This is a genomic window from Xanthomonas hortorum (genome assembly GCF_040279205.1).
Classification (GTDB): Bacteria; Pseudomonadota; Gammaproteobacteria; order Xanthomonadales; family Xanthomonadaceae; genus Xanthomonas; species Xanthomonas hortorum_F.
The window spans coordinates 57377-115047 of record NZ_JBEOLS010000003.1 but is presented as its reverse complement, the minus strand read 5'-3'; the positions used below and the strand labels follow the sequence as shown (position 1 = coordinate 115047).

47 protein-coding genes, 1 other RNA gene and 3 pseudogenes (2 of these 51 running past the window's edge) are annotated in these 57671 nt (G+C 63.7%); 22 read left to right on the top strand and 29 right to left on the bottom strand.

Going from position 1 to position 57671, the window contains the following annotated elements; all coding sequences use genetic code 11:
- Positions 1-1103, top strand: partial view of a beta-galactosidase GalA gene (galA, locus tag ABS769_RS02390; RefSeq protein ID WP_317060175.1) — the final stretch only. Its footprint begins 1465 nt before the window's first position; only the last 1103 of its 2568 coding nucleotides appear in the window; its start codon lies off the left edge, out of view; the stop codon is at positions 1101-1103.
- A 43-nt stretch (positions 1104-1146) separates the two neighbouring features.
- On the opposite strand, the gene ABS769_RS02385 is transcribed toward galA, so the two are convergent.
- Both ABS769_RS02385 and dctA read right to left on the bottom strand, forming a co-directional pair.
- Positions 1147-2310 carry a mandelate racemase/muconate lactonizing enzyme family protein gene (locus tag ABS769_RS02385; RefSeq protein ID WP_317060176.1) on the bottom strand — a complete coding sequence of 388 codons (1164 nt, stop codon included), beginning with the start codon at positions 2308-2310 and terminating at the stop codon, positions 1147-1149.
- Between the two features lie 28 nt (positions 2311-2338).
- A complete protein-coding gene (gene dctA, locus ABS769_RS02380) occupies positions 2339-3637 on the bottom strand; it encodes a C4-dicarboxylate transporter DctA (protein WP_430544125.1) in 1299 nt (432 codons plus the stop codon).
- Between the two features lie 172 nt (positions 3638-3809).
- Between dctA and ABS769_RS02375 the strand changes: the two genes are divergently transcribed.
- Positions 3810-4727 (top strand): LysR family transcriptional regulator, encoded by a 918-nt coding sequence (locus ABS769_RS02375; protein ID WP_317060178.1) that lies wholly within the window; start codon positions 3810-3812, stop codon positions 4725-4727.
- Positions 4728-4770: 43 nt separating this feature from the next.
- Here the strand turns inward: ABS769_RS02375 and ABS769_RS02370 are convergent, their stop codons facing one another.
- A complete protein-coding gene (locus ABS769_RS02370) occupies positions 4771-5181 on the bottom strand; it encodes a TetR/AcrR family transcriptional regulator (RefSeq protein ID WP_317060179.1) in 411 nt (136 codons plus the stop codon).
- A 30-nt stretch (positions 5182-5211) separates the two neighbouring features.
- Positions 5212-5277: pseudogene (locus ABS769_RS02365) on the bottom strand (TetR/AcrR family transcriptional regulator); the annotation flags it as partial.
- On the opposite strand from ABS769_RS02365, the gene ABS769_RS02360 reads away from it, so the two are divergent.
- Positions 5246-6211: an SDR family oxidoreductase gene (locus tag ABS769_RS02360; protein ID WP_350498060.1), complete on the top strand. Its 966-nt coding sequence runs from the start codon at positions 5246-5248 to the stop codon at positions 6209-6211. The pseudogene ABS769_RS02365 and the gene ABS769_RS02360 overlap by 32 nt on opposite strands.
- 233 nt (positions 6212-6444) lie before the next feature.
- Here ABS769_RS02360 and ABS769_RS02355 read toward each other — a convergent pair whose 3' ends face one another.
- The gene (locus tag ABS769_RS02355) at positions 6445-8373 is read right to left on the bottom strand and encodes an alpha-L-fucosidase (RefSeq protein ID WP_317060182.1); all 1929 of its coding nucleotides are present in this window, start codon (positions 8371-8373) and stop codon (positions 6445-6447) included.
- Between the two features lie 420 nt (positions 8374-8793).
- Here ABS769_RS02355 and ABS769_RS02350 point away from each other — a divergent pair.
- Positions 8794-8943: pseudogene (locus ABS769_RS02350) on the top strand (transposase); the annotation flags it as partial.
- 170 nt (positions 8944-9113) lie between these two features.
- Here the strand turns inward: ABS769_RS02350 and ABS769_RS02345 are convergent.
- Positions 9114-9380, bottom strand: a complete 267-nt coding sequence (locus tag ABS769_RS02345) for a hypothetical protein (protein ID WP_317060184.1) — start codon at positions 9378-9380, stop codon at positions 9114-9116.
- 113 nt (positions 9381-9493) lie between these two features.
- On the opposite strand from ABS769_RS02345, the pseudogene ABS769_RS02340 reads away from it, so the two are divergent.
- A pseudogene (locus tag ABS769_RS02340) lies at positions 9494-9619 on the top strand (methyl-accepting chemotaxis protein); the annotation flags it as partial.
- A 2-nt stretch (positions 9620-9621) separates the two neighbouring features.
- Complete coding sequence (locus tag ABS769_RS02335) at positions 9622-9861, top strand: hypothetical protein (protein WP_317060185.1); 240 nt, start codon at positions 9622-9624, stop codon at positions 9859-9861.
- Positions 9862-10004: 143 nt separating this feature from the next.
- Here ABS769_RS02335 and ABS769_RS02330 read toward each other — a convergent pair whose 3' ends face one another.
- Together ABS769_RS02330 and ABS769_RS02325 are read right to left on the bottom strand one after the other, a co-directional pair.
- Positions 10005-11819, bottom strand: a complete 1815-nt coding sequence (locus ABS769_RS02330; protein ID WP_317060187.1) for a DUF885 domain-containing protein — start codon at positions 11817-11819, stop codon at positions 10005-10007.
- Positions 11820-12120: 301 nt separating this feature from the next.
- Positions 12121-13923, bottom strand: a complete 1803-nt coding sequence (locus ABS769_RS02325; RefSeq protein WP_317060188.1) for a DUF885 domain-containing protein — start codon at positions 13921-13923, stop codon at positions 12121-12123.
- Positions 13924-14825: 902 nt separating this feature from the next.
- Here ABS769_RS02325 and mutS point away from each other — a divergent pair.
- The 3 genes from mutS (at position 14826) to katG (ending at position 20945) form a co-directional block, all read left to right on the top strand.
- Positions 14826-17381 (top strand): DNA mismatch repair protein MutS, encoded by a 2556-nt coding sequence (gene mutS / locus ABS769_RS02320; protein WP_430544126.1) that lies wholly within the window; start codon positions 14826-14828, stop codon positions 17379-17381.
- Between the two features lie 327 nt (positions 17382-17708).
- Entirely contained in the window at positions 17709-18326 is a 618-nt protein-coding gene (locus tag ABS769_RS02315; RefSeq protein ID WP_317060190.1) for a DUF937 domain-containing protein, read from the top strand.
- Positions 18327-18698: 372 nt separating this feature from the next.
- Complete coding sequence (gene katG, locus ABS769_RS02310) at positions 18699-20945, top strand: catalase/peroxidase HPI (protein WP_317060191.1); 2247 nt, start codon at positions 18699-18701, stop codon at positions 20943-20945.
- Between the two features lie 384 nt (positions 20946-21329).
- Here katG and ABS769_RS02305 read toward each other — a convergent pair whose 3' ends face one another.
- Complete coding sequence (locus tag ABS769_RS02305) at positions 21330-21737, bottom strand: RNA-binding S4 domain-containing protein (protein ID WP_006449161.1); 408 nt, start codon at positions 21735-21737, stop codon at positions 21330-21332.
- A gap of 321 nt (positions 21738-22058) precedes the next feature.
- On the opposite strand from ABS769_RS02305, the gene ABS769_RS02300 reads away from it, so the two are divergent.
- Complete coding sequence (locus tag ABS769_RS02300; protein WP_317060192.1) at positions 22059-23534, top strand: MATE family efflux transporter; 1476 nt, start codon at positions 22059-22061, stop codon at positions 23532-23534.
- 168 nt (positions 23535-23702) lie between these two features.
- Here the strand turns inward: ABS769_RS02300 and rplS are convergent, their stop codons facing one another.
- From rplS to ffh, 8 genes are all read right to left on the bottom strand, one after another.
- The gene (rplS, locus tag ABS769_RS02295; RefSeq protein ID WP_006449159.1) at positions 23703-24110 is read right to left on the bottom strand and encodes a 50S ribosomal protein L19; all 408 of its coding nucleotides are present in this window, start codon (positions 24108-24110) and stop codon (positions 23703-23705) included.
- A gap of 144 nt (positions 24111-24254) precedes the next feature.
- Complete coding sequence (gene trmD / locus ABS769_RS02290; protein WP_317060194.1) at positions 24255-25028, bottom strand: tRNA (guanosine(37)-N1)-methyltransferase TrmD; 774 nt, start codon at positions 25026-25028, stop codon at positions 24255-24257.
- Between the two features lie 65 nt (positions 25029-25093).
- Positions 25094-25606 (bottom strand): ribosome maturation factor RimM, encoded by a 513-nt coding sequence (gene rimM / locus ABS769_RS02285; RefSeq protein WP_055818725.1) that lies wholly within the window; start codon positions 25604-25606, stop codon positions 25094-25096.
- A gap of 41 nt (positions 25607-25647) precedes the next feature.
- Positions 25648-25908 (bottom strand): 30S ribosomal protein S16, encoded by a 261-nt coding sequence (gene rpsP, locus ABS769_RS02280; RefSeq protein ID WP_006449156.1) that lies wholly within the window; start codon positions 25906-25908, stop codon positions 25648-25650.
- 110 nt (positions 25909-26018) lie between these two features.
- Positions 26019-26816, bottom strand: coding sequence for an aminotransferase class IV family protein (locus tag ABS769_RS02275; protein ID WP_350498058.1), 798 nt, complete (start codon positions 26814-26816; stop codon positions 26019-26021).
- Positions 26807-27898: an NAD(P)H-dependent flavin oxidoreductase gene (locus ABS769_RS02270; RefSeq protein WP_434801677.1), complete on the bottom strand. Its 1092-nt coding sequence runs from the start codon at positions 27896-27898 to the stop codon at positions 26807-26809. The genes ABS769_RS02275 and ABS769_RS02270 overlap by 10 nt, the downstream gene beginning before the upstream one ends.
- Positions 27899-27905: 7 nt before the next feature.
- Positions 27906-28736, bottom strand: coding sequence for a DUF2314 domain-containing protein (locus ABS769_RS02265; protein ID WP_350498056.1), 831 nt, complete (start codon positions 28734-28736; stop codon positions 27906-27908).
- A 483-nt stretch (positions 28737-29219) separates the two neighbouring features.
- Positions 29220-30596 carry a signal recognition particle protein gene (ffh, locus tag ABS769_RS02260; RefSeq protein WP_350498055.1) on the bottom strand — a complete coding sequence of 459 codons (1377 nt, stop codon included), beginning with the start codon at positions 30594-30596 and terminating at the stop codon, positions 29220-29222.
- A gap of 143 nt (positions 30597-30739) precedes the next feature.
- Between ffh and ABS769_RS02255 the strand changes: the two genes are divergently transcribed.
- Positions 30740-31531, top strand: coding sequence for a cytochrome C assembly family protein (locus ABS769_RS02255; RefSeq protein ID WP_350498054.1), 792 nt, complete (start codon positions 30740-30742; stop codon positions 31529-31531).
- A 52-nt stretch (positions 31532-31583) separates the two neighbouring features.
- On the opposite strand, the gene ABS769_RS02250 is transcribed toward ABS769_RS02255, so the two are convergent.
- Complete coding sequence (locus ABS769_RS02250; protein ID WP_350498053.1) at positions 31584-32633, bottom strand: aldose epimerase family protein; 1050 nt, start codon at positions 32631-32633, stop codon at positions 31584-31586.
- A gap of 287 nt (positions 32634-32920) precedes the next feature.
- Between ABS769_RS02250 and ABS769_RS02245 the strand changes: the two genes are divergently transcribed.
- Positions 32921-34495 (top strand): alpha-N-arabinofuranosidase, encoded by a 1575-nt coding sequence (locus ABS769_RS02245; RefSeq protein WP_434801678.1) that lies wholly within the window; start codon positions 32921-32923, stop codon positions 34493-34495.
- Positions 34496-34750: 255 nt separating this feature from the next.
- Here ABS769_RS02245 and ABS769_RS02240 read toward each other — a convergent pair whose 3' ends face one another.
- Positions 34751-35722: a LysR family transcriptional regulator gene (locus ABS769_RS02240; protein ID WP_317060202.1), complete on the bottom strand. Its 972-nt coding sequence runs from the start codon at positions 35720-35722 to the stop codon at positions 34751-34753.
- A gap of 136 nt (positions 35723-35858) precedes the next feature.
- On the opposite strand from ABS769_RS02240, the gene ABS769_RS02235 reads away from it, so the two are divergent.
- Together ABS769_RS02235 and ABS769_RS02230 are read left to right on the top strand one after the other, a co-directional pair.
- Complete coding sequence (locus ABS769_RS02235; protein ID WP_023903163.1) at positions 35859-36134, top strand: DUF2798 domain-containing protein; 276 nt, start codon at positions 35859-35861, stop codon at positions 36132-36134.
- 214 nt (positions 36135-36348) lie between these two features.
- Positions 36349-37698, top strand: a complete 1350-nt coding sequence (locus ABS769_RS02230) for a glycoside hydrolase family 16 protein (protein WP_350498051.1) — start codon at positions 36349-36351, stop codon at positions 37696-37698.
- Between the two features lie 31 nt (positions 37699-37729).
- Here the strand turns inward: ABS769_RS02230 and ABS769_RS02225 are convergent, their stop codons facing one another.
- Positions 37730-38098 carry a response regulator gene (locus tag ABS769_RS02225; RefSeq protein ID WP_317060205.1) on the bottom strand — a complete coding sequence of 123 codons (369 nt, stop codon included), beginning with the start codon at positions 38096-38098 and terminating at the stop codon, positions 37730-37732.
- Complete coding sequence (locus ABS769_RS02220) at positions 38091-39242, bottom strand: two-component system sensor histidine kinase NtrB (protein WP_350498050.1); 1152 nt, start codon at positions 39240-39242, stop codon at positions 38091-38093. Before ABS769_RS02220 ends, ABS769_RS02225 begins: the two co-directional genes overlap by 8 nt.
- Before the next feature lie 158 nt (positions 39243-39400).
- On the opposite strand from ABS769_RS02220, the gene ABS769_RS02215 reads away from it, so the two are divergent.
- From ABS769_RS02215 to trxC, 6 genes are all read left to right on the top strand, one after another.
- Complete coding sequence (locus ABS769_RS02215; protein ID WP_317060208.1) at positions 39401-42565, top strand: response regulator; 3165 nt, start codon at positions 39401-39403, stop codon at positions 42563-42565.
- Positions 42538-43386 carry a CheR family methyltransferase gene (locus ABS769_RS02210; protein ID WP_317060209.1) on the top strand — a complete coding sequence of 283 codons (849 nt, stop codon included), beginning with the start codon at positions 42538-42540 and terminating at the stop codon, positions 43384-43386. The genes ABS769_RS02215 and ABS769_RS02210 overlap by 28 nt, the downstream gene beginning before the upstream one ends.
- Complete coding sequence (locus ABS769_RS02205; protein WP_317060210.1) at positions 43383-43967, top strand: chemotaxis protein CheB; 585 nt, start codon at positions 43383-43385, stop codon at positions 43965-43967. Before ABS769_RS02210 ends, ABS769_RS02205 begins: the two co-directional genes overlap by 4 nt.
- On the top strand, positions 43964-45097 hold the full coding sequence (locus ABS769_RS02200) for a hybrid sensor histidine kinase/response regulator (RefSeq protein ID WP_317060212.1): 1134 nt from the start codon (positions 43964-43966) through the stop codon (positions 45095-45097). Before ABS769_RS02205 ends, ABS769_RS02200 begins: the two co-directional genes overlap by 4 nt.
- A gap of 240 nt (positions 45098-45337) precedes the next feature.
- Entirely contained in the window at positions 45338-45703 is a 366-nt protein-coding gene (locus ABS769_RS02195) for a DUF1428 domain-containing protein (protein WP_317060213.1), read from the top strand.
- Positions 45704-45884: 181 nt separating this feature from the next.
- A complete protein-coding gene (gene trxC, locus ABS769_RS02190) occupies positions 45885-46331 on the top strand; it encodes a thioredoxin TrxC (RefSeq protein ID WP_317060214.1) in 447 nt (148 codons plus the stop codon).
- A gap of 109 nt (positions 46332-46440) precedes the next feature.
- On the opposite strand, the gene ABS769_RS02185 is transcribed toward trxC, so the two are convergent.
- Complete coding sequence (locus ABS769_RS02185; RefSeq protein WP_317060215.1) at positions 46441-48810, bottom strand: TonB-dependent receptor; 2370 nt, start codon at positions 48808-48810, stop codon at positions 46441-46443.
- Positions 48811-48891: 81 nt separating this feature from the next.
- Here ABS769_RS02185 and ABS769_RS02180 point away from each other — a divergent pair.
- A non-coding RNA gene (locus ABS769_RS02180) (sX9 sRNA) lies at positions 48892-48967 on the top strand.
- A 332-nt stretch (positions 48968-49299) separates the two neighbouring features.
- Here the strand turns inward: ABS769_RS02180 and ABS769_RS02175 are convergent.
- From ABS769_RS02175 to ABS769_RS02150, 6 genes are read right to left on the bottom strand one after another with little or no spacing between them, the layout of a single operon-like run.
- Positions 49300-51258, bottom strand: coding sequence for a response regulator (locus ABS769_RS02175; protein ID WP_317060216.1), 1959 nt, complete (start codon positions 51256-51258; stop codon positions 49300-49302).
- Positions 51248-52123, bottom strand: coding sequence for a sensor histidine kinase (locus ABS769_RS02170; RefSeq protein ID WP_006450591.1), 876 nt, complete (start codon positions 52121-52123; stop codon positions 51248-51250). Before ABS769_RS02170 ends, ABS769_RS02175 begins: the two co-directional genes overlap by 11 nt.
- A complete protein-coding gene (locus ABS769_RS02165) occupies positions 52120-53130 on the bottom strand; it encodes an ATP-binding protein (RefSeq protein WP_317060218.1) in 1011 nt (336 codons plus the stop codon). Before ABS769_RS02165 ends, ABS769_RS02170 begins: the two co-directional genes overlap by 4 nt.
- Positions 53121-53516: an anti-sigma regulatory factor gene (locus ABS769_RS02160; protein WP_006450589.1), complete on the bottom strand. Its 396-nt coding sequence runs from the start codon at positions 53514-53516 to the stop codon at positions 53121-53123. The genes ABS769_RS02165 and ABS769_RS02160 overlap by 10 nt, the downstream gene beginning before the upstream one ends.
- Positions 53513-53875: an STAS domain-containing protein gene (locus ABS769_RS02155; RefSeq protein WP_006450588.1), complete on the bottom strand. Its 363-nt coding sequence runs from the start codon at positions 53873-53875 to the stop codon at positions 53513-53515. Before ABS769_RS02155 ends, ABS769_RS02160 begins: the two co-directional genes overlap by 4 nt.
- Before the next feature lies 1 nt (position 53876).
- The gene (locus ABS769_RS02150) at positions 53877-54719 is read right to left on the bottom strand and encodes an STAS domain-containing protein (protein WP_317060220.1); all 843 of its coding nucleotides are present in this window, start codon (positions 54717-54719) and stop codon (positions 53877-53879) included.
- Between the two features lie 439 nt (positions 54720-55158).
- Here ABS769_RS02150 and ABS769_RS02145 point away from each other — a divergent pair, with 439 nt between their 5' ends.
- Positions 55159-56259: an NADH:flavin oxidoreductase/NADH oxidase gene (locus ABS769_RS02145; protein WP_317060221.1), complete on the top strand. Its 1101-nt coding sequence runs from the start codon at positions 55159-55161 to the stop codon at positions 56257-56259.
- Between the two features lie 658 nt (positions 56260-56917).
- Here the strand turns inward: ABS769_RS02145 and ABS769_RS02140 are convergent.
- Positions 56918-57671, bottom strand: partial view of a hypothetical protein gene (locus tag ABS769_RS02140; protein ID WP_350498049.1) — the 3' end only. It continues 1571 nt past the right edge of the window; 754 of the gene's 2325 nt are visible here — the last part of the coding sequence; the start codon falls outside the window, past its right edge; the stop codon is at positions 56918-56920.

The window sequence follows — 57671 nt, the reverse complement described above, 5'->3', positions numbered from 1 at the left end:
CGCGTATCGTCAGCCGCATGCAGCAACGCGTGCGTCAACTCGACCCCACCCGTCCCACCACCTTTGCCATGGACAAGGGCTTTGGCGATGGTGTTGGCCAGGTCGTCGATGTGGTCGGCTTCAACTACCGCACCAGCCAGATGGACGGCTTCCACGCGCAATATCCCAATATTCCGATCTACGGCAGCGAAACCGGCAGCACCGTGTCGGTGCGCGGCAACTATCAGCGCGACGATGCACGTGGCTATACCCGCGCCTACGACCTGGACCACCCGTGGTGGGCGAGCACTGCCGAAGCTTGGTGGAGCTACGTCGCACAACGTCCGTACATCGCCGGCGGCTTTATCTGGACCGGCTTCGACTACCGCGGCGAACCCACGCCCTACAACCGCTGGCCGAATGTCGCTTCGCAGTTCGGCGTGCTCGACAGTTGCGGCTTTCCCAAGGACAACTACTGGTACTACCGCGCGCAATGGACCAGCGAACCGGTGCTGCATCTGTTCCCGCACTGGAACTGGGACGGCCTGCTGCAGCCCGACGACAAGGGCCGCGTCGCCGTCTGGTGCCACAGCAATCTCGACGCGGTGGAACTGCTGGTCAACGGCGTCAGCCAGGGCCTGCAACACGTGCCGGCCTACGGGCATGTGGAATGGCGCGTGGCTTATGCGCCGGGCGTGATCGAAGCGCGCGGCTATCGCGGCGGCAAGCTGGTGCTCACCGAACGCCGCGAGACGACCGGCAAGCCGGCTGCGATCCGCTTGAGTTGCGATCGCAACGCATTGCGCGCCGATGCCGAAGATGTGGGCGTAGTGAAGGTCGAGATTGTGGATGCACAGGGCCGCATCGTTCCCACCGCCGACACGCTGGTGCAGTTCGCGGTGCGCGGCGCAGGCAAACTGATCGGCGTCGGCAACGGCGACCCCAGTAGCCACGAGGACGACAAGGCACCGCAGCGTAAAGCGTTCAATGGCTTGTGCATGGCGTTGCTACAGACAACTAAAAAGCCCGGCGACATCATCTTGCAAGCGACTGCCCAGGGCCTGACGCCGGCGACCCTGCGCGTGCCTGCCCAAGCGACCAAACCACGCGCAGCAGTCATCTGACGCAACTCGCCCCGTTGGTCACGGGGCGAGGCTGGCATAGTCCTTACTCGGCGAGCTCGCGCATGACCTTGATCAGATCGGACTTGCCCTCGAAACCGATGCCCGGCAATTCCGGTATCACGATGTGCCCGTCTTGAACTTTTACGCCATCCGGAAACCCGCCATACGGCTGAAACAGGTCCGGGTAACTCTCATTGCCGCCCAAGCCCAACCCTGCGGCAATGTTGAGCGACATCTGATGACCACCGTGCGGGATGCAACGCGCGGGCGACCAGCCGAACTGTTCGAGCACCTCCAGCGTGCGGAGATACTCCACCAGGCCGTAAGACAGCGCGCAGTCGAACTGCAGATAATCGCGATCCGGGCGCATGCCACCGTAGCGCAGCAAGTTGCGTGCATCCTGGTGCGAGAACAGGTTTTCGCCTGTGGCCATCGGCCCTGGATAAAATTCGCTCAGGCTGGCTTGTAGCGCGTAGTCGAGCGGATCACCGACTTCCTCATACCAGAACAGCGGATAGTCGCGCAGCATCTTGGCGTAGGCGATGCCGGTCTCCAGATCGAAGCGGCCGTTCGCATCCACCGCCAGACGCGCCTGGCTGCCAATTTCCTCAAGCACCGACTCGATTCGGCCGCGGTCCTCGTCGATGGAGGCACCACCGATTTTCATCTTGACCACGTTGTAACCACGATCCAGATAGCCACGCATCTCCTTGCGCAGGGCGCTGTTGTCCTTGCCCGGGTAATAGTAGCCACCGGCTGCATAGACAAAGACGCGGGGATTGGCTTGACGGCCTTTCATCTGCGCCAGATAACGAAACAGCGGCAGACCGGCAATCTTGGCGGTGGCATCCCAGACCGCCATATCCAGCGTGCCCACCGCCACGGAGCGCTCGCCATGACCGCCAGGCTTCTCGTTGGACATCATCGCCGTCCAGATCCTGGAAGGATCCAGATTGTCGCCGGCGTCGTTGCACAACGCAGCGCTCTCGGCTTCCAGAATGCGATCGCGAAACCGCTCGCGTATCAGTCCGCCCTGTCCATAGCGCCCATTGGAGTTGAATCCGTAGCCGACGACCCGACGGCCGTCGCGCACCTGATCGGTGACCACCGCCACCAGACTGGCGGTCATCTTGGAAAAGTCGATGTAGGCGTTACGGATCGGCGAGGAGATCGGCTTGGTGATTTCAACGACATCGATGATACGCATTGGGTAGTCTCCCGCGAGGTGTAGTGAGTTATGGATCGGTTGAAGAGGCCGCGACAGGCATTGGCTCGCCCGCCTGTTGACGACGAATGATGTCCTGGGTCTTGGAGATATCCAGCGCGCCATCCCACTTGGCGATCGCAAGCGTGGCAACACTGTTACCGATCAGATTGACCACCGCCCTGGCCTCATTCATGAAGCGATCGACGCCCAGCAAAAGCACCAGCCCTGCAACAGGCACCGTATCGATGGTGGAAAGCGTTGCGGCCAACGCGACAAAACCCGCGCCAGCGACGCCAGCGGACCCTTTCGAGGTCAGTAGCAACACCCCAAGCAGTGCGATTTGTTGATAGACCGGCAGCGGTGTATTGGTCGCTTGCGCGACGAAAATAGCCGCCATGGTCAGATAGATACAGGTGCCGTCCGCATTGAAGGTGTATCCCGTTGGCAGAACCAGGCCAACCGTCGATTTGCGCACGCCGGCCAGTTCGAGCTTCATCATCATGCGCGGCAAAACGGCTTCGGTCGAACAGGTTCCGAACGTGACAAGCAGTTCGTCCTTGATGAACCGCAGAAGGCGCAGCAGCGGAAAGCCGGTCCACCGCGCGATCGCTCCCAGCACCACGAAAACGAACAGTGCCGAGGTCACATAGACGGCCAACATCAAATGCTCAAGCGACCACAGGGTGGCCAGGCCATACTTGCCGATCGTGAAAGCGATGCCTGCACCGGCACCCAGCGGCGCGAGCCGCATCACCATGTTGATCATCTTGAACAGCGCCTGCAGCCCGTTATCGATGAGATCGACCAGCGGCTTGCCACGCTCGCCCAGCTGCAACAGCCCCACTGCAAACAGCACCGACACCAGAATGACCTGCAGCAAGTTTCCCTTGGCAAAGGCATCCACCAGCGTGGTGGGAATGATGTTCAGCACGAAATCCACCATGCCCGCGTCGTCTTTTGCACGATCGACATACTGGCCAATCGCGCTGCTGTCGATCGATGCGGCATCGATGTTCATGCCATCGCCCGGCCGGATGATGTTCACCACGACAAGACCGATCGCCAGCGCCAGTGTCGAGACGACCTCGAAGTAAATTAGCGCCTTGATGCCGGTTTTTCCGACTTCTCTGACACTTCCCATCTTGGCGATCCCGACCACGACCGTTCCAAAGATGATGGGGGCCAACAGCATCTTGATCAGCTTGATGAAACCCTCTGCAGCAGGTTGCATGACCACACCCAGATGCGGCCAGACATAGCCCACCAGGCCACCAATGACGATGGCGATCAAGACCTGCACATAGAGTTGGCTCAACGCCCCTCTCATGCCACTTCTTTTCTGCATGATCGCCCGCTCCCGTCGACATGCGAATTCACCGAAAATGCCGCTTGCTGGACGACCTGCGTGTCGAGGCGTTGCAAGCTCGAGTCAGAGCGTAAGGGGCACTCCCCAAGCGCTGCCAATGCCTTTTTTATGCGCTTGATGCACAATCGGCATCATGGAACTGACATGGCTCGAAGACTGCCTGGCGTTGGCTGACACCCTCAATTTTTCGCGCGCGGCACAGCGTCGCTTCGTCACCCAGCCGGCCTTCAGTCGGCGCATTCATTCCCTCGAAGAATGGTTGGGCACGCCGCTGTTTACGCGTTCGCGCAAAGAGGTGCTGATGACACCGGCTGGAGAAGCCTTCGTTCGCAAAGCATCCGGATTGGCCGCGGCGATTTACGCCGCGCGGCAAGAAGCGCTTGAGATCGCGGGACAACAGCGGCCTGCGTTGGCGTTCCTCGCCACACATGTTCTCTCCTTCACCTTCTTTCCGGCCTTTGTGAGACGCATCGAATCGAACACCGGCATCGGCGCATTTCAGCTGGTCTCCGACACGCTCAGGGCGTGCGAAAAATTGATGCTGCAAGGGGCAGCGCAATTCCTGCTGTGCCACCATCATCCGCGCATGCCGCTTGGGCTGAATCCCGAACACTTCGAGCGAGTTGTGGTGGGCAGCGATGTGCTGCAACCCTTCAGTGCACCGAAGGAAAATGGCGAAGGCCACCCGCGCTGGTCGCTCGCTTCCACCGATGCAATGCCTTTGCTGTCTTACAGCGCAGATTCCGGGCTGGGCCGCATCATCGCCGGGCATCCGGCGTTCAAGGACGTGGAAGCACGCCTGACCCCTGCACTCACCTCCGACCTTGCCGCGACCTTGCTGGCCATGTGCCGCTCCGGTGGCGGGGTGGCCTGGCTGCCGCGCACGCTGGTGGAAGAGGACGTCGCCAAGGGGCGGCTCGTCCATGCAGCGCCCGGACACACGCAGTGGGATATCAGCATGGAGATCTGCCTGATACGCCACATCGGCAGCTTGTCCCAGCAAGCCGAAGACATGTGGCAAAAGCTCAAGCAGGGCAAGTTGCAGCACTAACACACATGGCACTGCACGCTTCCAGGCCGCAAGCCTAACGCCGTTATCCGCTTGCGGGCCGACCAGGCGCTCCCGCGCACAACCCTTCCATGACCGTCTCCATCAGCCAGGTCAGGCGGGGCTGCCAGTTCTCGGTGGCGTCTATCTGCCAGATACCCGCAATGGCCAGGAAGAACTTGTCTGTGGTGATCCCCGCACGGATCGTCCCGGCCTTCTCGTTGGCATCGAGCAGCAGTTGCGCGGCAGCGATCACGGGCGCATAGCCTGCGTTGCCCGCACATTCTTTCGCGTTGGCGACGGTCCGCAGTGCATCCGCCAGACCTGCCTTGGTGATGGCGTATTCGGCCAGGCGGTTCATCCATTCGCGGAGTGCTTGCTCCGGCGGGAGCGTCTTCAGCAGCTGCTCGGCTAAACCGGTGACCTGCAGCATTTCGTGGCGATAGACCTCGATCACCAAGGCCTCCCGGGTCGGGAAGTGCCGGTAGAAAGTCCCCTGCCCGACACCCGCCTTCTTGGCAATTGCGCTCAGTGGAACATCGGCCGAGCGCACCAATTCCGCAAGCGCCACGGACAGAAGGCGCTCCCGGTTCTGCACTGCATCAGATCGCTTTGGCTTCTCCACACCCCAACCCTTTAATGAACTCGTTGACAAGCGGACAATTGTCCGCCAATGTCTTTGGAAGCGGATAACTGTCCGTTTTTATTCTACCCTTTTCCGCAATCAGGAGACATCCGTGAAGAACAGCGGCAATACCATCCTCATCACCGGCTCGACCTCCGGCATCGGTCTTGGGCTGGCACTCCGGCTCCAGCAGGCTGGCAACAGGGTCATCGTTTCCGGACGGAAGAAGCCGCTGCTGGATCAGATCACCGCCGAGCATCCCGGCCTTGATGCGATCGAAATCGATGTCGCAGACGCCGACTCTGTGGTGCAGGCCAGCCGCGTGGCGGCCGAGCGCTACCCCGGCTTGAATGTCGTGATCAACAATGCCGGCATCATGCCGAGCGAGAACGTGTTCAAGCCAGAGTCCTTGAAGGCAGCCGAAGAGGCGATCGCCATCAACCTGCTCGGCACCATCCGCATGACCTATGCATTCTTGCCGCAACTTGCCGGCAATACTGACAGCGTCATCATCAACGTCAGTTCCGCATTGGGCTTTGTGCCGTTCCCGGCCGCGATGAGCTACAGCGCCAGCAAGGCCGCCGTGCACTCCTTCACCGAAGGCTTGCGTGTGCAACTGGCCGACAGCAACGTGCAAGTCATCGAGCTGGTGCCGCCGGGCGTTCGCACCAAGTTGTATGGCCAAGGCAACGACGAGCACGCCATGCCCCTGGACGAATTCCTCGACGAAGCACTGGCGCTTTTGCATGCAGAACCCACACCGAAGGAAATCGTCGTGGAACGTGCCAAATTCCTTCGCGATGCTGCCGCCAACGGCAGCTACGACGAGATGCTGGGAATGCTTTCTGCGGTCACGTTTTAAGACGGTGGCAGGACAGTCGGATCGTCAGCATTGCGCACCAGCTGTGCTGACGGCAGTGGCTCCCTGCGCGAGATGCGCGGTGTGCAAGGCCGTTCACGATGCAGGTTCACCACGTGGTCTGAATGCGGCGATGTCTATCTCCATCGCGTCGCTTGACGCGTCTCAATCCCGCCAAACTCCGTCACCCCGGATGCTTCCCCTCGCGGCGCGTGGCCGCGAGGGAGTGCAAGCCCTCATCGCAAGCGCGAGAACGCACCGATACCCGCGATCGCCAGCCGCTCGGCGGGTACCGCCGTTTCCGCGAACGACAGCCGCAGGTAGCGGATCTGGCGGACCTCGGGGAAATTCAGGCGCTGGGTCGAGAGCGCATAGGCGATATTGGACAACTCGCCGGCGCCAGCCGGCTGCCAGCGCTGGCCATCTGCGCTGGTCTCGGCGCGATAACACTTTGGTGGCGCAGCACCGTTCATCACCGTGCGCGAGGGCGTCAGGCTGAAACCGGCAACCTGACGCAGCGCACCGAGGTCGATGGTCGCCTGCGCGGGATGGCCGGGCGTAGGCGCTGGCGTGATCCAGATCGTGCTGGCATCGTCGTCGAGCAACTTGTCCGCGCCGGGCGCGCTGGCCTCGACGATGCGCCAGCCAGCGGAGGACAACACATCCGGCGCGTTCGCCGTCGGCCGCGCGACCGGCACTGGCGCAACGGCACGGAACAGCGCGAATTCGCTGATCGCCGGGCACACCGGCGCCTCAAGCACGACCAGGCGTACCCGGCGTGCGGCAACCGGGCGATCCAGCCGCACGATGCGCTGTGCACCGATGCATTGCGCTTCGGCCAGCCGCCGCCATTGCCCATCGACCTCCGCTTCAACCGCGAAGCGGGTGACGCGCACACCCAGCGGCAGATATTCGCGCAGCCGGATCAAGTCGAAGCTGTGCACCGCCGACAGCTCCAGCGTCAGCGTCGGCGTGGTGACGTCGTCAGGCGTAGACCAGTAGCTGTCCGGCTGGCGGTCGAGCACGCGCGCCGGCTCGAACCCAGGGCCGCGAGACGCGCTGGCACTGGCCTTGGCACCCTTGGCCAGATCGATGGCGAAGCTGGCGCGGATCGCATCGCCGAAACTCTGCAGCACCGCCACGTCGTGGTCGGCGATGCGGCCGCGTCGGTCGGGCGGCAGATTGAGGTTCATGTTGGTGCCGCGCGCGACGGAAGTGTCGAAATAGCGCACCAGGTTCTCCGGGCTACGCACTTTGCCGTCTTCATCGGCATGGTAGAACCAGCCCGGGCGGATCGACGTGTTGGTTTCGGCCGGCCACCATAGCGCCCCTCCGCGCACGCCGGAATTGCCGTTTTCCTGGGTATACGGCGCATTGGGCATGGTCGGCCAGGATGGATCGCCGGCGATACCGTCCTCGTTGCCGCCCCAGCGGATATCGGCGCCGAGCGGGTCGAAGGTGCAGGCCATCGGCTGATGCTGATGCACTAGCTCGATCATCCGTGGCCAGTTGTAGTACGCGGGCGCATCGATCTTGCGCGATTCGCGCGCTCCGCCGTAGTAGCCGTCGCCGCCATTGGCGCCGTCGAACCAGAACTCGAACAAGTCGCCATAGCCCGTGCAGAGCTCGATGGTCTGCTTACGGAAATAGTCGAGATAGCCGGGGCGGCCGTACTCGGCATGGTTGCGATCCCAGGGCGAGAGATAGATGCCGAACGCCAGGCCGGCGCGTCGACACGCCGCTGCCATCTCCCCGACGATGTCACCCTGGCCGTTCTTGTAGGGCGAGTTGCGAATGCAATGCTCGGTCAAGCGCGTCGGCCAAAGACAGAACCCATCGTGGTGCTTGGCCGTGAAAATAAGCCCTTTCAGATTGCCGGCCTTGGCAGCAGCGACGATTTGATCGGGTGAAAAATCGCTGGGATCGAATTTGCGCGGATCCTCGTCGCCGTAGCCCCATTCCTTGTCGGTGAAGGTATTCATCGCAAAATGCACGAAGGCGTATTGCTCCCACCGATGCCACCGCAGCTGTCGCTTGCTGGGCAGCGCACCCCACGGTGCCGGCCCGTTGGCGCGCGGCGCTTGCGCGATGCGAGCTGCCGATGCACTGAAGCTGGCAGTAGCGGCGACCACACCCGTGGCAAGAAAAGTACGACGATCGATCATTAGCGCCTCCGACTTTGCACAAGCTTCGATCTTAGCTTTTCCAACAGCGAAGAGTCGTCACTCCGAAGCAATAGACGGCTGTGCACGCACACGGGCTGCCCCCAGCACGGCCGGCGTTGAAGCGCATGCGAAGCAAGCCGCAAGCGTTCGTGGCTTGACGGCCGTGCCCCGGCCCACGCTGTCGTGTTGGTGCTCGCATATCCATGCATTTTCCGCACGCGACGCGAGCTCCGCGAACAAGACAAACAATGTCCGGCCAACGACAACCAACAAAGACCGCACGACAGCTTGAGCGGGCTAACACCTGTCAAGTTTTGTCATCAACATTGACCGTAGACTTCTCATTTTGGCTGGCACTGACTTGCGGGGAGTTCACAGGTCGTGGCGTAGCAGCAAGTGATCGAGCTGACCAATCCCCTCTCTCAGGTATCAGAACGCCCAGGCCGGCAGCCGTACGCACTAGCGGCGACGTTGCGGATGCATCTGCTCTCGCGGCGGTATGCGTTGAGCGATCCAGCACTGGACGAAGCGCGGCACGAGATCCCCACCTTGCGGGGTTTCGCCAAGCTCAAGCCCACCAAACGCATCAACTCGGCGGTTCCATTTGAACTTCAAAGATCTTGGCAGGTTGTGCAGAACGATCACCATCGGCGCAAGCAAGCAGGCGTCAAGGAAATGCACTGCGCGCCGTCTTTCGCCTTCATTTTTGACGACAGCGAAAACGCTAGATCGTGCACCTATCACATATCCACATCACGCGGAAAGTAGCGGCGAAATTTTTCTTCCCAGGCCTGGAATTGTTCCAGCGTATAGTCATCCATTGGCCGTTCCACCGAGGCGACTGCCTTGTTCTGTGCAACGACTGCGATGCGCTGAGACGACAGTTCGTCCCATGCTTTTCTCAGGGCGACCGGATCGGGATGCGAGACCAGCATGGCTTCCAGTAGCGTGGCCTGCGCCACGCGCGCGGCGAGCAGATCGCTGAGTGCGTCGGTGACGGCCTGCATCCATTCCTGATTGCGCCATGCGGCGTGTCGTACGTAATGGTGGGTCGGTGACTGTAGCGTGGCGGATGCAAGAACACTGTGCAGTCGTCGTCGCCTCGTAGGGCGGCGACATCGTCAGCAAGGTCGCCCAACGCTCCGCGGCTGCGGCCAAGGAGATCAAGAGCCTGATCGACGATTCAGTCGAGCACGTCGCCGAAGGCTCAAGACTGGTGCACAGCGCCGGCACCACGATGGCCCAGCGGTGGCGGTGTTCAAGATCGAGGCCGCACCAGCGATTGCGCCGCGTACCCCATCGACCAACGCCGCGCGTCTCAAGCCGGTGGCACACCACGCCACCAGTCTGCCAGCGCCCACCAAGCCGCCGATCAAGGGCACCGCAACGCTGGTGGCAGCACCCGCCAACGGCGCCGATTGGCAGGAATTCTGGTGCAAGAAAGCCGGTTTCTTCAGCGGCCGGCCTTTTGACTCAAGCAACCAGTGATTTCTCTGGGTTTGCGTCGGTAAACATCGGCCCGACGTCAGCCCTCGTCTACTCAGCTAACTGCACCATTTCGCCGTTCGCCCTCCATGCTACTGCGACCAGCATGTGCCGCCAGCTGGCACGCAAGAGCACACCGGGTTCACCTATTTTGCCACTTGATGCGCTTTGGACTTCGCGATCCATTGGCGCATCCGCTGCTGCAATAGCGCCAACGGCATAGCGCCGTCGCCGAGCACTGCGGTGTGGAATGCACGCAGGTCGAAACGATCGCCGAGTTCTTTCTGCGCCTCCAGGCGCAGCGCCATGAATTGCAGTTGACCCAGTTTGTAGCTCAGTGCCTGGCCCGGGAACGCAATGTAGCGATCAGTCTCGAACTGGATGCTCGGCTCGTCGTCGGACGGATGCGCATGGAAGAAGTCCACCATTTGCTGGCGATTCCAATGTTTGTAGTGCACGCCGGTGTCCAGCACCAACCGGTTGGCACGCAACAGGTCAGCCGATAGCCGGCCATAGTCGCTATACGGGTCCGCGAAAAATCCAACCTCCTTGCCCAGCCGTTCGGAATACATGGCCCACCCTTCACCGTAAGCCGTGTAATTGCCTTGCTGGCGGAACGGCGGCAACGGCAGCGTCTGCGCAAGCGATATCTGCAGGTGATGGCCTGGTACGCCCTCGTGATACGCGATGGTCTCGATATTGATCAGGGTTCTTTTGGAGAAATCGCTGGTGTTGACGCGCACGATGCCCGGCTTGCTGCTTTCAGGCGTGCTTTGAATGTAGCCGGCTGCAGGCGAATTCCGTTGAAACGCGGGCATTGCCTCCACCTCTAATGACTTGCTCGGCAACTGCTCGAACAGCCTCGGGAGCTCCCGCTGCATTCCCGCGATGTAGTGACGGTATTGCTCCAATATCTGCTCGCTGGACCTCGCGAAGTGGCGCCTGTCGGTTGCCACCGCCTTACGGAAGCTGGCCAGGTCCGCATAGCCCTGCGCCTTGGCAATGACGGTCATCTCGCTTTCGATGCGCGCAACCTCCTTCAGCCCGATCTGGTGGATTTGTTCAGGCGTCAGATCGGTGGTGGTCTGGGTATGGATGGCGTAACGGTAGCGTCGCTCGCCATCAGGAAGCGACCACAGTCCCTCCTGCGTACGCCCTTGTGCCGCGTATTCATTGCGTACGAATGCGGACAGCTTGGCGTAGGCCGGGCGGACCTGCTGGTCAACTGCGTCAAGCAACTGCTTTTTGAGCGCATCGCGCTGATCGGCGGGCACCACGCCGTCGAGTTTTTCCAAGGGTGACGCAAATGGGCTCTGCGTACCACGCTGCGCCGCAATCCTGTCAATCTGTTCGGGCACGCGCTCAAGCAGATAGCGCGGCGGCATCAAGCCATCCTTAGCGCCCTGGCGCGAGACTTCGATAACTTGATCGACCACCGCAGGAAGCGTCTGCAGCCGTTTGATGTAATCCTGATAGTCCTTGACGGTTTCGAAGGGGAACCTGTCGCTCTCGCCGGCAAGCGCAAGATGGATGCCGATTACCGGATCCAGCGGCATCTCGTAGACCTTCAGGTCGATACCATCTAGCGTGTCGCGCAGCTGGCCGAGCATCATCTGCAAACTGAGTTGACGTTGTTCGTCCAGCGCTCCGGCATTCACTGCCGAGAACTGCTTAAGCAGATCAGCCACGTCGCTCCGCTCTCTCTGCACGGCCTGTAGCGAATAGTCGCTCCAACGGTCGTTATAACGCCTCTCACCTATCGCGCTGGCGAACTCCGGATTCCGCTGCAAATGGTGTTGCCATTGCGCATCGAGTAGCGCGTCGAATGCCTTTGTGGCCTCTTCAGCAGTGTGCGCATGTCTTGCGGTAGCCGTCTTGTCCTCGGCAATCGACGCCGGCTTGCAGGCGGTGAATAGCGCAGCTGCGAGTAAACCCGCGGCGATGGGGCGCAGAAGGTGCATGAATTACTCCACTAAGAACGAGATGACGCAATGCATGGTCTGGAAAAGGCGAAACGCACTTTCGCGGGAAGGGTTCTCATCAATCGGCACCTGCTTGCCACTGGCTGGCCGAGAACCTACGTTTCTCTTCAGCAACGGCATGGGGCGGGTCATCCCTCGCCCCCCAGCATCACGTCTGAGGCCCCTTCGTGCGAAGTCGGCGATGCATCGATAATCGATCTCTACATCACTGAAAATCCTCCATGATCTACGCGCGCGGCAAACTTACCCGCAAGATCGCTACAGCTCATCCCCTTCCTGCCTAGTCAGCTTTGGTCTTTGCGATCCATTGGCGCACGCGCTGCTGCAACATCGCAAGCGGCATGTCGCCGTCGCCGAGCACTGCAGTATGGAATGCGCGCAAGTCGAAACGATCGCCGAGTTCTTTCTGCGCCTCTGCACGCAGCGCCATGAATTGCAGTTGCCCCACCTTGTATCCCAACGACTGGCCTGGCCACACGATGTAGCGGTCGATTTCGAACTGCATGCTCGCCTCGTCGTCGGACGGATGCGCGTGGAAGAAGTCCACCATCTGCTGACGATTCCAGCGCTTGTAGTGCACGCCGGTATCCAACACCAATCGATTGGCGCGCAATAGATCAGCCGATAGCCGGCCGTAGTCGCTATAGGGATCTTTGTAGAGCCCGACATCCTTGCCCAAGCGCTCGGCATACAGTGCCCAACCCTCGCCGTAGGCGTTATACCCACCCTGCTGGCGGAACGGCGGCAATGGTAGCGTCTGTGCAAGCGAGACCTGCAGGTGATGGCCTGGCACGCCCTCGTGATAAGCAATAGTTTCAACGTTGATCAGCGTGCGGTGAGCGACGTCGCTGATATTGACTCTCAGCACGCCCGGCTTGCTGCTTTCCGGGTTGCTTTGCAGGTAACGGGCGGGCGGGTATTTGCCCTGGAATGCCGGCATCGGCTCAACTTCCAGGGGCTTTTTCGGCACCTGCTCGAATAACTTTGGAAGCTCCCGCTGCATTCCCGCGACGTAGTGACGGTATTGCTCCAGTAGCTGCTCGCTGGAGGTCGCGAAGCGGCGCTTATCGGCTGCCACCGCCTTGCGGAAGCTGGCCAGGTCCGCATAACCCTGCGCCTTGGCAATGACGGTCATCTCGGCTTCGATGCGCGCAACCTCCTGCAGCCCGATCTGGTGGATTTGTTCAGGCGTCAGATCGGTGGTGGTCTGGGTGCGCACCAGGTATTGGTAGAGTTTCTCGCCATCAGGAAGCGACCACAGCCCCTCCTGCGTACGTCCTTGTGGGGCGTATTCATTGCGCACGAACGCGGACAGCTTGGCGTAGGCCGGGCGGACCTGCTGGTCGATCGCTTCAAGCAGCTGCTTCCTGAGCGCATCGCGCTGATCGGCGGGCACCACACCGTCGAGTTTTTCCAATGGCGAGGCAAATGGGTTCTGCGCGCCACGCTGAGCCACGATTCCGTCAATCTGCTCGGGCACGCGCTCAAGCAGATAGCGCGGCGGCATCAGGCCATCCTTGGCGCCCTGCCGCGAGACGTCGATGACTTGATCGACCACCGCAGGAAGCGTCTGCAGTCGTTTGATGTAGTCCTGGTAGTCCTTGGCGGTGTCGAAGGGGAAGCTGTCGCTGTAGCCGGCAAGCGTGAGATGGATGCCTTGCATCGGGTCCAGCGGCATCTCGTAGGTCTTCAGGTCGATACCGTCCAGCGTGTCGCGCAGCTGCCCGAGCATCATCTGCAGGCTGAGTTGACGTTGTTCGTCCAGCGCTGCGGCATCCACCGCTTCGAACTGCCTGAGCAGACCCGCCACAGCGCTGCGCTCTGCGGGCACGGCCTGTAGCGAGTAGTCGCTCCAGCGATCGTTGTAGCGCTTGTCGCCGATGGTGCTCGCGAACTCCGGGGCCTGCTTGAGCTGGTGTTGCCACTGCGCGTCAAGCAGCGCGTCGAAGGCCTTGGCTGCCTGTTCAGCCGTGTGCCCGAGTGTTGAGGTTGCCGCCTTGTTTTCGGCAGGCGGCGCCGGCTTGCAGGCGGTGAACAACGCGGCCGTCAGCAGACTGACGGCAAGGGGACGTAGAAGATGCATGAATTACTCCAAGTAACACGTACGGTCCATGCGCAGCTACACGCATCAGCGATATCGCAAACACACGAAATTTCTGCTCGCAAACCACTGGATCTGGCACACGCGCGCGCTGGATGCCTGCGTCGAGCACATAGCCGCATCGGCAGGCCTCGTGCAATTACCGCAGCTTAGAGCAGTCGTCATCGCGCGGACGATCGCAGTCGGCGTGGCTTCGCGTTTAGCGCCATCGACTGCTAAAGGCGGCACTTCCACGCACTTGCGGACAAAGCCAGTTACCACTCGCGCCGCTTTGATCACCTAGTGAGGGCACGCGCTGTGAGATCGCGACGCATCCAGCCGGGCGGTCACAGCAACTGGCCACATCTGCTCGACCGGCGCCGCGATTCGCACTCCGGTCCAAACGGGTGTCCCAATGCCCGAATAGGCGTCAACTGGCCGCGAGCCGACGATGACATCCGTGCTTCGATTTTCGATGGCGCGTCTGCGCCAACATGCCGCCCCTTAGACTGCCTCGGAGCACGCTTTGTGCCGACCAACTTGCGCCGGTCGCGTGCCGTCCTCAGCGCTTCAGGCCGCGTGATCCGCCGCCATGAGTCGTTCGCCGCACCGCGCGTGGCGCATTGTCGGCCGGGCACGAGGATTTTCAAGCCGGTGCGCTTAAACTTGCATCCGGGCCGCGCAGTCTGCCGCTCCAATGCAACACGCTGCTCTGGGCTCTCCCCACTGCGTCGCACCGTCGATTGATGCCGTCAACGGCGCCGCAACAGCGGCGCAACACGGAACTCGCTTGTCGCAGCGACCGCCCTGATCGACCGCACACCCTGGAAGGACGTTTCTTGCAAAACACTGATTCAAAAGACAAATCCAAGGCCACCAGCGGAGCAGTCGAGCACACCCCGCTGATGAAGCAATTCTTCGCCGCCAAGTCGGACTACCCCGACCTGCTGCTGTTCTTTCGCATGGGCGATTTCTACGAGCTGTTCTACGACGATGCGCGCAAGGCCGCGCGGCTGCTCGATATCACGCTGACCCAGCGCGGCAGTTCCGGTGGTGCGCCGATTCCGATGGCCGGCGTGCCGGTGCATGCCTACGAGGGCTATCTGGCGCGGCTGGTGGCGTTGGGCGAGTCGGTGGCGATCTGCGAGCAGATCGGCGACCCGGCGCTGGCCAAGGGCCTGGTCGAACGCAAGGTGGTGCGCATCGTCACGCCTGGCACGGTCACTGACGAGGCGCTGCTGGACGAGCGCCGCGACACCTTGTTGATGGCGATCTCGCGCAGCAAGCAAGGCTATGGTCTGGCCTGGGCCGATCTGGCCGGCGGGCGTTTTCTGGTCAATGAAGTGGACAGCGTGGATGCGCTGGAAGCGGAAATCGCGCGCCTGGAACCGGCCGAGCTGCTGGTACCCGACGAGGACAACTGGCCGGAATTCCTGCGTGGACGCGTCGGCGTGCGGCGTCGGCCACCGTGGTTGTTCGACGCCGATAGCGGCCGTCGTCAGCTGCTGGCGTTCTTCAAGCTGCACGACCTGTCCGGCTTCGGCATCGACGACAAGCCCTGCGCTACGGCTGCGGCTGGCGCGTTGCTCGGCTATGTCGAAGAAACCCAGAAGCAGCGCTTGCCGCATCTGACTTCCATCGCGATGGAAGTGGCCAGCGAGGCGATCTCGATGAACGCGGCCACGCGCCGGCATCTGGAACTGGACACGCGGGTGGATGGCGACACCCGCAATACCTTGCTCGGGGTGCTGGACAGCACGGTCACGCCGATGGGCGGGCGCCTGCTGCGCCGTTGGCTATATCGCCCGTTGCGCCTGCGCGAGGTGCTGGTGCAGCGCCACCACGCAGTCGGCAGCCTGATCGAGACCGGCGCCGATGCCGACGTGCGCGAGGCCTTCCGCGCACTTGGCGATCTGGAGCGCATCCTCACCCGCGTGGCATTGCGCTCGGCACGCCCGCGCGATTTTTCCACCTTGCGCGATGGCTTGGCGCTGCTGCCGAAGGTGCGCACGATCCTCGCGCCGCTGGATTCGCCGCGCCTGCAGACGCTGTACGCCGAACTCGGCGAGCACGATGCCACCGCGTATCTGTTGATCAGCGCGGTGGCCGAGCAACCACCGCTCAAGCTCAGCGACGGCGGCGTCATCGCCAGCGGGTACGACGCCGATCTGGATGAGCTGCGCCGCCTGTCCACCAATGCCGACCAATTCCTGATCGACCTGGAACAGCGCGAACGCGCCAGCAGCGGCATCGCCACGCTCAAGGTCGGCTACAACCGCGTGCATGGCTACTACATCGAGATCAGCAAGGGCCAGGCCGAAAAAGCCCCGCTGCACTACAGCCGCCGACAGACGCTGACCAATGCCGAGCGCTACATCACCGAAGAACTCAAGAGCTTCGAAGACAAGGTGCTGTCGGCGCGCGAGCGTTCGTTGTCGCGCGAAAAACTGCTGTACGAAGGCCTGCTGGATGCACTCGCCCACGAGCTGGAAGGCCTCAAGCGCTGCGCAAGCGCATTGAGCGAGCTCGACGTGCTGGCCGGCTTCGCCGAACGCGCGCAGGCGCTGGATTGGTCGCAGCCGGAACTGGACAGCGCACCGTGCCTGCGCATCGAACGCGGCCGCCACCCGGTGGTAGAAGCGGTGCGCGACCAACCGTTCGAACCCAACGATCTGAACCTGCACACCGACCGCCGCATGCTGGTCATCACCGGCCCGAACATGGGCGGTAAATCGACCTACATGCGCCAGAACGCGTTGATCGTGTTGCTGGCGCATATCGGCAGCTATGTGCCGGCCAGCCGTGCAGTGATCGGGCCGATCGACCGCATCCTCACCCGCATCGGCGCGGGCGACGATCTGGCACGCGGGCAATCTACCTTCATGGTGGAAATGGCCGAAACCAGCTACATCCTGCATCACGCCACGCCGCAGTCGCTGGTGCTGATGGACGAAATCGGCCGCGGCACTTCCACCTACGATGGCCTCGCATTGGCCGACGCCGTTGCACGCCATCTGGCGCATACCAATCGCTGCTACACGCTGTTTGCCACGCATTATTTCGAACTCACCGCACTGGCCGACGAATCGCATGCCGGCGGTGCCAGCGGCATTGCCAACGTGCATCTGGATGCGGTCGAACACGGCGAGCGCCTTGTGTTCATGCATGCGGTCAAGGACGGCCCGGCCAATCGCAGTTTCGGCCTGCAGGTGGCCGCGCTGGCTGGGCTGCCCAAGGCCGCGGTCACCCAGGCGCGTCATCGTCTGGCCGAACTGGAACAACGCGGCGGCGAAAGCCATGTCGCGCAGATGGCCCCGGCCGCATTGGATGCGCCGCAGCAGTTCGGCCTGTTCACTGCGCCCTCCTCTGCTGCGCAAGAAGCACTGCAGGCGCTGGACCCGGACGAACTCACGCCCAAGCAGGCGCTGGAGGCGCTGTATCGGCTGAAGGCGTTGCTGTGAGTGCCGGGATTCGAGAGTCGGGATTTGGGATTCGTAACAGCGGCTCTCGCGGCGCTTGCGAATCCGTTGCGGCGGCAGGGTTGGGTGGTCGGTTGAATGCTGTTTTGCAGGGATTGGGGATTCTTAACCGCATGGCTGCATGACCGACGCGTGCGGCCCTGCTAATCCAGTGCAGTTGCAGGTTTGAGTGTTTGCTTGAACGCTGCCCTGCAATAGCGCCGGCTCGCGCGACATCATGCTGCACGGTGACGCACGCCCCGCGGTTTGCTCTGCTGCCGCGACAGGCGCACCCTGCCTCGACGTTTTGTCCAACCGGAGAGCACACCGATGACCACGCCCGCCTCGTTGACCGATCAACTGGCCGCACAACTGCAGGGCCCGCAGTTGCAGCAACTCGCCAGCCGGCTCGGCATCGCGCCCGAGCAGGCGCAATCGGCGGTGCAGACCGCCCTGCCACTGTTGATGGGCGCACTGGGCCGCAACAGCCAGCAGGCCGGCGGCACCGATGCCTTGTTGGTCGCCCTGCAGCGCGACCACGCCGGCAGCCCGGACATCGGCAGCCTGCTCGGCGCGCTGCTGGGCGGCTCGGCCAATGGTGCGCAAGGCAATGGCGCCGGCATCGTGAGTCATCTGTTCGGCGACAAGGCACCGCAGGCGGCGGCAGGCCTGGGCAAGGCCACCGGGCTGGAAACCAGCAAGGCCAGCCAACTGCTGCAACTGTTGGCGCCCATCGTGATGGCGTATCTGGCCAAGCGTTTCCTTGGCGGCAATGCGGCGGCTGGCGGCAATCAACTCGGCCCGGCCTTGGCGCAGGAACGCCAGCAAGTCGGCAGCAATAGCGGCGTCAGCGGCCTGCTGAGCAGCGTGCTGGATCAGGATGGCGACGGGAAGCTGGGCCTGAGCGATGTCATGAAACTCGGCGGCAGCCTGTTCGGCAAGCGCTGACAGGTCGCTGCCGTGCTCCTGGGTTCCGCCCGGGCGTCTCCTCGCCATCCATAGCGACACCCTATCGATATGGTTGAATAATTCGAATTCCCCAACCGATCGATGCTCCTTATCGTGTGCACACGCCGCCACGATGAGTCCGCCTGATGCGCACCTCCGCCAGTCACATTCCGGATACCGACCCATATCGGCCCTTGCGGGCAGGCGCTAGCATCGGCACACGCGGCGACGATGTTCGATGACCCCACGGCCGCATGTGCGCCTTCGATCGATAACCATAGCTGACGCATTGCCCACCACTTCGACTCCACCAGCACGTGTCCGCAGTTTCGGCACACAGCTCCCCAAGTGCTCACGCACACAGGTATTGCCATGACAACCGAAGCAAAGTGCCCGTTCAATCACGCCGTCGTCGGTACCGGAACCACCAACCGCGATTGGTGGCCCAAGCAGCTGCGTGTGGACCTGCTCAGCCAGCATTCGAGCAAGTCCAACCCGCTGGGCCAGACCTTCAATTACGCCGAGGCGTTCAGGCGCATCGATCTGGCTGCGCTCAAGCAGGAACTGCGCGCGCTGATGACCGATTCGCAGGACTGGTGGCCGGCCGACTTCGGCCATTACGGCCCGCTGTTTGTGCGCATGGCCTGGCATAGCGCCGGCACCTACCGCATCGGCGACGGCCGTGGCGGCGGCGGTCGCGGCCAGCAGCGCTTCGCACCGCTCAACAGCTGGCCGGACAACGTCAGCCTGGACAAGGCGCGCCGCCTGCTGTGGCCGATCAAGCAGAAGTACGGCCAGGCGATTTCCTGGGCCGATCTGATGATCCTCACCGGCAACGTCGCGCTGGAAAGCATGGGCCTCAAGACCTTCGGCTTCGCCGGCGGCCGCGAAGACACCTGGGAGCCGGATCAGGACCTGTACTGGGGCCGCGAAACCAAGTGGCTGGGCGGCGACGACCGCTACTCGCGCGGATCGCCGGGCGTGGACGAAGCGCACGGCGTGCTGGTGAAGGACGACGACAGCGAAGTGCCGCACACCCGCGATCTGGAAAACCCGTTGGCCGCCGTGCAGATGGGCCTGATCTACGTCAATCCGGAAGGCCCGGACGGCAAGCCCGACCCGGTGGCCTCCGCGCGCGACATCCGCGACACCTTCGCGCGCATGGCGATGAACGACGAAGAGACCGTGGCGCTGATCGCCGGCGGCCATACCTTCGGCAAGACCCACGGCGCCGGCCCGGCCGACAACGTGGCCGCCGAGCCGGAAGCCAGCGATCTGGAAAGCCAGGGCCTGGGCTGGCACAACAGCTACGGCACCGGCAAGGGCGCAGACACCATCACCAGCGGCCTGGAAGTCACCTGGACCACCACCCCGGCGCAGTGGAGCAACGACTTCTTCGATCACCTGTTCAAGTTCGAGTGGGAACTGAGCAAGAGCCCGGCCGGCGCGCACCAGTGGGTGGCCAAGAATGCCGACGCCATCATTCCCGATGCGCACGATGCGGCGAAGAAGCACCGGCCGACGATGCTGACCACCGATCTGGCGCTGCGCTTCGACCCGGCCTACGAAGCGATCTCGCGTCGCTTCCACGAACACCCCGACCAGTTCGCCGATGCGTTTGCGCGCGCCTGGTTCAAGCTCACCCACCGCGACATGGGTCCGCGTTCGCGTTATCTGGGTACCGAGGTGCCGAGCGAAGAATTGCTGTGGCAGGACCCGGTGCCGCCGGTCGACCATGCCCTGGTCGATGCGCAGGACGCCGCTGCTCTCAAGCAGACCATCCTCGCTTCCGGCCTGAGCGTGGCGCAGCTGGTGTCCACCGCGTGGGCATCGGCATCGACCTTCCGCGGCTCGGACAAGCGTGGCGGTGCCAACGGCGCACGCATCCGTCTGGCACCGCAGAAGGATTGGCAAGCCAACCAGCCCGCGCAGCTTGCGCAGGTGCTGGGCACGCTGGAGCGCATCCAGGCCGAGTTCAACAGCGCGCATGCCGGCGGCAAGCAGATCTCGCTGGCCGACCTAATCGTGCTGGCCGGTAACGCGGCTGTCGAACATGCAGCGCACGCCGCAGGCCACAGCGTCACCGTGCCGTTCGCACCCGGCCGCACCGATGCATCGCAGGAACAGACCGATGTGGAATCATTTGCCGTGCTGGAGCCGGTGGCCGATGGCTTCCGCAACTTCGCCAAGCGCAGCTACGCGGTGCCTGCCGAAGCGCTGCTGATCGACAAGGCGCAGTTGCTCACTTTGACCGCGCCCGAGTTGACCGTGCTGGTCGGCGGCCTGCGCGTGCTCGGCGCCAATGTCGGCGACTCGAAGAATGGCGTGTTCACCACCCGCCCCGGCGTGCTGAGCAACGACTTCTTCGCCAACCTGCTCGACATGCGCACTGAGTGGAAAGCCACCTCCGAAGCGAAGGACCTCTATGAAGGCCGCGACCGCAGCACCGGCGAACAGAAGTGGACCGGCACGCGTGTGGACTTGGTGTTCGGCTCCAACTCCATCCTGCGAGCGGTCGCCGAGGTCTACGCCAGCGCCGATGCACAGGAAAAGTTCGTGCACGACTTCGTCGCTGCCTGGACCAAGGTCATGCAGCTGGACCGTTTCGATCTGGCGTAAGTCGCAAGGCGCACGCCCTCGTGCGTGCGCCTGCAGCTCTGTTGAACTACACGCAAAGAGATCGACTTGGCACACTGAAGACGTTCGTGGAGCGGCTGTTCTGCGGTTTGGCTGCAAGGCCCTTGCCCGCCCACCATCGCAGGACACGCTGCAAGTACGTCCCTGTAAGCTCTTACGCGGCATCCATGCCGCGTAAGGTCCCGCGACGGTGGGCGGGCAAGGACCAGTCCAGATGGTCGGTGTGCCTGGCTAAAAGCAGAGCATCACGAACGGCGCTTCATACCACGATGGGGAAGCGCCGTTTTTATTGATTGAACAACATGAGGGAGGCCCAGGCGTTTTTTGTTTCCGTCAGCCGATTCGCAGCGGACAGCCCACGCAGCGCTACAACGCGTCGATGTCGCCCAGCGCAGTGATCAGCCGACGCGCACGCTTGTCCGGTTTGCCGATGGGCGCCCGATAGCCGGTACGCTCGGCAACGCGTTGCAAACGCCATTGCGTACGTCCCTCGCGTGAGGCATCGCTTTCCACGTACAGCGCCTGCGCGACCGGTGCCGGGCCGCGCACGTCGCTTAACGCGGCAACCGTGATCTCGAAGATTTCACCGCCACGGTCGATGCGCAACTGCTCGCCCTGGCGTACCGCACGCGACGGCTTGGGCCGCTGGCCGGCGACATCCACCTTGCCGTTGTCCACCGCCGTCTTGGCCAGGCTGCGGGTCTTGAAGAAGCGTGCCGCCCACAGCCAGACATCCAGCCTGACCGTCGTCGCTTGTTCCACCAATTGAGTCATCGCGTTGTGCTTGCCGTTGGGTCCATGGGCTGCATGCCGGTGTGGTGATCGTCGCTGCATCGGCGCGTCGCAACCGGCTGCATCGAGCGAGAAATATCTGGGCAACCGCGCCAGAACTCAAGCGCCACCACCTGCCAGATCCAGCCTGCCTGCCACACACTGGCTGACCGATACAGACAGAGCTGCATGGCCCGTGTGGTGCCCCGTGACATCGGCCTGGCGAGCTCGCTCTTCCACCGCTGTTGAGATTCGCCAGGCGACCGCACGCGGCACACATGCCAATGCTAGTGTTCGCAGCTTCCGCACCACGGCGTGTCTGCAATGCCCAAATCCGCTGTCCTGACCGAAGGCCCGATCGGCAAGAATCTGCTGCTGTTCGCACTGCCGATCCTGGCGGGAAACATCGCCCAATCGCTCAACGGCTCGATCAATGCGATCTGGGTGGGCCGCTATCTCGGCGAGGCGGCACTGACTGCCGCAGCCAACGCCAACAGCATCATGTTCTTCCTGATCGGCTCGGTGTTCGGCATCGGCATGGCCTCGACCATCCTGATCGGCCAGGCGATGGGCGCGCGCGACATCGCGCAGGCACGCAAGGTCATGGGCACCAGCGCCAGTTTCTTCGGCGGCCTGTCGGCAGCGATTGCGGTCTTCGGCTGGTTTCTGGCGCCGCATCTATTGACCGCGATGGGCACACCACCGGCGTCGCAGACATTGGCCGAGGAGTACCTGCGCGTCATCTTCCTGGCGATGCCGCTGATCTATGTGTTCGCGTTTTTGTCGGCGGCACTGCGCGGCACCGGCGATGCGCGCACACCGTTCCGCTTCTTGCTGGTGTCGGTGGTGCTGGACATCGTGTTCAACCCATTGCTGATCTTCGGTCTCGGCCCGTTTCCGGCACTCGGCATTGCCGGTGCGGCCTGGGCCACGCTGCTGGCGCAGGTGGTCGCACTCGGCGGTTTGTTGCTGTATTTACGCAAAAAACGCCACGTCCTGTGGCTGGGGGGCGGTGATCTGCAGCTGTTCCGGATCTCGCCGACGATCCTGCGCGCACTCATCGTCAAAGGCGTGCCGATGGGCCTGCAGATGGTGCTGATCTCGCTGTCCATGATCGCGATGATGACGCTGGTCAACGGCTTCGGCACCGACACTGCAGCCGCTTACGGCGCAGCGCTGCAGCTATGGACGTATGTGCAGATGCCGGCGATGGCACTGGGCGCTGCCTGCTCCACGATGGCGGCGCAGAATGTGGGCGCGGGCTTGTGGAATCGCGTGGATGCGACCGCACGCACCGGCATCGTCGCCAACTTTTTGATGACCGGCATTCTGATCGTGCTGCTGATCCTGTTCGATCACTGGACACTCGCGCTGTTCCTGCCCACCGACAGCCCGACGCTGGAAGTGGCGCGGCATCTCAATCACATCGGCATCTGGTCGTTCCTGCTGTTCGGCGTGAGCTTCGTGATTTCCGGCGTGGTGCGCGCGACCGGCGCGGTGATCCCGCCACTGCTGATCCTGGCATTCGGTCTGTGGGGTGTGCGCGTGCCGCTGGCGAACGCCTTGATCCCGCATCTGGGAGCCGACGGCATCTGGTGGAGTCTTCCGATCAGTTCGGTCTGCTCGATGCTGCTGTCGCTGGCGTATTACCGCTGGGGCGGCTGGCGCAAGGCGCGCATGTTGACCACGCCTGCAGATCCGGCAGAGCTGGCGGCCGCTGCGGAGGTTCCGGCACACCCGGCTTCGCCGGTCGCCGATACGGCACCGTTGACGGAATTGCCGCGGCCTCGCCAGCGCTGATGTCGACTGGCAGTGCGGAGAACAGACGCTTGCGCGCCCACACGTTCCCGCGAACGTTGTGGGATCACCACCTGCCGATTCCTGAATCCCGATTCCCGATTCCCATAACGCAAACGGCCGCCCGAAGGCGGCCGTTTGGCAGTGGCAGAAACAACCTGCCAGTGTGACTTACTGAGCCTTGGCAGCAGCCTGGCGAGCAGCCTTGGCCTGTGCAGCAGCGGCCAGATCTTCCTTGATGCGGGCAGCCTTGCCTTCCAGACCACGCAGGTAGTACAGCTTACCGGCGCGAACCTTGCCGCGGCGCTTCACTTCGACCGAGTCGATGATGGCGCTGTGGGTCTGGAACACGCGCTCGACGCCGAAGCCGTGCGAGATCTTGCGGACGGTGAACGCGGAGTTCAGGCCGGCATTCTTGGTACCGATCACGACGCCCTCATAGGCCTGCACGCGCTCGCGGTTGCCTTCCTTCACCTTGACGTTCACCACAACGGTGTCGCCCTGGTTGAATTCCGGCAGCTGGCGCTGAATCTGGGCGGCTTCGAAGTCAGCCAGGATGGTCTTGTTGAGTTTGCTCATGATGGGCACCGCGTGTCTGGTGATATTGGACCGGCAGTCGCCGCACGGCGATTGCTCGAGGTTCGTAGGAGGGCCAGACGCAAGGCTGGCCAGCAAGCCGCACATTATACCCCAACCAAAGTGGCAAGAGCTAGGGGTAAGCCCTTATTTCTTGTCACCGGGTTTATCGTCGCCTGAGGCGAGTTCGCGACGAAACTCCTCCAGCAAGCGGCGATCGTTCTTGTCCAACCCGGCCTCGTCGAGCAGGTCAGGCCGACGCAGCCAGGTCCGGCCCAGCGACTGCTGCCGGCGCCAGCGCGCAATCGCAGCGTGATTGCCCGAGCGCAGCACATCCGGCACATCGCCCCAGTCATGGGTCGAGGGATGGCTGTAGTGCGGGCAGTCCAGCAGACCCTGCGGGCCTTCGAAACTGTCCTGGGCCGCAGATTCGGCGTCGTTCAACACGCCCTCCTGCAACCGCGTCACCACATCCACCAGCACCGCTGCGCCAAGCTCGCCACCGGACAACACGTAGTCGCCGATGGAGATTTCCATATCCACCGCCTGCGCCAGAAACCGCTCGTCCACGCCTTCGTAGCGCCCGCACAACAACACCATGCGTGGCGACTGCGCTAACTCACGGGCGAGCGGCTGGGTGAGCGGCCGCCCCTGCGGGCTGAGGTAGATCACCGGTGCAGGACGCGTGTCTGCGGCTTGCACCGCAGCCAGACAGGCCCGCAACGGCTCGATCAACATCACCATGCCGGGCCCACCACCGAACGGACGGTCGTCCACACGACGGTAGTTACCCTGCGCATGGTCACGCGGATTCCAGCCCTGCAGTTCCAGCAAGCCACGCTCCTGGGCCCGCCCGACCACGCCGAACGCCGCGCATTGCGCGATGAACTCGGGGAACAGGCTGATGACGTCGATGCGCACTGGAGAATCGGGAGTCGGGATTGGGGAATGGGTAGAGCAAGAGCGGAGCCGAAGCACCGCTTTGATCAGAAATCCGGATCCCAGTCCACCACGATCAAGTTGGCTTCGAAGTCGACCGACTTGACGAAATCCGGCAGCACGAACGGCACCAGCCGTTCGCGATCGCCGCGTACCACCATCACGTCATTGGAGCCGGTAGAGAACAGATGCGACACCGTGCCGAGCTTGACGCCCTCGACGGTTTCCACCTGCAGCTCTTCCAGATCCACCCAATAATATTCATCGGGCTTGGGTGGCGGCAGCACGCTGCGCGAGACGTAAATCTCGATCCCGTGCATGGCTTCGACGGTGTCGCGATCGGAAACGTTGGGGAATGTTGCAACCAGATGCTTGCCCTGATCGCGCCCGCGCGCTCCGCTCAGTGTCGACTCCTCACCCGAGGGCGTACGCAGAATCCACGGTTGGTACCGGAAGATTGCGCTACGCGGCTCGGTCCAGGACTCGATCTTGAGTTCGCCCTTGACACCGAAAGCGCCGGCAACCCTGCCCAGCAGGATACGGCGCTCGGTCTGTTTCATTTGCGTCAGCTAGGCCGAGCGATGTGCTCGGCCCTCCCAAATCAGGCCGCAGCGGCCTGAGGCTTGGATGCTTCGCGATACAGGTTACGCACCTTGTCGGTCAGCTGTGCGCCCTGGCCGACCCAATGGTCGACGCGCGCGATATCCAGCACGACGCGCGGTTCTGCGCCCTGGGCAACCGGGTTGTAGTAACCCAGACGCTCGATGTTGCGGCCGTCGCGCGCGCTGCGCACGTCGGTCACGATGATGTGGTAGAACGGACGCTTCTTGGCGCCGCCGCGGGTCAGTCGAATCTTGACCATGGTGTCGTTTTCCTGAGTTGCCCAGTCGCCAGAGTGGCGCGGTAAGCCAGCGATTATAGCGGGCACCGGCGGCGAAGCCAAGTCACCCTGTGAACTCCCCGCGCCAAGCCTCAGATCGCTTGCCAGGCATGGGTTTGCAGGGCCTGCTCCAGCAATGGCAGCTGGGCTGCATGTGGGCCCCAGCGGGCCGGCCCCATCGCCACGATCGCCTGCTGCCCACGCGCATTGCAGGCGAAGGCGCCATCGAAACGATCCAGTTCGTCTAGTTGCACCTGCCGCCGAATCTGGCTGATCCCCAGCGTTTCCAGCCCGGTCTGCAGCAATTGCTGACGCGTTCCCAGCAAGGCCGGGCCCTGCGGCCAGACCACGCCGCCGCGCTCCCACAAACCCAGATTCCAGAACGCGCCCTCCAGCACCCTGCCCTGCGGATCCTGCAACACGACATCGTCGTGATCGGTATTCATGGCCAACCGGCGCAGACGCAACAGCGGAAATGTCCCGACATGCTTGAGCTCGGGCTGATCGCGTACATAGCTGGTCACCTGCACGCGCAGCCCGGTCTCGGGCATGTCCGCTGGCGGCGACACCGCAACCAGCACGTCCAGCGCGACCTCGCGCAAGGGATCGCGAAAGTCGTAATCCTGCGCGAACACGGTGACGCGCAGGCTGGCATCGGCCATTGCCGAGGCTTCCAGCGCGACGTGCATTTGCAGACGCACCACCTCCTGCGCCAGCTCCATGCCGAACAACGTGCGACTGCCCTGCTGCAGCCGCTGCAGATGCAGGTCCAGCCCGAGCGCGGCACTACTGCGCACCTGTAGCGTGGTGAAGTGGCCGTAGTTGATCAGCGCGGCAGCCCCGAGCTGCTCCGCGCTGGCGGGCACGCCATTGCAGAAGATCACCGACATAACAGCGCCTGCGCGTCAGCCCACCACTGCGTGACCACCTGCGCGGCGGGCTGCGCGGGCGCCATCCAGGCCGATTGGCCGGCCCAGGCCTGCATGGCATCCAGGCGGTTGTCGCGCGTTGCGGCCTGGCGCATCGGCGCGGTCAGCGCGCGCTGCACCGGATACGGTGCTGGCGGCGGCGCATCTGCAGCACTGGCGGCACGCAGATATGGCGTGATCAGCGCACGACCCAGCCGGCCGGAGAATGCACGGGTCGGCTGGGTCTGTTCCGGTTCGGCCTGCGTCAGTGCGTCGGCCCAGGCGCTCGGCAGCGCAGCCTCGGGCGTACGCAGCAGGCCGGTACCGATCTGCACTGCACTTGCGCCCAGTGTGAGCGCCGCAGCAATGCCGCGTGCGCTGGCGATGCCGCCTGCGGCGATCACCGGGATGTGCAGGTGATCGACCAGTCGCGGTAACAAGGCGAACAATCCGGTCGTCTGGCGCTCGGCCTGGCTGGCATCGAAGGCGCCACGATGCCCACCGGCTTCGGCCCCTTGTGCGACCACCGCATCGGCACCTGCGGCCTGTGCCGCAAGCGCTTCGTCCAGTGTGGTGGCGCAGGCGAACCAGGCGATGCCGGCAGCCTTCAAACGCGCAACCTGATCGGGCCGAAACAGCCCCATGATCGATGAGGCAACCGCAGGACGCGCGGCGAGCAAGGCCTCGAACTGTGCGTCGAAGTCGGCTGGCGTTGCGTCGGCAGCGGCTGCAGAAACTGGCGGCCCCCACTGCGATAGAAATTCCCGCATGCGCGCTTCCGCATCTGCGTTGCGTACCGGTGCAGGATCGGGAATCCATAGATTGATCTGCGCAGGCCCGGTGCTCGCGTCACGAAACGCCATCATCCATGCCACGATCTCCTGCGGCTGCGACAACACCGCACCCATCGCGCCCATGCCACCGGCTTCGGCAACCGCCATCGACAACGGCACCGGGCAAGCGCCGGCCATGGGGCTGAGCAGAATGGGAGCGCCTAAGCCAAAACGCCGGCAAAAACGCGCGACGTTTGCGTACCGGCCATCCGACGCAAGCGACGGTGTCACCGACACCTCAGTGATCGCCTTCGAGAAGCTGCACGATTCTGGGCCATTGCATCTGTCGAGCCAGATCCAATGCCGTCTTGCCCGATGGCGTGCGCAGCGACGCATCCGCGCCGTGCTTCAGCAACAATGACACCGGCTGATAGTTGCCCGCCAACGCATCGCGCTGCAGGAGCGTCCAACCGGCGTCGTCGCGGAAATGCACCATGTCCGGCTGATCGCGCAGGCCTTCGTCGAACTTTGCGCCCATGTTCTCGCTCATCGGATGCTCGCGCTCGGATGGAGCCTGTTCCGTCGCAGCGACCTGAGCCGGCTTGCTACCGAACATCTTGCCGAACAAGCCGCTTTTGCGCTCCGGCACAGGCGCAGGCACCAGGCGCACTACGCCCGGCTCACCGAAGTCCAGGCCCCACGCAGCGTCGTGCTCGGCGCGTTCGTCCTGCGACATCGTGCGACGCATCGCTGCAATGGTATGGCCGCCGTAGACCTGGCCATCGACTACGTACATCCAGTCTTCCAGGTCGGTGATCGGTGCAGACACGGCGTCACCGGCAGTGAGTCCTGCGATCCATTCCGGATCGTTGAGCAGGCTGCCGGAGACCTGCTCGCCATCGAACTGCACGTCGGAGATCCACATGTGCTCGTGCGAAGGCGCATCAGCCGCGGAAGCATCGGTGGCGAAAGGCAGTTTCACCGCCGCCATCTCCAGGCCCGGCACGATGCGGCGGTATTCCCAGGACAGTTCGCGCCAGAAAAACTTGAAGGTGTCGCGCGCTGCGGCGTAGGCCGCCTGCAGTGCAGCGTCTTCATCGTTTGCGAAATACATGCGGTTATCGGTCATGGTTACCTCGACTAAGAGCCGCCTACAAAACTACTTCACGTCAGTCTAATGCAGGCCGGCTGATCTGCGGCATGGCTGCAGGGCCCTTGCCCGCCCACCATCGCGGGACACGCCGCAAGTACGTCCATGTAGGCTCTTACGCGGCATCCATGCCGCGTAAGGTCCCGCGACGGTGAGCGGGCAAGGACCAGTCAAGATGGTCGGTGTGCGTAGCTCTTCTCAAAGCAACGACTCACTCTCTAGCGCGGTGTCCTCACCGCTTGCGGGACCGTGTGGCGGCATGGATGCCGCCACCGAGCCCCCAGGGATGGGTTCACGGCGTGTCCCGCGAGCGGTGAGGGCACCGCGCCCTCGACCCACGCAGCGTTTGATCTGAACCTATGACTGCATCCACGCAATCGCAGCTGCATCTGCGCGATGCCCTACATTGCCAGTGCAGGGCCAGTGCGGCGGCACGGCGGCCGCGTCAGCGCATTACTGAACTCAGCGGAACGGCATGCCGCCGCGGCCGCCCATGGCGCCCATCATGCCCTTCATGTTACGCATCAGGCCTTTCATGCCGCCGCCGGCCAGCTTGCCCATCATCTTTTCCATCTGCTGATACTGCTTCATCAGCTTGTTGACGTCGGCCGGCAGCATGCCCGAGCCACGCGCGATGCGCGAGCGGCGCGAGCCGTTGAGCAGGGCCGGGTTGCGGCGCTCTTTCTTGGTCATCGAATTGATGATCGCGATCATGCGCGGCACTTCCTTGCCGGTGACCTGCTGCTTGACGTTGTCCGGGATCTGGCCCATGCCCGGCAGCTTGTCCATCAGCCCATGGATGCCGCCCATGTTCTGCATCTGCTCGAGCTGTTCCTTCATGTCGTTGAGGTCGAACTTCTTGCCCTTGGCGACCTTGGCGGCGAGCTTGGCAGCCTTTTCCTGATCGACGCTCTGCTCGACCTGCTCCACCAGCGACAGCACATCGCCCATGTCCAGGATGCGGCTGGCGACGCGGTCGGGATGGAACACGTCCAGGCCGTCGGTCTTTTCGCCGGTGCCGACGAACTTGATCGGCTTGCCGGTGATGTAGCGCACGCTCAGCGCGGCACCGCCACGGGCGTCGCCATCGGTCTTGGTCAGTACTACGCCGGTCAGCGGCAGCGCTTCGCCGAAGGCCTTGGCGGTGTTGGCCGCGTCCTGGCCGGTCATCGCATCGACCACGAACAGGGTTTCGGTCGGGTTGACCGCGGCATGCAGTGCCTTGATCTCGTCCATCATCGCCGCATCGATCGCCAGGCGACCGGCGGTATCGACCAGCAGCACGTCGACGAACGACTTGCGCGCGTCACTGATGGCGGCGCGCACGATGTCCACCGGCTTCTGCGAAGCGTCGGAGGCGAAGAACAGCACGCCGACCTGTTCGGCCAGGGTCTTGAGCTGCTCGATCGCGGCCGGGCGATAGACGTCGGCCGAGACCACCATGACCCTTTTCTTGCGCTTTTCCTTCAGGTGCTTGGCGAGCTTGCCGACCGTGGTGGTCTTGCCCGCACCCTGCAGGCCCGCCATCAGGATGATCGCCGGCGCCGGCACGTTGAGGTTGAGGTCGGTGGCGGCCGCGCCCATGACCGCGGTCAGTTCGTCGCGGACGATCTTGATCAGCGCCTGGCCTGGGGTCAGCGACTTGAGCACTTCCTGACCGACCGCGCGCACCTTGATGCGTTCGATCAGCGCCTGTACCACCGGCAATGCGACGTCAGCTTCGAGCAATGCGATGCGCACTTCACGGGTGGCTTCGCGGATGTTCTCCTCGGTCAGGCGGCCGCGGCCGCGCAGGCGCTCCATGGTGCCGGAGAGACGTTGGGTAAGGGACTCGAACATGCGCAAAGGACCGCGTGAGGGGAAACGGGCGTCGATTATAGCGGCACAGCCCAATCGGCCGCCCTGCCCGGCTGGGCATGCCCGCTCTTCCGATTCCCGACTCCCGATTCCGGCGCTAGCCCCCAGTGTGCGAAACTTCCACGATGACAATCGTTCTCATCGCGTTCGCCTTGTATCTGTTGGCCACCGCGCTGCTCACCCGTTCGGTGCTGCGCGATGGCAACCAGGCGCCTGCACGCTGGTTGATACCGGCGCTGGCGGCAGTGGCGCTGCACGCCGGGTACCACGTGCTGGTGGCATTCCGCACCGCCGGCGGGCCGGACATGCACTTCTTCGCGGCACTATCGCTGTGCGGGCTGGGCATGGCCGCGCTGACAGCGGTGTTCGGCGGGCGCGGGCGCATGGCGGCGGTGGGGGTGGTGGTGTTTCCGCTGTCGGCGATTCTGCTGGCCTGCTATCACGCTTACGGTCACGAACCGAGCTCGGACCTGGGCTGGCGGCTGGAACTGCACGCGTGGATGGCGTTGCTGGCCTACGCCACGCTGGGGATCGCTGCGCTGCTGGCGATCATGCTGTGGCTGCAGGAACGCGCGCTGCGCCGACGCAACTTCCACACCTGGCTGCGCGCCTTGCCGCCGTTGACCGAACTGGAGACGCTGCTGTTCCGCACGATCACGGTGGGCTTCGTTCTGCTGAGCCTGACCCTGCTGACCGGCCTGCTGTTCGTGCAGGACTTTCTGGCGCAGCGGCTGTTGCACAAGACCGTGCTCAGCATCCTGTCGTGGATCGTGTTCGGTGCGCTGCTGGTCGGCCGCTGGCGCAATGGCTGGCGCGGCACCAAGGCGGTGCACTGGACGCTGACCGCGATGGTGCTGCTGGTGCTGTCGTTCTTCGGCAGCAAGTTCGTGATCGAGCTGGTGCTGGGGCCGCGCTGATGGCGTTGGCTTCAGCAGCGTCTTGGCCTCACCGTCCTTGCGGTACCCGCGCTCAGGCATCCAGCGCAGCGTTCACCGTGGCCCACGGCTGATCCGGGCCAGCGCTGGCGAAGTGATAGGCGATGCGGCGACGGTAGATCTCGCCGGGTCGCAGGATTGTCGACGGGAAGTTGGGGTGATTGGGCGCATCCGGGTAGTCCTGCGGCTCCAGACACACGCCGCGGCCCAGGCCGGGATGATGTGCGTCCAGATGCTGGCCTTCGTAGAGTTGCACCGCCGGTGCATCGCTGGTGATGCGTAGCGCCACGCCACTATGCGGCGAATACAGCTCGGCAACGCAATCGGCGTCGGCTGCCAGCACCAGGCATTGGTCGTAGCCTTTGCCGAGCACCACTTGTGGATGCGATGGATCAGTGTTGTCGGCCAACGCGGCAGCAATGCGGAAATCGAACGGCGTGCCGGCGATCGAAGCAATCTCGCCGGTCGGAATCGATTCGGCATCCACCGGCAGATAGCGATCGGCCGGCACGCGCAGCACCTGCGCGGCAGCGTGGTGATGCGGGTCGCCGGATAGGTTGAAGTACGGGTGATGGGTGAGATTCAACGGGGTGGCGGCATCGCACTGCGCCTCGAAGTCCAGCTGCAGCTTGCGTCCCTCCAGTTGCAGCCGCGCACGCACCTGCAGATTACCGGGATAGCCTTCTTCGCCATCAAGCGAGTCGTAGCCCAGCAACACCTGATCCGAGGTCTGCTCCAGCACGCTCCACACGCGCCGGCCGAAGCCGCGTAGGCCGCCGTGCAACTGGTTGCGCCCTTCGTTGGCTGCCAGCGTGTGAGTGACGCCATCCAATGTGTAACGCGCCCCGGCGATGCGATTGCCGAAGCGGCCAACCAGGATATTGAGGCTGTCGCCGTCGGCCGCGTAGGCAGGCAAGTCCGGTAAGGCCAGCAGCAGCGGCACCACGCCCTGTGCGGTGGTGAGCCGCAGCGCATGCAAGATGCCGCCATACGTCAGCACTTCGGCCTCCAGCCCTGAATCGCTGCGCAGCGTAAGCGCGTGGACCTCGACACCGTCTGGCAACTTCCCGAATACGCGCTGCATGGATCGTCCCGCCGATACTGGAAGCTGGCGAGCATAGCGGTGTCGCATAGCTGGCCGCCATGCCGATGCGCACAGATTGGCCTGCGAGGCGACTGACGGCTGCACATCGCATGCAAAGGTATGCGCGGCTGCGTTCGTCTGCGGATGCTAGTCCGGCGTGGGTCTCACTGCGCCGATGCACACAGACAGCACGGCGCTGCACGCACTACGCTAGACAGCGCGTGCCCAACCGGCAGCGCATGACCCACTCAACCGACCAGCACAGGAGCGCCAAGCCCATGCAGTGGATGTCTTTCGCAATGCAGAGCTCACGCAGGCCGTTGTTGCCCTCGATGGCTGGCATCACCCTGCTCGTCAGCGCGCTCGTCGCCTCCGCTGCCGAGGTCAAGGTGAGCGGTACGCTGCGCGTGGACCAGCCCGGTGCGCAGGTGTCGCGTCAGCTGTTCGGCCAGTTCGCCGAGCATCTGGGCACAGGCATCTATGGCGGAGTGTGGGTCGGCGCGGACTCGGCCATCCCCAATACGCGTGGCTATCGCAACGATGTGGTGGCGGCGTTGAAGGCCATTGCAGTACCGAACATTCGCTGGCCCGGCGGCTGTTTTGCCGACGAATACCATTGGCGCGATGGCGTCGGTGCGCCGGCCAAGCGCCCGATCAGCATCAACACGCACTGGGGCGGCGTGGAAGAGTCGAACCGGTTCGGCACCCACGAGTTCATGGATTTCACCGAACTCCTCGGCACCCAGGCCTACATCGCCGGCAACGTGGGCAATGCGGCGCCGGACGAGATTGCGCAGTGGGCCGAATACATGACCGCACCCACGCGCTCGAGCCTGGCCCAGGAGCGCCGCGCCAATGGCCGCGATGCGCCATGGCAGGTGCCCTACTTCGGCGTGGGCAACGAGCTGTGGGGCTGCGGCGGCAATATGCGCGTGGAATATGCGGCCGACGTGTATCGGCGCTACCAGACCTTCGTCAAGGCGCCGGCCAATCAGAAGATCCTCAAGATCGCGCCCGGCCCCAACAACGACGATTATCACTGGACCGAAGTGATGATGCGCGAGGCCGGCACGTTGATGGACGGCCTGAGCCTGCACTACTACACCGTGCCCGGTGGTTGGCCGCCGCGCGCCTCGTCCACCAACTTCGACGAAGCCGCCTGGATCGATACGCTGTCGCGCACGCTGGTGATGGACGAGCTGATCACCAAACACAGCGAGATCATGGACCGCTACGATCCGGATAAGAAAGTGGCGCTGGTCGTGGACGAATGGGGCACCTGGTACGCCGGCCTGCCCGATGCGAACCCGGGCTTTCTGCATCAGCAAAACAGCCTGCGCGATGCGCTGGTGGCGTCGTTGAATATCGACATCTTCAGTGCGCATGCCGAGCGCGTGCGCATGGCCAATATCGCGCAGATGGTCAACGTGCTGCAGGCAATGATTCTCACCGACGGCGACAAGATGGTGCTGACGCCCACCTACCACGTGTTCGCGCTGTACAAGCCGTACCAGGACGCCACCTACCTGCCACTGCAATTGCAAACGCCCGAGTACCGTCACGGCGATGTGCATGTGCCCGCCGTGCACGGCTCGGCGGTCAAGGGCAAGGATGGGCATGTGTATGTCGCGCTGACCAATCTGGATGCGAACTCAGCGGCGAGCGTGAGCGTGCAGGTAGAAGGCCTGTCGCCGAGCAGCGTGGAGGGACAGATCCTCACTGCGCCGGCGATCACCGCGCACAACACCTTCGCCCAGCCACATACGGTGGAGCCGAAAGCGTTCAAGGGAGCGCGCGTGCAAGGCAAGGCGTTGAGCATTGCGCTGCCGGCGCATTCGATTGTGATGCTCAAGCTGGAGTGAGCGATGGTGATGGCAAACGCGCTGACTGAAAGCCGCCGGCGCGCTTGATTGTCATGTCCAAGCTGGAATGAGCAACGGCGACGGCGGTAGTTGCCGCCGCTGTAGTTGATCAGGAACGATGACTTGGAGCGCTGCACTTTTCAAAGTGGACCGCTTGCAAGCAACTTGGCACGCATTTGCGAGTCAACGCATCACGCCTTTGTGCGCTTTATTGACCAGAGCGCAGGGCACAAAGGGTTGCAACTCAGATGCTGGCTATGCCCCGGTTGCTGCTTGAGCCGGCGCAGATGTCAGCGCCGGCTCGGCAATGCGCCACTCCTTCGGCAGGCGTTCGAGCACGTGCTCCATAAAGGCGCGCACCTTCGGGGTGAAGTCGCGGCGGTCGGCAACGCAGAGGTAGATGCGTAGTGGTTCCGGCAGCGCCTGGGCGGTGCTGTCGAGATCGGGCACAAACAGCGGCTGCAGCTGACCGCGCTGCAGATACGGCTGCACGACATACGCGGCCAATCGTGCAATGCCGCCGCCGGCAGCGGCCATGGTGGCGAGCGCATCGATATCGTCGCTGACCATCGCCTTGCCCAACTCCGGCTGGAAGCGCACGCCATTGCGGACGAAGTTCCAAGGCAGACAACGCCCATCGACCGGGTAACGAAGCAACAGGCAGTGGTGGTACTTCAATTCATCCGGGGTCTGCGGCGTACCGCAACGGGCCAGGTACTGCGGTGCCGCGCAGACCACCAGCGGCACCTGCGCGATGCAGCGCGCCACCAGGCCGTCTTCCAGCTGCGCTTCGATGCGCAGGCTGACGTCCACGCTTTCCTGCGCGTGCTGCACGGCGCGGTCGGTGCACAACAGCTCGATCTCCAGTTGCGGATAGCGCTGGCGCAGCGCCGGCAACATCGGAGCGAGCACATGGCGCGCAAATGCGGCGGTGCTGGCCACGCGCAAGCGCCCGGCCGGAGCCTGCTGCGGACCGGCGACCGATTGCCGCGCGCGTTCCAGGTCGCGCTCCAGCTGCCGCACCTGTTCGAAGTACAGCGTGCCGCGCTCGGTGAGCGCCAGGCTGCGCGTGGTCCGGTGCAGCAGGCGCACGCCCAGATGCTGCTCCAGCCGCGCGATGTTCTGGCTGACCGCAGCCGCGCTGACGCCCAGCAACTTGGCACCACCGGCAATACTGCCGGCATCGACGGTGCTGACAAAACTACGGATGGACTGAAGAATGTTCATTGTTGAGGCAAGTATTGCCAAACGATTCGTAATTTTTTCTTACGTAAGCCACAAGGCTACGCGATCTACCCCGGCCGCGGTGGCGTCTCTACAGTTCCCTTCACGCCGCGGTTGTGCGGCAGTCGAGGTCATCCCCATGTCGTCATCTCCACCCTCCTCCCCGTTGGCGCGACCGCGCTGGAAACTCGGTGTGCGCGCCACCCCGTTCGTCTTCGCGTTCTACATGGCCGCGATCATGGCCTTGCTGATGTGCCTGGTCATCACCGGCGCCAACACCGGGCTGGCACCCGGCTATCTATGGCGCGTGCTGGACGCCTACCGCATTGCGATGCCCACCGCGTTCTGTTGCGTCTTGGTGGTGCGGCCATTGGTGATACGACTGGTGGCGTGGACGGTGCACGCGGGGCATTGAGGTGTGCGTGGACGCGCACCTGCCGGTCGCAGACAAGTGTTGCCGCGCAGCACGGCACAGACTGCGTTTGCGACCGCCGTCATGCCAATGATGGATTATTCCGTAATGAACACCACGGAACTGAAACACGCCCGACAATTGCTTTGACACTGAAGCAGCACCTGCGCAGCGTCGCTTCTCCACGGACGTGAGTCCGTCTTTTGGGGAAGCACGCATGAACACGCTACGCAGTGTCGCTGTGCAGTTCGCCGTTGTGTTGGGCATGGCCCTCGCGCCGAGTGCGCAGGCGCAAACCCTGGTGTGGGAGGACAACTTCAACGGGCCGGGGATCGACGGCAACAAATGGACCTACGACGTCGGTAACGGCTGCCAGATCGGTTTATGCGGCTGGGGCAATGGCGAGATGCAGTACTACACCAGCCGTGCCGAAAATGCGCGTATCGATAATGGCCGGCTGGTGATCGAGGCGCGGCGCGAAGCGTTTCAGGGCATGCCGTTTACTTCGGCACGGCTCAAGACCGAAGGCCGCATGCACTTCACATACGGCACGTTGGAAGCGCGCATCAAGACGCCGGTGGTCGGCAACGGGCTATGGCCGGCGTATTGGATGCTGGGCACGATCGGCGTATGGCCCGGCCGCGGCGAAATCGATCTGATGGAGGCCGGCATGGCGGCGGCAATCGCCGCCGGCACCGCCAACCGCCGCATCGGCGCGGCCGTGCATTGGGACTACAACGGCGCGCAAGCCGACTACGACACCAGCTATACCAGCCCGGTCGATCTGCACAACGACTTCCATGTGTACCGGATGACCTGGGACCCGCAATTCATCCGCGTGTCGATCGACGGCCAGCAGTACTTCGAATTTGCGATCTCCAACATCCAAGGCGCCTCGTTGCACGAATTCCACCAGCAGCAATATCTGCTGCTCAATCTTGCGGTGGGCGGCACCTATACCGGCATTACCTCGCCTGCTGCGGTGACCGCGCCGCTACCGGGCAAGATGGAGATCGATTACATCCGGCTGTATCAAAACCCCGGCGCACAACTGTATGTCGGCGCGCAACATGCCGCGCCTGTGGGGCGCTTCGGTGTATTCACCGAGCAAAGCGATACCAGCGCGCGGCTGACCTTCGGCCAGGATGCCGAGCTGTACTTATGGAACAACCTCACCCCGATTGCGCAGGCCCCATTCGAAGGCCGCAACGTAATGGCGTACCGCGCCAATGCCGGTGCCTGGTACGGCCTGGGCATCCAGACCGACTATCGCAATATGGCAGCGTATGCCGGTGGTACGCTCAAACTGCACGTGAAAACCACTACGCCTTCGACCTTCAAGATCGGCATCAACACCAGTTTCGGCGACAGCTGGGTGGACTTCGCCGCGGGCGGCAATCAGTACGGATTGGTGCGCGATGGCGCCTGGCATGAAGTCAGCATCCCCTTCAGTGCGTTCTACGATCTGGATCTGCAGGCGGTCAAACAGATGTTCATGCTGGTGGCCGATCCACCGGCCGCGCCGGTGGAGATCGCCATCGACAAGGTGTACTACCAGAGCCGTTGAACCGGCCGCGCGAACTGGATGCAGCCAACGTTTACGCGTTGGCTGCAACGCCTTTGAGCATGTCGATCAGCTGACGCAGGCGGTAGGGCTTGGGCAGAAAATCCACCTGCGGCGGCAGTGGCGGCAACTGCGCCTTGGCAAACCCGGACGCCAGGATGATGCGCGCCTGCGGCAGCAGTTGCGTCACCTGCACGCTCAGCTCGATGCCCGACATGCCGTTGGGCATGCGGATATCGCTGAACACCACATCGTAAGGGCCGCTCTCGCGCAGCATGCGCAATGCGCTGTGCCCATCGTCGGCGGTGTCGACGGTAATGCCGGCATCGCGCAGTGCCTCGCCGATCAGTTCGCGTAACTCTTCTTGGTCCTCAACCATCAGCAAGCGCAGGGATTCAGTCATGCTCGGCGTCCTCGATGGCCGGGAGAAACAAGGTCACGGTGGTGCCGTGTCCGGGTGCGGTGTCAAGCTCGACAAAACCACCGGATTGGGACGCGAAGCCGAACACCTGGCTCAAGCCCAGGCCGGCATTCGTGCCCGCATCCTTGGTGGTGAAAAACGCGTCGCCAGCGCGCTGCGCGACATCCGCCGGCATGCCGCTGCCATTATCGCGCACCGCAACGCTGACGTAAGTGCGCTGTGCAACGTGCGGGTCGGACGGTGCGGCACGCCGCTGTACGGCAGTGGCCAGCACGATTGTACCGCCATCGGGCATGGCATCGCAGCTATTGAAGACCAGGTTGAGCAAAGCGGCATCCAATTGACCTGGATCCATACGCACATCCGGCAGTGTCTGGGCCAATTCAAGCGAGAGGCCAATGCCGGTCGGGCACGCACGCTGCAGCAATTCCAACGTGCCGGTCACGATTGCATTGACTGCATGGCGTTGCGGAGGCGATTGCTGCCCGCGTGCGAAGGCGAGCACGTGGCGGGTCAGCAAGGTGCCCCGCTCCACTGCCGTCTGCGCAGCACCCAGCAAGGTGCGCAGACGCGCATCCTCGCCCGCACGCCGTGAGATCAGATCCAGGCTGGTCGCCATCACGGTCAGCAGATTGTTGAAGTCATGCGCCATGCCCCGCGTCAACCGGCCCAGCGCCTGGCTGCGTTGCGCCTGCGCCAGCATCTGCTGCGATTGCTGCGCTGCATGGCGTTCGCTGATATCGCAGGTCACCACGGCAAAACCGATCAGCACGTCGAGTTCCAATACCGGCTCGATCACCACGCGGGCCAGGAACTGGCTGCCATCCTTGCGCAAGCGCCAGCCTTCTGCAGCTGCGCGACCATCGCGTCTGGCGATCTCAAGCAGGTGTGCCGGCTCGCCGCGCGGGGCATCTTCGCGCGCATAAAAACACGAAAAATGCGTCCCCATGACCTCGGCAGCGGCGTAGCCGTGAATGCGCTCGCAGGCTGTATTCCAGCTACGCACGTGACCGCCCGTATCGAGCGTGTAGATCGCGCAATCGCACATGCTCTCGAGCAACAGCTGGCACTGCCGGCTGTTGTGAGAAAGCGGCCCGACGGTGTCGGTGGCCGTTTCCGCATCCATAACGCGATGTTTCCCCCTGCAAAGCGCGCGACCATAGTGACGGGTGCGTGAAGGCCACGTGCAAGCCAACCCGGCCGGAAAGCGTCAAATTTCCGGCGATTTACGCGTGAAAGTTATCGGCTAACATGACCGCCCTCCCACTTAGGTCCGCGCGCCTCATGCAGAACATCTCGACCACACGCGACCGCTGGGTGTGGGTCATCGCGGGGGCCTTGATGGCTGCGACGCTCGCTGTGGAATTGGTCACACCGCTTGGCTATGCGGTGTGGCTGACCTACTTCGTCGCGGTTGGGGTGACGGTGTTTCAAAACCGCACGCAGGTGCCATTAATCGTGGCCGCACTGTCGTGCGTGTTGTTGGCAGTAGGTTTCAATCTGGCGCCGTCCAGCACCAATTCCAGTTTTTCCTCGATCAACCGCAGCATCGGTGGAGTGTCGTTCCTGGCGATGGCGCTGGTGGTGACGCAGGCGATCCGCGCGCGGCGTCAGGCCGAATTCGCGCTGTGGCTGCAGCAGGCAGAGAACACGGTCGAAGCGAGTTTGCGCGGCGACCAAAGCCCGGAAGCATTGGCCGATGCTGCCGTTAGCGCACTGTGCGACACGCTGGATGCGCAGGTGGGCGCGCTGTATCGCATCGAAGGCGAGCGCCTGCGTTTGACCGGTGGCACCGCGCTTCCGGCCGACATGCCCAAGACGCTGCCGACCAACACCGGACAACTGGGCGACGCCTTGCAGCGTGGCGCGGTGCGCCGCGTGCGCGGCGTGGACGCAGGACATCTGCAGATCACCTCCAGCCTGGGCAAGAGCAGTTGCCAGGAACTGCTGCTGGCACCTGTCACTGCCGATGGCCGTGTGATCGGTATCGTCGAACTTGGCCGCGTGACCGACCCGCGCACTGCCGGTTCGCGCGAGCAGGAACTGCTGGCACGCTGTGGCGAGAACATCGGCCTGGCCTTGCGCACCGCGTTGCTGCGCGCGCAGCTGGTGACCCTGCTGGAAGAAACCCAGCGCCAGAGCGAAGAACTGCAGACCCAGCAGGAAGAGCTGCGCGTGACCAACGAAGAGTTGGAAGAGCAAAGCCGCAGCCTGCAGCAATCGCAAAGCGATCTGGAACAGCAGCAGGCCGAGCTGGAACAGACAAACGTGCAGCTGGAAGAACGCACCCAGGCACTGGAGGCGCAGAAGCAGGCCTTGCTGGTTGCGCAGAACCAGCTGGTGCGCAACAGCAACGAGCTCTCCACCGCCTCGCGTTACAAGTCCGAATTCCTGGCCAACATGTCGCACGAGTTGCGCACCCCGCTCAACAGCGCGCTGATCCTGGCCAAGCTGCTGGCCGACAACAAGGACGGCACGCTCAGCCCCGAGCAGGTGAAATATGCGCAGGCGATTCTCTCTTCCAATAACGATCTGCTGGCACTGATCAACGACATTCTGGATTTGTCCAAGATCGAAGCCGGGCATGTGGAACTGGCCGACGAAACCATCGCCACCAGCTCGGTGCTGCAGCGCCTGCGCGAAACCTTTGAGCCACTGGCGCGGCAAAAAGGTCTTGCGTTGCAGATCACGGCCGACGCCGATGCACCGACGCAACTGGTCATGGATAGTCAGCGTCTGCAGCAGATTCTCAAGAACCTGCTGGCCAATGCGATCAAGTTCACCGAGCACGGCAGCGTCAGTCTGTCGCTCCAGGCACAGGCGCCGGGACGCGTGCTGTTCAAGGTCCAGGACACTGGCATCGGCATTGCGCGCGAACAGACCGAGATCATCTTCGAAGCGTTCCGTCAGGCCGATGGCAGCACGCGCCGTCGCTATGGCGGCACCGGTCTGGGGCTGTCGATCTCGCGCGATCTGGCGCAGCGCATGGGCGGCAGCATCCGTGTGGACAGCGAGCCGGGACGCGGCAGTTGCTTCACGCTGGAATTGCCGACCGATGGCGCGCCGGCCGAGGGTGTGACTGTTGCGGAAAGGCATGCGCCGCCAGCGTCGCTTAACACCGCGCAAGCAGCGCAGCACACCAGCGGCATGGCGATGGCATCTCGTCTTGGTGAGCAGGCTGTGGTTGCGTCCAGCGCCTTGCCGCTGCCGATTCCGGCAGCAAGTGCAGCGCCGCTCCAGCGCGCCGACGACGATCGCGATCAACGCAGCCGTCCGGGCCGGCTGATCCTGGCGGTGGAAGACGACACGCGTTTTGCGCAAGCCCTGGTCGATCTGGCGCATGAGCTGGACTTCGATTGCGTGGTGGCGCCCAGCGCCGAAGAAGCGCTGCAGCTGGCGGCGGACCTGCGCCCCAGCGGCATTCTGCTGGACATCGGCCTGCCGGATGCCTCCGGGCTCAGCGTGCTGGAGCGGCTCAAGCGCGATCCGGCAACGCGGCACATCCCGGTGCATGTGGTCTCGGCCATGGAGCGCAGCCAGATCGCGCTGGAACTCGGTGCGGTGGGCTATCTGATCAAGCCGGCCACGCGCGAGCTGCTGGCCGGCGCAATCCGCCAGCTGGAAGACACCAATGCACGCGCCGTGCGCCGCTTGTTGATCGTCGAAGACGACAGCGCACTGCGTGCGAACCTGGAACTGCTGCTGGCGCGCGATCAACTGGAAATCGTCGCGGTGGGCAGCATTGCCGAAGCCATGCAGCAACTGGCCGGCTCCACCTTCGATTGCATGGTCACCGATCTGGCGCTGCCCGATGGCAGCGGCTACGACCTGCTCGAACGCATGGCCGGCAACGATGCGGTCGCGTTCCCGCCGGTGATCGTCTACACCGGGCGCGCACTCACACGCGACGAAGAGCAACGCCTGCGCCGTTATTCCAAGAGCATCATCATCAAGGGCGTGCGCTCGCCCGAGCGCCTGCTCGACGAAGTGACGCTGTTCCTGCATAGCGTGGAAGCCTCGTTGCCCAGCGACCAGCAACGCCTGCTGCGCGAAGCGCGCCGCCGCGATGCGGTGCTGGATGGCGCCACCGTGCTGTTGGCCGAAGACGATGTGCGCAATATCTTTGCGCTCTCCAGCGTGCTCGAACCGCTGGGCGTGACGTTGCAGATCGCACGCAATGGCCGCGAGGCGCTGGAACATCTGGCCAGGCACGAGGTGGATCTTGTGCTGATGGACATCATGATGCCGGAGATGGATGGCCTCACTGCGATGCGCCAGATCCGTGCCAATCGTCAGTGGCAGGATCTGCCGATCATTGCGCTGACCGCCAAGGCCATGGCCGACGATCGCGAACGCTGTCTTGAGGCCGGTGCCAACGACTACATCGCCAAGCCCATCGACGTGGACAAGCTGGTGTCGCTGTGCCGGGTGTGGTGCTCGCGGCAATGAATGCAGTGGAGCTGTTCGATCTGGAGCTGCGGGTGCTGCTGGAAGCGGTGTACCAGCGCTATCACTACGACTTCCGCGATTACGCGGTGTCCTCGTTGCGTCGACGCATGCGCCACGCCATGGGCCGCTTCGATTGCGCACGCGTGGCCGATCTGCAGCATCGCCTGCTGCACGAGCCGGAGACGTTTGCGCAGGCGATGCAGTTCTTCACCGTGCAGGTGTCGGAGATGTTCCGCGACCCGGCCTATTTCCGCTGTTTGCGCGAGCATGCGGTGCCGGTATTGCGCACCTATCCCTCGATCAAACTATGGGTGGCCGGCTGCAGCACCGGTGAAGAAGTCTGGTCGCTGGCGATCCTGCTGCACGAAGAAGGCCTGCTGGAAAAATCGGTGATCTACGCCACCGACATCAATCCCGAAGCGCTGGGCATGGCCGAAGCCGGCGCCTTCGGCATCGACCGCATTGCGCAGTTCAGCCGCAATTATCTGGAGGCCGGCGGCCGCGGGTCCTTGTCCGATTACTACACCACCGCCTACGACGGCGCGGTGTTCGATCGCCGCCTCAAGCGCCACATCGTGTTTGCCGATCACAGCCTGGCCACCGATACGGTGTTCTCCGAAGTGCATCTGGTGTCGTGCCGCAACGTGCTGATCTACTTCAACCGCACCCTGCAGGATCGCGCGGTGGGTCTGTTCCATGACGCGCTGGTGCACCGTGGTTTTCTGGGGCTGGGCAGCAAGGAATCGCTGCAGTTCGGCGCGCATGCGCAATCCTTCGAAACCGTGGCCCGCGAGCAACGTCTGTTTCGGAAGGCGGCATGAGCGGCGCACATACGTGGCAGCACTTCGAGGCGATCGTGGTCGGTGCATCGGCCGGCGGTGTGATGGCGTTGCAGGCGTTGTTGTCCAGCCTGCCTGCGGAGTTGCCGATGCCGGTGTTGGTGGTGCTGCATCTGCCACGCGACCGCACCAGCCATCTTGCCGAATTGATGGATGCACGCTGCGCCTTGCCGGTGCGCGAGGCCGAGGACAAGCAACCGCTGCTCGCCGGCACTGTGACCATCGCCCCGCCCGATTATCATCTGCTGGTGGAAAACCGCGATAGCCTGGCGTTGTCGATGGATGCGCCGGTGCTGTTCTCGCGCCCGGCGATCGACCCCTTGTTCGAATCGGCCGCCGATGTCTTCGGGCCACGCCTGCTGGCGATCCTGCTCACCGGCGCCAGCAGCGATGGCAGCGCTGGCGTGGCGGCGGTACGCGCGGTTGGTGGCACCGCCTGGATCCAGCTGCCCGACGATGCGGCGTCTCCCTTGATGCCCGCCTCCGCCATCGCCCACGCCGGTGCCGATGCGGTGCTCACCTTGCAGGCGATCTGCAGCCGATTGGAGACTTTCCACCGATGAATCTCACCGCGACCGGTCTGGCTGCAGACAGCAGTACTACCGAACCGGCCAAGCTGCTGATCGTGGACGACGTGCCGCAGAATCTGGTGGCGATGGAAGCGCTGCTGCAGCGCGACGGCATCCAGGTACTGTGCGCGGCCTCCGGCGCGCAGGCGCTGGAGCTGTTGCTCGAACACGATGTGGCACTGGCATTGCTGGATGTGCACATGCCGGAAATGGACGGCTTTTCGCTGGCCGAACTGATGCGCGGCTCGCAGCGCACTCGGCATGTGCCGATCATTTTTTTGACGGCCTCACCGAACGACCCGATGCGTGCGTTCCAGGGCTACGAAACCGGCGCGGTGGATTTTTTGCACAAGCCCATCGAGCCGCACGTGATCCTGAGCAAGGTCAACGTGTTCATCGAGTTGTATCAGCAACGGCGCCTGCTCAAGGCGCGCAATACATCGCTGGAACGTGCGCTCACCCTCAACGAAACCATGATGGCGGTGCTGACTCACGACTTGCGTACACCGCTGTCGGTGATTCTGCTGTGCGCCGACAAACTCAGCCTGGATGTGGCCACCGAAGGCTCGGCCGCACGCACGCTGGAACATCTGGAAAACAGCGCGCATCGCATGGCACGCATGGTCGAGCAGCTGCTGGATTTCTCGCGTCTGCGTACCGACGGGCTGTCGATGCAGTTCGGCCCCTGCAATCTTGGCGAGGTGGCCCATAGCGTGGTGAACGAGGTGGCGCAGGCCAATCCGCACACGCCGATCGACCTGCGTAGCGAAGGCGATCTGCACGGCGACGGCGACGGCGATCGGCTGGCACAGGTGATCTCCAACCTGGTCGGCAACGCAGTGCTGCATGGCGCGCGCCAGCCGGTGCGCGTGCACCTGGACGGACGCCAGCGCGACACGCTGCGTTTGTCGGTGCGCAACGCCGGCCACATCCCCGACAGTCTGATGCCGCGTCTGTTCGAGCCATTCAAGGCCAGCTTCCACGCAAGCCAGGGCTTGGGCCTGGGTTTGTTTATCGCAGATCAGTTCGTCAAGGCGCATGGCGGCTCGCTGCAGGCACGCAACGAAGACGGCGATGTGGTGTTCGAAGCGACGTTGCGACGGCGTAACCTGGCTGCGTCATAACGGCCATGAGGGCGTCGGCCGGCTATGCTGGGCCGGCACTCTCAGGTGCGGGGACGCAGCACGCTGGCAGTTGCTCACACGGATCATCCGATCCATGGCGGTGACGACGAGCGAGCCCATCCGTGCACGCAGGCTTTCACGTAGACCGCGCCACGCGCCGATCTGCGTGTCGACCCCTGCCCCGCCTGTTCGTCGTTTCTACAAGGCGCACGCCGTGCGTAATGCCAGCGGAGGTGGTTCATGTCGTACATCGATGGTTTCGTCCTTGCGGTGCCCAATGCCAACAAGGACACGTTCCTGGAGCACGCCCGCATGGGCGACAGCATGATCATGGAATACGGCGCGTTGCGCGTGGTGGAGTGCTGGGGCGATGACGTGCCGCACGGACAGCAGACCGACTTTTATCGCGCGGTCGAGGCGGCCGCGGACGAAACCGTGCTGTTCTCCTGGATCGAATGGCCGGACAAGGCCACGCGCGATGCCGGCATGCAGAAGATGATGGACGACCCGCGCATGGACCCTGCGGTCAATCCGATGCCTTACGACGGCAAGCGCATGATCTTCGGCGGCTTCGTGCCGGTGCTGGACCTGGGCCGGTCGGCCTGATCGTTACACCGCCTGGCGGCAGGAATGGACGCACCTGCCATCAGGCGTGCAGCCCCGCAGTCATCGCCCCCGCACGCAGGCCTTGTCTCGCCATGGCTACACTGACAACCGCCCACGCACGCGCAGATCGCCACCGGCGCGACATGCGATGCACCGTCTCTCTTGCCTGTGGAGATCGCCGATGACCATTGCGCCGCTGCTGGTGGCCTGCCCGAGCTGCACTGCGATGAATCGCATCGCGCAAACGCGTCTGCGCGATGCGCCCAACTGCGGAAGCTGCCATCGGCCGCTCTTTCTCGGAACACCGGTAGCACTATCCACTGCCGATTTCGACAAGCATGCGGTGCGCAGCGAGTTGCCGTTGGTGGTGGATTTCTGGGCACCGTGGTGCGGGCCGTGCCTGAGCATGGCACCGCAATTCGCCGCAGCCGCTGCATTGCTGGAACCTCAGGTCCGTCTGGCAAAAGTGGATACCGATCTGCATCCGGCGCTGGGCACGCGTTTTGGCGTCCGCAGCATTCCCACCTTGCTGGTCATCCGTGGCGGCAGCGAGCTGGGCCGTCATTCCGGTGCGGTGAGCAGCGCGCAGATCGTCAGTTGGGTACAGTCGGTGTTGCGCAGTCGTTGAAACAAAAGAAGCCCGCTGCGTATTACACGCAGCGGGCTGGTTTCGCGCACAGCATCACTGCGACGCACAGGTCGCAGTGATGCTGTGATGCAGTCAACCGATCAACAACTCACTGCCAGTTGACGTTGACCGACACGCCCACGATGCGCGGCTCGTTGTAGACCGCAGCCATGTAGTTCTCGATCACACCCTTGACGTTTTTCTCGTTGGTGATGTTGCGCGCAAACGCCGCCACTTCCCACGCACCGTAGCCGCCGGTGTAACCCAGCTTGAGGCCGCCTTCGAAATTGCCGTCGGCGCGGAACTCGGTGGAGTCGTACAGCACGAAGCTGGTTTCGCCCTGCTTGTTCCAGTCGGTGGAGACGAAGAACGCGCCGTCGTTACCCACCGGAATGTCGTAACGCGCGGCCAGGTTGAGGTTGTACTTGGGCGCGTTGGGCAGCGGGTTGCCATCGATCTGCGCGAAGGTATTGCCGCCGACGCGGATGGTCGGGTCGTTGACCGTGCACACCACCACGCCGTTGAGCGCGCAGGCCTGCGCAAACACGCGCTTGTCCTGGATTTCGCTATGCAGCAGGCTCAGGCCGGCGGTCAGCGACAGGTTGGAGATCGGGCGCCAGTCCAGGTCCGCTTCCAGACCGTAGGCCTTGGCCTTGTCGGCATTGAACAGCACGCCGTTGCCGTCCGAATCGTTGCCGTTGAGCTGGATGTCATCGACGGTGTAGGTGAAGCCGCTGACATTCAGACGCAGACGATTGTCGAACAGGCTGCTCTTGATGCCGGCCTCCCACGACAGGATGGTTTCCGAATCGGCGGTGGTGAAATCCGAATTGAACACCGCGCTGCGGCCCTGGATGGTCGGGCCGCGGAAGCCGCGCGCCACGCGTGCGTAGACGCTCAGCTCGGGATTGATTTCGTACATCGCGCTGAGGTCCCAGCTGGGCTGGGTGTCGGACATGCGCACGTCGCGACGGCCACGGTATGTCACCGCACCAGCGGCGGTGTCGGCGGTCTTGAGCAAACGGGTTTCCTTGGTGTCCTTGGTCTGGCGGATGCCGGCGGTCAGGGTGAGCGCATCGGTGGCCTTGTAACTGAGCTGACCGAAGCCGGCCCACGAGGTATTGGTGTTGCGCAGGCGCACCCAGTTGTTGGGGTTGCGCGCGGCGGTCTGCAGAAAAAACGCACGCTGATAGAAATCGGTGGTGTCGCGGCCATCGAAGTAGAACGCGCCCACCTGCCATTGCAGTGCGTCGTCGCCTTCGCTGGCCAGACGCAGTTCCTGGGTGTACTGATCCAGATCGCGGATCTGCCCCATCGACTGGCCGAAACCGTTCGGCACGCCGTTGACCGGGTAGTTGGCCGCCGCGCCGCCATCGGTGTCGCCACGGCTGTAGCCGGAGGTGGTTTCGTAAGCGGTGATCGAGGTCAGCGACACGCCGCCGAAGTCGTAGATCGCCTTGATCGAGCCGCCGTCGGTCTGATAGGCCTGCGGATTATTGTTCGCTTCGTCGTAGGCCACGCGGTCGCGCGGCACGTCGACTTTGTCGCTGCCGCGCGTCACCGCATTGCGCAGGAACAACGTGGAGGTACCGTCGTAGTCGCGCGTATGCACCGAGCCCAGCAGCGAGAATGCGTCATTGGGCTTGAGCAGCACCTGCAGGCGTGCATTGCGGTCGTTGTAGCCGCCCATCGCGTCCTTGCGCGGCGTGCGCGTGCCATCGGCGCTGCTGCCGGCAAAGGTGTTGTCCACCCAATCGTCGCGGTGCTGATACAAGGCCGAGACGCGGAACGACAGCACGTCGTTGATCGGCCCACCGAAGCCGCCATCCAGCGACACGGTGTTGTAGCTGCCGTAGCTGGCATCGACGCGGCCGGTGTAGGTGTCGCTGGGCTTGACCGTGTCGAACTTGACGATGCCGGCAGTGGTGTTGCGGCCGAACAGGGTGCCCTGCGGGCCGCGCAGCACTTCGACTTGGTCCACGTCGTAGACCGGGTTGGATTTGAGTACCACGTGCTCCAGCACCACATCGTCCTGGATGATGGACACCGGCTGCGAAGCGCCAAGATAGAAATCGATATTGCCCAGACCACGGATATAGAAGCGCGGGAAGATGCGCCCGGTGGTGGTCTCGGCATAGAAGCCCGGCACGCGGCCGGACAGTGCCAGCAAGGTGTCGTCGCCGCCTGCGGTGAACTCGCGCATCGCCGCGCCCTGCACCACGCCCACCGATACCGGCACGTCCTGCAGGTTCTGCTCGCGGTGCTCGGCGGTGACGGTGACCGTATCCAGCGCGGTCGCGCTGCCCTCGCCCTGGGTCGTCGGCGTTTGCTGCGCAGATGCGGCGGCGGCCATCGAAGCGAGCAACAGGCCGGCACAGGCGCGCGCCAGCGGCGTGCGCTGCAAGGCAGCGCGACGGCGTGTGGGTGCGTGCGTGGCGGCGGACGTCAGGGACGCGGAGATAGACAAGTACAACAACATACGAGGTGATCCTTGGAGTAAGAGCGGCTAACAAACTACTGCGCGGCCGCCAGGCGGGCGCAGCCGGTGCTCGGAATCCTCATGTACCCACTCGTACACTCCGGTTCCTGCGCGCCGTCTGCACCCACCTGACGACCGCTCGCTACGTTTGTTAGCCGCTCTAAGTAGAGTGAGGTGACGTCCGTCGGCACAGGCATGCCGGACGAAGGCGCAAGGTGGCGCCGCGCGCACGATATGTCAGCAATGTTGCAGCTCTATGGCAAGCGTGCCGCCGCGCACATGCCGCTAGCTCTACACCCATGCCATTGCACGCGTGTGGCATGGCGAAACGCCATGCCTGCACTGGCCGTGTGCTGACAGCAGGCGGTTTTTTGTGCGCCACCTTTGGCCCATATGCCCACGCGCGCTAAGCGCGGGAAAATAAACAAGTCGCCTCGGCGCGAGGAAATAAACACTCCGCGCTGAGCGCGGGCAAGTACACCACCGGCGTTATGCGCGGGCGGCAAGCACACTGCTGTCGAGCATCTGCCCAACCATATTGAGCAGATCGTTGAGGCTGAAAGGCTTGGGCAGCAAGGCCATGCCTTCGGCTAGAAATTCCTGCCGCGTGGCTGCGTTTTCGGCGTAGCCGGTGATGAACAGGATCGGCAAGCCGGGCCGCAGCGCGCGCGCCACATCGGCCATGTCGCGCCCGTTCATGCCGGGCAGACCCACATCCGACACCACCAGATCGATCTCCACCCCGGCACGCAATTGCTCCAGTGCGCCATTGGCATTTTCAGCTTCGGTCACATGGTAGCCGGCATCGCTGAGCACCTCGCTCACCATCATGCGCACCACATCGGTGTCGTCCACCAGCAGGATGCGCTCGTGACGGTGACGCGGCGATCTGGGCGGCGGTGCTGGCGCCACCTCGCTTGCCGTAAGCCCGCGCGGCAACAGCAAGGCCACCGTGGTACCACGGCCCACGGTGCTGGTGATGCGCGCGGTGCCGCCGGATTGACGCGCAAACCCATAGGTCATGGACAAGCCCAGGCCGGTGCCCTCGCCGATGGGTTTGGTGGTGAAAAACGGCTCGAACACCTGATTGAGAATAGCCGGCTCGATCCCGCTGCCATTGTCGATGACGTTCACCGCCACGTAATCGCCATCGTCCAGTTCCGGATCGTTGGACGCGGTGTAGGCGGCGCTTTGAATGCGGATGGTGCCCTTGCCCTTCAATGCATCGCGTGCATTGATCACCAGGTTGAGCACCACGTTTTCGAGCTGGTTGGCATCGGCCACCGCAACCAGCGGCGTCTGCGCCAGATCCAGTTCCAGCACGATGTTCTCGCCGATCGAACGGTGCAGCATGTCTTCCAGCGAGCGCACGCGTGCGTTGATGTCGAACGCCTGCGCATCCAGCGATTGCTTGCGTGCAAACGCGAGCATGCGCTGGGTCAGCGCGGCAGCGCGATGCGCCGAGCCGGTGGCGATTTCCGCCAGCCGCGGCACGCGCTCGATGCGGTTGGATTCCACCGCCAGCTGGATCATGTCCAGCCCGGAAATGATGCTGGTCAGCAAGTTGTTGAAGTCGTGCGCGATGCCGCCAGTGAGATTTCCCAGCGCTTCCATCTTCTGCGCCTGCAGCAGCTGGATTTCGGTGCGCTGGCGCTCGGCGATCTGGTGGGCCAGCTCGGTGGTGGCGGTGTCCAGTTCCTGGCGTTGTTCGCGCTCGCGCAGACGCTGTTCGGTCACGTCCTCGACCAGCAACAAGCCCAGATCCGGCTCGCGATACGGCGACACCCGCCACTCGGTTTCGCACAGCTTGCCATCGCGAATGATCGACAGCGTGCCGCTCCAGCGCGCACGTTGCGCCAGCGCGGTGGTCAGGGCATGCACGGTTGTCGCCTGGTCCAGCCCTGCCGCCTGGATCGCATCGCCGGGCGTGACGCTGCCGATCAGGCGCTGGAAGGCCGCATTGGCTTCGTGCGTGCACAGCCTGGAATCGACCACGGCGATCGGCGCGCTGATGTGCTCGAAGATCTCGCGGAAGCGGGCCTCGCTGATCCGCAATGCATCTTCGGCATTGCGGGCGCGCAACAGCGTGCGCAGCGTGGCGACCAGCACGCTGGGGTCGACCGGATGGATCAGGTAGGCATCGGCACCGGCATCCAGCCCGGTGGCCATGTCGCCGGTGGCGATCGAAGCGGCCGACACATGCACCACCGGCAGCAGCGCGGTGCGCGGGGCGGCACGCAAGCTGCGCACGATGTCGAAGCCGCTCATGTCCGGCAGGTTGACGTCCAGCACCACTGCGGCAAAGGCGTGCGTGGCCAGCTTGGCCAGGCCATCGGTGCCGGTGCCGGCCTCTTCGACCACGAACTGATGATGCTCGAGCACGCGCCGCACCGAATAACGCGTCACCGCGTTGTCGTCGACCACCAGAATGCGATGACTACCGGGCAAGTGCGTTCTCCGCCGCCAGCGTCACCGGCAGCACCACGAAAAATTCGGAACCTTCGCCGACCACGCTATTGATCCCCACCCTGCCACCGAGCAGCTCGGCGAAGCGCTTGCAGATCGCCAGCCCCAGACCGGTGCCGGTCAGGCGTTTTTGCAGTGGCGAATCCACCTGCACGAAATCCTCGAACAAGGCCTCGTGCAGCTCGGCCGGAATGCCGATGCCGGTATCCTGCACACCGAAGCGCACATGGGTGTCGCCTTCCAGCTGCGCGAACACGCGCACGTGGCCTTGCGGGGTGAACTTGAGCGCGTTGGAGATGAAGTTGCGCAGGATCTGCGCCAGCTTCTTGTCGTCGGTGTAGAGCATCGGCAGCGCCGGCGGATCTTCGAAGATCAACGTGGTGCTGCCGGCATCGGTGAGCGGGCGGAACATGCCGCGCAACGCCGAGAACAGATCCATCAGGTCGAACCAGCCCGGCGAAATGGCGATGCGGCCGGCTTCGATCTTGGCCAGATCCAGCAGGTCGTCGACCATCTCGGTGAGCTCGCGCGCCGAGGCGCTGACAAAGCGCACCTGCTTGGATTGCTCGGCGTTGAGCGGCCCGTCCATGCCGTCTTCCAGCAGGCGGGTGATGCTCAGGATCGAACTGAGCGGCGTGCGGAACTCATGGCTCATGTACGACAGAAAGCGGCTCTTGAGCTCGGACACATCGCGCAGCTGTTCGGCCTGCTGATCGAGCTCGGCATACAGCGCCAGCACGCCCTGGTTGGTTTCTTCCAACTCCTCGCGCAAGGCCTGGTTCTGCTGCCGCAGCGCGTCGAGTTCGGCCAGCGGATCGGCCGCCGATGCGGCATCGGATGACTTCATTGCAGGGCTCCCAAACGCATGACGAACACGCAGGCATCGTCGCGGCCGCGCGCGTAATCGCGCAACAGCACCGCCGCAACGATACGCGGGTGGCGTGACAATAGCGCCGGGTGATCGCGCAGATTCCAGCGCGTTTGCAGGCCGTCGCTATGCATGACCAGCAGCTTGCCGGTCGCATTCGGAAAATCGAACGGCTGCGCCTTGCGAAACTGCACCCCGACGATGCCCGGATGCGACGGCATGCCGCGCACCCCATCGCCATCGCACAGCGAAGCGACGATATTGCCGACGCCGGCAAAGCGCACCTGGCCGGTGCGGCTGTCGAACTGCATCACCGCCGCCGCACCACCGCGGGTGCCGGACATGCCGGCATGCAGGCGTGCGATGAGCTCGCCGGGCTCGCCGCTGGCCGCTGCCAGCGCGCGCGTACCGGCATCGGCGGCGTCGGCCGCGCCTTGCCCGTGGCCCAGGCCGTCGATCAAGGTCACGGTGACCCGTTGCTCGCGGATCGCCAACTGCCAGGCGTCGCCGCACACCACTTCATGATGCAGCGGCACGCGCACCGCGCCATACGGCAGATCCAGCTCGGCGCGTGGTTGCGCGAACAGTCGCACCATCACGATCGCGCCCTTGGCATCGGAGTACGCGTCCAGCACCTGCGCCTTGCGCTTGATCGCGCCCAGCCCGGTGCCCGCTGTGCCGGCAGTGGAATAGCCATCGCGCAGGCCATCTTCCAGTGTAAAACCCGGGCCTTCGTCGATGGCGCAGATCTCCACGCCCATGCCCTCGCGCGCAGCCACGCCCGACAACTGAAAGCAGCCGCCACGCCCATGCTTGAGCATGTTGGTGGCAAGCTCGGTGGCGACCAGCGCAACGCGACCACAGGCGGCTTCGTCGAACCCCAGCGTCTGCGCGAGTGCCGTCGATTCACGCCGCGCCTGCCCGACCTGGCTGGCTTCGTCGACGCGAAACAGGCGGGTCACGTCACCGGTAACCGTCACTTCCATGTGGTGATGGTGATGCGTGTGCCCTTGCCCGGCGTGGTGTCCAACACAAAGTCATCCACCAGCCGCCGGCTACCGGACAGGCCCAGACCAAGTCCGCCGCCGGAAGTCCAGCCGTCTGTGAGTGCCAGATCCAGATCGGGAATGCCGGGGCCTTCGTCGCGGAAGGTCAGCTGCACGCCCTTGCGGATGCCGTTTTCCACCAGTGCCCAGTCCATATCGCCGCCACCGCCGTAGATCACGGTGTTGCGCGCCAGTTCGCTGGCCGCAGTGACCAGCTTGGTCTGGTCGACCAGACGCAGGCCACACTGCACCACCAGCTTGCGCACTGTCTGCCGGGCCAGCACCACATCCTGTTCGGTGCGTACCGGTTGCGACCCTGTGGTCATGAATCGCGATCGGGTTGCTGCAACAGGCGCATGCCGCGTTCGACATTGAGCGCGGTGCGCACCGACGGCAGGGTCAGGCCCAGTTCGACCAAGGTGATCGCCACCGCCGGCTGCATGCCGACCACCACGGTCCTGGCATCCATCACTGCGGCCAGCCCGGAGATGGTGCTGATCATGCGGCCGATGAAGGAGTCGACGATGTCCAGTGCGGAGATGTCGATCAGCACGCCGCGCGCGGAGGTGGCGCTGATCTTTTCCGACAGATCTTCCTGCAGCGTCATCGCCAGTTGGTCGTGCATGTCCACCTGGATGGTGACCAGCAGCAGGTCGCCCATCCGCAGGATCGGGATACGCTCCATGTCAGCTCGCCTTGCTCACGGTCACGCCGGTGCGCTTGAGCGCCAGCGCCAATGCGTCGGCCAGGTTGGCCTTGGTGACGATGCCCTGCAGATCCAGCCCCAGATGCACGATGGTCTGCGCAATCTGCGGGCGCACGCCGCTGATGATGGCATCGGCGCCCATCAGGCGAATCGCGGTGACGGTCTTGAGCAGGTGCTGCGCAACCAAGGTGTCCACGGTGGGCACGCCGGTGATGTCGATGATGGCGATCTCCGAGCCGGTATCGACGATGCGTTGCAGCAGCGATTCCATCACCACCTGGGTGCGTTGCGAATCCAGCGTGCCGATCATCGGCAGCGCCAGCACGCCGTCCCACAACTTCACCACCGGGGTGGACAGTTCCAGCATTTCTTCCTGCTGCCGCACGATGATGTCTTCGCGGGTCTTCTGGAACGCCTTGACGGTGTACAGGCCCAGACGATCCAGCAATTCGGACAGCGCCCACAACTGCAGGCCCAACTCCTCCGGCGCACTGGCGTACTCGCGCTGCACCAGCTCGAACAGCACGCGCTTGAGCGAGAAAATGAAGTTGGCGGTTTCCTGCGAATCGAAGCCGCGCGTGGCGCGGTCGCGCGAGAGCGTCTCCAGAAAGCGGCGCACCTCGCTCCATTCGGCGCTGTCCAGGCTGCTGCCGCCGTCTTTCAACGAGGCCACCAGCAAGCGCAGGAATTCCGCGCCCTGGGTTTCGATTTCCTGCCGCGAAATACGCACGTCGCTACCGAAGCTGGAACCCAGCCAAGCGGTCAACAACGTTGTTTCCTGCCCACGAATCGCATCGATCGAGCGCTGCTGCAATGCCACCATGAGATCACCCGCCGAGAAAGAGAAGAAAGGCTGGGCATGCGGGCTGGACAGCGCCCGTGGTTGGCGCGGCGCCCCCACGCCGAAGCGCAGCAGAATAAAACAATTCAGATTCGGCAACCAACGACGAACCTGTAGCAGTCATCAGACACTACACCCTGCAGTTTGACATTGCAGCCCACATGGCGAACGTGCGCCCGGCCACGCCTGCACAGATGCAGGCGGTGGATGCAGGCGGTGAGGGTCTGAGTGCCGCCGCCCGATGGCGGACGCTGCCGCAAAGCGCGCTGGGGAGTTTGATCGAAGCGAGGTGATACGGGCACACCGAACAAGCCCGCCTATAGGCAACCGCCAGTGCGTGCAACGCGCTGTGCCACCAGCGGCGTGTCGGGCTGTGGCCGGGCGTGTTCTGATCGCGCCCAGACTTTTCTCAGGCTCCCCCATGTCATCGCTGTTTTCTCCGTATCGACTCAAAGACCTCACATTGCGCAACCGCATCGCCATTCCGCCGATGTGCCAATACACCTCCGTGGACGGCCTCACCAACGACTGGCATCAGGTCCACTACGCCAGCATGGCGCGCGGCGGTGCGGGCCTGGTGATCGTCGAGGCCACCGGCGTGTCGCCGGAAGGACGCATCACGCCCGGTTGCCTGGGCCTGTGGAACGACGCCCAGGCCGAAGGCTTGGCGCGTATTGCGGCATCGATCAGCGCCGCCGGCGCAGTACCCGGCATCCAGATCGGCCACGCCGGGCGCAAGGCCAGCGCCAACCTGCCGTGGGAAGGCGACGACCACATCGCCGCTGGCGACCCGCGCGGTTGGGACACCATCTCGCCCTCGGCAGTCGCCTTCGGCGGCGGCCTGCCCAAACTGCCGCGCGAGATGACGCTGGACGACATCGCCCGCGTGCGCGGCGATTTTGTCGCCGCCGCACAGCGCGCGCGCGATGCCGGCTTCCAGTGGTTGGAGCTGCATTTTGCGCATGGTTATCTGGCGCAGAGCTTCTTCTCGGTGCACGCCAATCGGCGCCAGGATCAGTACGGTGGTACTGCCGAAAATCGTGGTCGCTTCCTGCTGGAAACACTGCAAGCCGTGCGTGCGGTCTGGCCGGAACATCTGCCGCTCACCGCGCGCTTTGGCGTGATCGAATTCGATGGCCGCGATGAAGAGACCTTGCAGGAAGCCATCGCACTGACGCGCAACTTCAAGCAAAGCGGCCTGGATCTGCTCAACGTCAGCATGGGCTTCAGCACCCCAACCGCGCAGATTCCGTGGGGCCCGGCATTGCTGGCGCCGTTCGCCGAGCGCGTCAGCCGCGAAGCGCAACTACCGGTTGCCTCGTCCTGGAATATCGACGACCCGCTGGAAGCCGACCGCGTGATCGCCGCCGGGCAGATGGAGTTGGTGATGATCGGCCGCGCGCACCTGGCCAACCCGCATTGGCCGTATCACGCCGCGTTGGCGCTGGGCGAAGAACGCCCGTCGTGGGTGCTACCGCCGTCGTACGCGCATTGGCTGGAGCGCTACGGCAAGCGCAGCTGATCGGGCACGTGCGACACGCCCGGATGCGGCACCGCGCGCAAGCCGACCGTGCACACGAAGTCAGCAGGTTCGTGGGAATGCTTCGGTTCGCTGCGGGCGCTTGCACGCGTCCCGGCGTGGGACACGCCGTAAATATGTCCGTGTAGGCTCTTACGCGGCATCCATGCCGCGTAAGGTCCCACGCCGGGACGCGCGTAAGCACCACCGGTTGTAGTCGGCAACTGAAGGAAAAGCCGCGTCTGGCTGAGTGACCGTGCTTGGAATTGTGACCTTTGCTGGCGAAGTCATGGCAAAGCGATAGACAACTGAATGCATCGACTGCGGAATCCGCAGATATTCCCCCTTACCTGCAGTCATTTGCTTGCCGATCAGCAACTGTGGAAGTGAGAGCGCGGTGTCGCATCCGGGGGCGGGACCGTGTGGCGGCATGGATGCCGCCACCGAGCCTACACGGACGTACTTGCGGCGTGTCCCGACACCGGATGCGGCACCGCGCGCAAGCCGACCACGCCCACGAAGTCAGCAGGTTTCGTGGGAATGCTTCGGTTCGCTGCAGGCGCTTGAACGCGTACCGCAGTGGGACACCGGATGCAGTACCGCGCATCGACTATCCCCGCACACGACCTAAGCGGCTGCGCGATGACGTTGATCGCCTCCCTTACAGTCCGTAACGCTCCACTGCGTCCAGATGTGGGCGCGGGTCCTGATCGCAGGCCTCGGCCAGGCGCAGCCAGCACATTGTGTGCGGCCACTGCGCGGTGGCGGCCAGCAAGGCCCGATGCAATTCCAACGGCGCCGCCGTTTCCGGCAGCGCCACGGTGAACAACACGCCGGGCAGGCCCGTGCTCGCATCTTCCGGGTCGAACGCATCCGGATGTTGCGGATCGATCACGTGATAATCGTCGCGACTGTGCACCCACAGCTTCCAGCCGCGGGCCTCGATCTCTTCGCGCAAGGCCTCGATCGCCGGCTCGCCGGGATGCACGCCATCCACCAGCCAGCTGCTGCCGTAACCGCCTGCCTGCAGCACATGCACCTGCGCATAGGTCGGCACGAAACGCTCGCGCTCGGCCTCGTCTTCCGGCGGCGGATACAGCAACTCGGCATCGAACACCACCCAATCGCCGACATGCTGACGCCGATGCGCAGGCGCGTTTTCGAGGATGCGCGCGGTGACCGGGCCGGTGCGGCGCGCGTAATACTCGGCCGCCTCGCCGTCGTCCACACAACGCACGATCACCCAGCCCCAGCTCTCTTCGACCACACCGCTGGTGTTGCTCAGCTCCATGCCGATCGCCAGCGCCGAGGCACGCACCGCCTCCCACTGCTGCGCTGCACTGGCCGCAGTCATGTGATCCCAATGCGCAGAGCGCGGTTCTTCCATCAGCTCGGTCAGTTGCCGGTAGACCTCG

Coding starts and splice junctions, on each gene's coding strand:
- ABS769_RS02385 (WP_317060176.1), bottom strand. CDS start 2,310: ATGCGTATCATCGATGTCGTTGAAATCACCAAGCCGATCTCCTCGCCG.
- dctA (WP_430544125.1), bottom strand. CDS start 3,637: ATGAGAGGGGCGTTGAGCCAACTCTATGTGCAGGTCTTGATCGCCATC.
- ABS769_RS02375 (WP_317060178.1), top strand. CDS start 3,810: ATGGAACTGACATGGCTCGAAGACTGCCTGGCGTTGGCTGACACCCTC.
- ABS769_RS02355 (WP_317060182.1), bottom strand. CDS start 8,373: ATGATCGATCGTCGTACTTTTCTTGCCACGGGTGTGGTCGCCGCTACT.
- ABS769_RS02345 (WP_317060184.1), bottom strand. CDS start 9,380: ATGCAGGCCGTCACCGACGCACTCAGCGATCTGCTCGCCGCGCGCGTG.
- ABS769_RS02330 (WP_317060187.1), bottom strand. CDS start 11,819: ATGCACCTTCTGCGCCCCATCGCCGCGGGTTTACTCGCAGCTGCGCTA.
- ABS769_RS02325 (WP_317060188.1), bottom strand. CDS start 13,923: ATGCATCTTCTACGTCCCCTTGCCGTCAGTCTGCTGACGGCCGCGTTG.
- mutS (WP_430544126.1), top strand. CDS start 14,826: ATGAAGCAATTCTTCGCCGCCAAGTCGGACTACCCCGACCTGCTGCTG.
- ABS769_RS02315 (WP_317060190.1), top strand. CDS start 17,709: ATGACCACGCCCGCCTCGTTGACCGATCAACTGGCCGCACAACTGCAG.
- katG (WP_317060191.1), top strand. CDS start 18,699: ATGACAACCGAAGCAAAGTGCCCGTTCAATCACGCCGTCGTCGGTACC.
- ABS769_RS02305 (WP_006449161.1), bottom strand. CDS start 21,737: ATGACTCAATTGGTGGAACAAGCGACGACGGTCAGGCTGGATGTCTGG.
- ABS769_RS02300 (WP_317060192.1), top strand. CDS start 22,059: ATGCCCAAATCCGCTGTCCTGACCGAAGGCCCGATCGGCAAGAATCTG.
- rplS (WP_006449159.1), bottom strand. CDS start 24,110: ATGAGCAAACTCAACAAGACCATCCTGGCTGACTTCGAAGCCGCCCAG.
- rimM (WP_055818725.1), bottom strand. CDS start 25,606: ATGAAACAGACCGAGCGCCGTATCCTGCTGGGCAGGGTTGCCGGCGCT.
- rpsP (WP_006449156.1), bottom strand. CDS start 25,908: ATGGTCAAGATTCGACTGACCCGCGGCGGCGCCAAGAAGCGTCCGTTC.
- ABS769_RS02275 (WP_350498058.1), bottom strand. CDS start 26,816: ATGTCGGTGATCTTCTGCAATGGCGTGCCCGCCAGCGCGGAGCAGCTC.
- ABS769_RS02265 (WP_350498056.1), bottom strand. CDS start 28,736: ATGACCGATAACCGCATGTATTTCGCAAACGATGAAGACGCTGCACTG.
- ffh (WP_350498055.1), bottom strand. CDS start 30,596: ATGTTCGAGTCCCTTACCCAACGTCTCTCCGGCACCATGGAGCGCCTG.
- ABS769_RS02255 (WP_350498054.1), top strand. CDS start 30,740: ATGACAATCGTTCTCATCGCGTTCGCCTTGTATCTGTTGGCCACCGCG.
- ABS769_RS02250 (WP_350498053.1), bottom strand. CDS start 32,633: ATGCAGCGCGTATTCGGGAAGTTGCCAGACGGTGTCGAGGTCCACGCG.
- ABS769_RS02245 (WP_434801678.1), top strand. CDS start 32,921: ATGTCTTTCGCAATGCAGAGCTCACGCAGGCCGTTGTTGCCCTCGATG.
- ABS769_RS02240 (WP_317060202.1), bottom strand. CDS start 35,722: ATGAACATTCTTCAGTCCATCCGTAGTTTTGTCAGCACCGTCGATGCC.
- ABS769_RS02235 (WP_023903163.1), top strand. CDS start 35,859: ATGTCGTCATCTCCACCCTCCTCCCCGTTGGCGCGACCGCGCTGGAAA.
- ABS769_RS02230 (WP_350498051.1), top strand. CDS start 36,349: ATGAACACGCTACGCAGTGTCGCTGTGCAGTTCGCCGTTGTGTTGGGC.
- ABS769_RS02225 (WP_317060205.1), bottom strand. CDS start 38,098: ATGACTGAATCCCTGCGCTTGCTGATGGTTGAGGACCAAGAAGAGTTA.
- ABS769_RS02220 (WP_350498050.1), bottom strand. CDS start 39,242: ATGGATGCGGAAACGGCCACCGACACCGTCGGGCCGCTTTCTCACAAC.
- ABS769_RS02215 (WP_317060208.1), top strand. CDS start 39,401: ATGCAGAACATCTCGACCACACGCGACCGCTGGGTGTGGGTCATCGCG.
- ABS769_RS02205 (WP_317060210.1), top strand. CDS start 43,383: ATGAGCGGCGCACATACGTGGCAGCACTTCGAGGCGATCGTGGTCGGT.
- ABS769_RS02200 (WP_317060212.1), top strand. CDS start 43,964: ATGAATCTCACCGCGACCGGTCTGGCTGCAGACAGCAGTACTACCGAA.
- ABS769_RS02195 (WP_317060213.1), top strand. CDS start 45,338: ATGTCGTACATCGATGGTTTCGTCCTTGCGGTGCCCAATGCCAACAAG.
- trxC (WP_317060214.1), top strand. CDS start 45,885: ATGACCATTGCGCCGCTGCTGGTGGCCTGCCCGAGCTGCACTGCGATG.
- ABS769_RS02185 (WP_317060215.1), bottom strand. CDS start 48,810: ATGTTGTTGTACTTGTCTATCTCCGCGTCCCTGACGTCCGCCGCCACG.
- ABS769_RS02170 (WP_006450591.1), bottom strand. CDS start 52,123: ATGAAGTCATCCGATGCCGCATCGGCGGCCGATCCGCTGGCCGAACTC.
- ABS769_RS02165 (WP_317060218.1), bottom strand. CDS start 53,130: ATGGAAGTGACGGTTACCGGTGACGTGACCCGCCTGTTTCGCGTCGAC.
- ABS769_RS02160 (WP_006450589.1), bottom strand. CDS start 53,516: ATGACCACAGGGTCGCAACCGGTACGCACCGAACAGGATGTGGTGCTG.
- ABS769_RS02155 (WP_006450588.1), bottom strand. CDS start 53,875: ATGGAGCGTATCCCGATCCTGCGGATGGGCGACCTGCTGCTGGTCACC.
- ABS769_RS02150 (WP_317060220.1), bottom strand. CDS start 54,719: ATGGTGGCATTGCAGCAGCGCTCGATCGATGCGATTCGTGGGCAGGAA.
- ABS769_RS02145 (WP_317060221.1), top strand. CDS start 55,159: ATGTCATCGCTGTTTTCTCCGTATCGACTCAAAGACCTCACATTGCGC.